The sequence below is a fragment of the Limnohabitans sp. 15K genome, from assembly GCF_002778285.1.
In the GTDB taxonomy this organism is placed as follows: Bacteria; Pseudomonadota; Gammaproteobacteria; order Burkholderiales; family Burkholderiaceae_C; genus Limnohabitans_A.
This window is the reverse complement of the sequence record NZ_NESM01000001.1, coordinates 283,067-340,182: the sequence shown is the minus strand read 5'-3', so window position 1 is coordinate 340,182 and position 57,116 is coordinate 283,067. Positions and strand designations below refer to the sequence as shown.

General features: G+C 59.1%; 48 protein-coding genes and 1 riboswitch (2 of these 49 running past the window's edge). Of the genes, 19 read left to right on the top strand and 29 right to left on the bottom strand.

Going from position 1 to position 57,116, the window contains the following annotated elements; genetic code table 11:
• Positions 1-9,721: the 3' portion of a YDG domain-containing protein gene (locus B9Z40_RS01560; RefSeq protein ID WP_100171569.1), read on the top strand. The gene continues 224 nt to the left of window position 1, outside the view; only the last 9,721 of its 9,945 coding nucleotides appear in the window; its start codon lies beyond the left edge, outside the window; it ends in the stop codon at positions 9,719-9,721.
• A 21-nt stretch (positions 9,722-9,742) separates the two neighbouring features.
• Positions 9,743-9,985: a hypothetical protein gene (locus tag B9Z40_RS01555; protein ID WP_100171568.1), complete on the top strand. Its 243-nt coding sequence runs from the start codon at positions 9,743-9,745 to the stop codon at positions 9,983-9,985.
• Here B9Z40_RS01555 and dut read toward each other — a convergent pair.
• Together dut and B9Z40_RS01545 are read right to left on the bottom strand one after the other, a co-directional pair.
• A complete protein-coding gene (gene dut, locus B9Z40_RS01550) occupies positions 9,971-10,441 on the bottom strand; it encodes a dUTP diphosphatase (RefSeq protein ID WP_100171567.1) in 471 nt (156 codons plus the stop codon). The two genes, B9Z40_RS01555 and dut, sit on opposite strands and share 15 nt — an antisense overlap.
• Before the next feature lie 48 nt (positions 10,442-10,489).
• Positions 10,490-11,023 carry a peptidylprolyl isomerase gene (locus tag B9Z40_RS01545; protein WP_100171566.1) on the bottom strand — a complete coding sequence of 178 codons (534 nt, stop codon included), beginning with the start codon at positions 11,021-11,023 and terminating at the stop codon, positions 10,490-10,492.
• Between the two features lie 66 nt (positions 11,024-11,089).
• Between B9Z40_RS01545 and B9Z40_RS01540 the strand changes: the two genes are divergently transcribed.
• Positions 11,090-12,217, top strand: coding sequence for a cupin domain-containing protein (locus B9Z40_RS01540; protein ID WP_100171565.1), 1,128 nt, complete (start codon positions 11,090-11,092; stop codon positions 12,215-12,217).
• A gap of 193 nt (positions 12,218-12,410) precedes the next feature.
• Complete coding sequence (locus tag B9Z40_RS01535; protein WP_100171564.1) at positions 12,411-12,599, top strand: hypothetical protein; 189 nt, start codon at positions 12,411-12,413, stop codon at positions 12,597-12,599.
• 90 nt (positions 12,600-12,689) lie between these two features.
• On the opposite strand, the gene bamC is transcribed toward B9Z40_RS01535, so the two are convergent.
• From bamC to B9Z40_RS01510, 5 genes are all read right to left on the bottom strand, one after another.
• Positions 12,690-13,805 carry an outer membrane protein assembly factor BamC gene (gene bamC, locus B9Z40_RS01530; protein ID WP_369823381.1) on the bottom strand — a complete coding sequence of 372 codons (1,116 nt, stop codon included), beginning with the start codon at positions 13,803-13,805 and terminating at the stop codon, positions 12,690-12,692.
• Between the two features lie 20 nt (positions 13,806-13,825).
• The gene (gene dapA / locus B9Z40_RS01525; RefSeq protein ID WP_100172853.1) at positions 13,826-14,722 is read right to left on the bottom strand and encodes a 4-hydroxy-tetrahydrodipicolinate synthase; all 897 of its coding nucleotides are present in this window, start codon (positions 14,720-14,722) and stop codon (positions 13,826-13,828) included.
• 86 nt (positions 14,723-14,808) lie between these two features.
• Positions 14,809-15,378: a bifunctional 2-polyprenyl-6-hydroxyphenol methylase/3-demethylubiquinol 3-O-methyltransferase UbiG gene (locus B9Z40_RS01520; protein WP_100171563.1), complete on the bottom strand. Its 570-nt coding sequence runs from the start codon at positions 15,376-15,378 to the stop codon at positions 14,809-14,811.
• Positions 15,379-15,395: 17 nt separating this feature from the next.
• Complete coding sequence (locus tag B9Z40_RS01515) at positions 15,396-15,632, bottom strand: hypothetical protein (RefSeq protein WP_100171562.1); 237 nt, start codon at positions 15,630-15,632, stop codon at positions 15,396-15,398.
• Complete coding sequence (locus tag B9Z40_RS01510; RefSeq protein ID WP_100171561.1) at positions 15,629-16,840, bottom strand: MFS transporter; 1,212 nt, start codon at positions 16,838-16,840, stop codon at positions 15,629-15,631. Before B9Z40_RS01510 ends, B9Z40_RS01515 begins: the two co-directional genes overlap by 4 nt.
• A gap of 122 nt (positions 16,841-16,962) precedes the next feature.
• Here B9Z40_RS01510 and B9Z40_RS01505 point away from each other — a divergent pair, with 122 nt between their 5' ends.
• Positions 16,963-18,954 carry a DNA topoisomerase IV subunit B gene (locus B9Z40_RS01505; protein WP_100171560.1) on the top strand — a complete coding sequence of 664 codons (1,992 nt, stop codon included), beginning with the start codon at positions 16,963-16,965 and terminating at the stop codon, positions 18,952-18,954.
• 88 nt (positions 18,955-19,042) lie between these two features.
• Positions 19,043-21,406, top strand: coding sequence for a DNA topoisomerase IV subunit A (gene parC / locus B9Z40_RS01500; protein WP_100171559.1), 2,364 nt, complete (start codon positions 19,043-19,045; stop codon positions 21,404-21,406).
• A 161-nt stretch (positions 21,407-21,567) separates the two neighbouring features.
• Here the strand turns inward: parC and B9Z40_RS01495 are convergent, their stop codons facing one another.
• Together B9Z40_RS01495 and B9Z40_RS01490 are read right to left on the bottom strand one after the other, a co-directional pair.
• Positions 21,568-22,083, bottom strand: a complete 516-nt coding sequence (locus B9Z40_RS01495; RefSeq protein WP_100171558.1) for a DUF1993 family protein — start codon at positions 22,081-22,083, stop codon at positions 21,568-21,570.
• Between the two features lie 27 nt (positions 22,084-22,110).
• The gene (locus tag B9Z40_RS01490; protein ID WP_100171557.1) at positions 22,111-22,569 is read right to left on the bottom strand and encodes a RidA family protein; all 459 of its coding nucleotides are present in this window, start codon (positions 22,567-22,569) and stop codon (positions 22,111-22,113) included.
• Between the two features lie 247 nt (positions 22,570-22,816).
• On the opposite strand from B9Z40_RS01490, the gene B9Z40_RS01485 reads away from it, so the two are divergent.
• Entirely contained in the window at positions 22,817-25,372 is a 2,556-nt protein-coding gene (locus B9Z40_RS01485; protein ID WP_100171556.1) for a DNA internalization-related competence protein ComEC/Rec2, read from the top strand.
• An 84-nt stretch (positions 25,373-25,456) separates the two neighbouring features.
• Here B9Z40_RS01485 and xth read toward each other — a convergent pair whose 3' ends face one another.
• From xth to B9Z40_RS01465, 4 genes are read right to left on the bottom strand one after another with little or no spacing between them, the layout of a single operon-like run.
• Entirely contained in the window at positions 25,457-26,239 is a 783-nt protein-coding gene (xth, locus tag B9Z40_RS01480; protein ID WP_100171555.1) for an exodeoxyribonuclease III, read from the bottom strand.
• Between the two features lie 19 nt (positions 26,240-26,258).
• Positions 26,259-26,837: a DUF4337 domain-containing protein gene (locus B9Z40_RS01475; RefSeq protein ID WP_100171554.1), complete on the bottom strand. Its 579-nt coding sequence runs from the start codon at positions 26,835-26,837 to the stop codon at positions 26,259-26,261.
• Positions 26,838-26,847: 10 nt separating this feature from the next.
• A complete protein-coding gene (locus B9Z40_RS01470; protein WP_100171553.1) occupies positions 26,848-27,336 on the bottom strand; it encodes a dihydrofolate reductase in 489 nt (162 codons plus the stop codon).
• Between the two features lie 11 nt (positions 27,337-27,347).
• Positions 27,348-28,199 (bottom strand): thymidylate synthase, encoded by an 852-nt coding sequence (locus tag B9Z40_RS01465; protein ID WP_100171552.1) that lies wholly within the window; start codon positions 28,197-28,199, stop codon positions 27,348-27,350.
• Positions 28,200-28,288: 89 nt separating this feature from the next.
• Between B9Z40_RS01465 and B9Z40_RS01460 the strand changes: the two genes are divergently transcribed.
• Entirely contained in the window at positions 28,289-29,071 is a 783-nt protein-coding gene (locus B9Z40_RS01460; protein WP_158238046.1) for a peptidylprolyl isomerase, read from the top strand.
• Between the two features lie 19 nt (positions 29,072-29,090).
• On the opposite strand, the gene B9Z40_RS01455 is transcribed toward B9Z40_RS01460, so the two are convergent.
• Together B9Z40_RS01455 and B9Z40_RS01450 are read right to left on the bottom strand one after the other, a co-directional pair.
• On the bottom strand, positions 29,091-30,515 hold the full coding sequence (locus B9Z40_RS01455) for an FAD-binding oxidoreductase (RefSeq protein ID WP_100171550.1): 1,425 nt from the start codon (positions 30,513-30,515) through the stop codon (positions 29,091-29,093).
• A gap of 5 nt (positions 30,516-30,520) precedes the next feature.
• A complete protein-coding gene (locus tag B9Z40_RS01450; protein WP_100171549.1) occupies positions 30,521-30,928 on the bottom strand; it encodes a DUF2069 domain-containing protein in 408 nt (135 codons plus the stop codon).
• Between the two features lie 21 nt (positions 30,929-30,949).
• On the opposite strand from B9Z40_RS01450, the gene B9Z40_RS01445 reads away from it, so the two are divergent.
• A complete protein-coding gene (locus B9Z40_RS01445; RefSeq protein ID WP_100171548.1) occupies positions 30,950-32,191 on the top strand; it encodes a YihY family inner membrane protein in 1,242 nt (413 codons plus the stop codon).
• A 4-nt stretch (positions 32,192-32,195) separates the two neighbouring features.
• Here B9Z40_RS01445 and B9Z40_RS01440 read toward each other — a convergent pair whose 3' ends face one another.
• Genes B9Z40_RS01440 through B9Z40_RS01425 form a run of 4 tightly spaced genes read right to left on the bottom strand, consistent with a single transcriptional unit; the run spans position 32,196 to position 36,040 of the window.
• Positions 32,196-32,519, bottom strand: a complete 324-nt coding sequence (locus B9Z40_RS01440) for a DUF962 domain-containing protein (protein WP_100171547.1) — start codon at positions 32,517-32,519, stop codon at positions 32,196-32,198.
• A 17-nt stretch (positions 32,520-32,536) separates the two neighbouring features.
• Positions 32,537-33,877, bottom strand: a complete 1,341-nt coding sequence (locus tag B9Z40_RS01435) for a cytochrome P450 (RefSeq protein ID WP_100171546.1) — start codon at positions 33,875-33,877, stop codon at positions 32,537-32,539.
• Between the two features lie 34 nt (positions 33,878-33,911).
• On the bottom strand, positions 33,912-34,736 hold the full coding sequence (locus B9Z40_RS01430) for an alpha/beta fold hydrolase (RefSeq protein WP_100171545.1): 825 nt from the start codon (positions 34,734-34,736) through the stop codon (positions 33,912-33,914).
• Positions 34,737-34,738: 2 nt separating this feature from the next.
• A complete protein-coding gene (locus B9Z40_RS01425) occupies positions 34,739-36,040 on the bottom strand; it encodes an O-acetylhomoserine aminocarboxypropyltransferase (protein WP_100172852.1) in 1,302 nt (433 codons plus the stop codon).
• A 111-nt stretch (positions 36,041-36,151) separates the two neighbouring features.
• Here B9Z40_RS01425 and B9Z40_RS01420 point away from each other — a divergent pair, with 111 nt between their 5' ends.
• The 4 genes from B9Z40_RS01420 to B9Z40_RS01405 are packed head-to-tail and all read left to right on the top strand — an operon-like array spanning position 36,152 to position 39,818.
• Positions 36,152-36,619 carry a CBS domain-containing protein gene (locus B9Z40_RS01420; RefSeq protein WP_100171544.1) on the top strand — a complete coding sequence of 156 codons (468 nt, stop codon included), beginning with the start codon at positions 36,152-36,154 and terminating at the stop codon, positions 36,617-36,619.
• A gap of 35 nt (positions 36,620-36,654) precedes the next feature.
• The gene (gene aroC / locus B9Z40_RS01415) at positions 36,655-37,752 is read left to right on the top strand and encodes a chorismate synthase (RefSeq protein ID WP_100171543.1); all 1,098 of its coding nucleotides are present in this window, start codon (positions 36,655-36,657) and stop codon (positions 37,750-37,752) included.
• A 3-nt stretch (positions 37,753-37,755) separates the two neighbouring features.
• Positions 37,756-38,934 (top strand): MFS transporter, encoded by a 1,179-nt coding sequence (locus B9Z40_RS01410; protein WP_100171542.1) that lies wholly within the window; start codon positions 37,756-37,758, stop codon positions 38,932-38,934.
• Complete coding sequence (locus tag B9Z40_RS01405) at positions 38,931-39,818, top strand: alpha/beta fold hydrolase (protein ID WP_100171541.1); 888 nt, start codon at positions 38,931-38,933, stop codon at positions 39,816-39,818. The genes B9Z40_RS01410 and B9Z40_RS01405 overlap by 4 nt, the downstream gene beginning before the upstream one ends.
• Positions 39,819-39,853: 35 nt before the next feature.
• Here the strand turns inward: B9Z40_RS01405 and B9Z40_RS01400 are convergent, their stop codons facing one another.
• Positions 39,854-41,797 (bottom strand): YhgE/Pip domain-containing protein, encoded by a 1,944-nt coding sequence (locus B9Z40_RS01400; RefSeq protein ID WP_100171540.1) that lies wholly within the window; start codon positions 41,795-41,797, stop codon positions 39,854-39,856.
• Positions 41,798-41,929: 132 nt separating this feature from the next.
• Positions 41,930-43,636, bottom strand: a complete 1,707-nt coding sequence (locus tag B9Z40_RS01395) for an alkaline phosphatase (protein ID WP_100171539.1) — start codon at positions 43,634-43,636, stop codon at positions 41,930-41,932.
• Between the two features lie 148 nt (positions 43,637-43,784).
• Between B9Z40_RS01395 and B9Z40_RS01390 the strand changes: the two genes are divergently transcribed.
• The 5 genes from B9Z40_RS01390 to B9Z40_RS01370 are packed head-to-tail and all read left to right on the top strand — an operon-like array spanning position 43,785 to position 46,913.
• Complete coding sequence (locus tag B9Z40_RS01390; RefSeq protein WP_100171538.1) at positions 43,785-44,444, top strand: DsbA family oxidoreductase; 660 nt, start codon at positions 43,785-43,787, stop codon at positions 44,442-44,444.
• A 54-nt stretch (positions 44,445-44,498) separates the two neighbouring features.
• Positions 44,499-45,068: a histidine phosphatase family protein gene (locus B9Z40_RS01385; protein ID WP_199172465.1), complete on the top strand. Its 570-nt coding sequence runs from the start codon at positions 44,499-44,501 to the stop codon at positions 45,066-45,068.
• On the top strand, positions 45,065-45,442 hold the full coding sequence (locus tag B9Z40_RS01380) for a thiol-disulfide oxidoreductase DCC family protein (protein ID WP_100171537.1): 378 nt from the start codon (positions 45,065-45,067) through the stop codon (positions 45,440-45,442). The genes B9Z40_RS01385 and B9Z40_RS01380 overlap by 4 nt, the downstream gene beginning before the upstream one ends.
• Before the next feature lie 11 nt (positions 45,443-45,453).
• The gene (locus B9Z40_RS01375; protein ID WP_233204841.1) at positions 45,454-46,218 is read left to right on the top strand and encodes a formylglycine-generating enzyme family protein; all 765 of its coding nucleotides are present in this window, start codon (positions 45,454-45,456) and stop codon (positions 46,216-46,218) included.
• Positions 46,215-46,913, top strand: coding sequence for an SDR family NAD(P)-dependent oxidoreductase (locus B9Z40_RS01370; protein ID WP_369823379.1), 699 nt, complete (start codon positions 46,215-46,217; stop codon positions 46,911-46,913). The genes B9Z40_RS01375 and B9Z40_RS01370 overlap by 4 nt, the downstream gene beginning before the upstream one ends.
• Before the next feature lie 16 nt (positions 46,914-46,929).
• Here B9Z40_RS01370 and B9Z40_RS01365 read toward each other — a convergent pair whose 3' ends face one another.
• Positions 46,930-48,855, bottom strand: a complete 1,926-nt coding sequence (locus B9Z40_RS01365) for a radical SAM protein (protein ID WP_100171536.1) — start codon at positions 48,853-48,855, stop codon at positions 46,930-46,932.
• Positions 48,856-49,000: 145 nt separating this feature from the next.
• On the opposite strand from B9Z40_RS01365, the gene B9Z40_RS01360 reads away from it, so the two are divergent.
• Positions 49,001-50,170 carry a hypothetical protein gene (locus B9Z40_RS01360; RefSeq protein ID WP_100171535.1) on the top strand — a complete coding sequence of 390 codons (1,170 nt, stop codon included), beginning with the start codon at positions 49,001-49,003 and terminating at the stop codon, positions 50,168-50,170.
• On the opposite strand, the gene B9Z40_RS01355 is transcribed toward B9Z40_RS01360, so the two are convergent.
• The 7 genes from B9Z40_RS01355 to B9Z40_RS01325 all read right to left on the bottom strand — a co-directional run.
• The gene (locus B9Z40_RS01355; protein ID WP_100171534.1) at positions 50,151-50,633 is read right to left on the bottom strand and encodes a GNAT family N-acetyltransferase; all 483 of its coding nucleotides are present in this window, start codon (positions 50,631-50,633) and stop codon (positions 50,151-50,153) included. The two genes, B9Z40_RS01360 and B9Z40_RS01355, sit on opposite strands and share 20 nt — an antisense overlap.
• 2 nt (positions 50,634-50,635) lie before the next feature.
• Entirely contained in the window at positions 50,636-51,895 is a 1,260-nt protein-coding gene (locus B9Z40_RS01350) for a D-amino acid dehydrogenase (protein WP_100171533.1), read from the bottom strand.
• Positions 51,896-52,066: 171 nt separating this feature from the next.
• Positions 52,067-52,161: riboswitch (glycine riboswitch) on the bottom strand.
• Positions 52,162-52,263: 102 nt separating this feature from the next.
• Positions 52,264-52,629, bottom strand: coding sequence for a glycine cleavage system protein GcvH (gene gcvH, locus B9Z40_RS01345; RefSeq protein WP_100171532.1), 366 nt, complete (start codon positions 52,627-52,629; stop codon positions 52,264-52,266).
• An 82-nt stretch (positions 52,630-52,711) separates the two neighbouring features.
• The gene (locus B9Z40_RS01340; protein WP_100171531.1) at positions 52,712-54,004 is read right to left on the bottom strand and encodes a TRAP transporter large permease; all 1,293 of its coding nucleotides are present in this window, start codon (positions 54,002-54,004) and stop codon (positions 52,712-52,714) included.
• The gene (locus tag B9Z40_RS01335) at positions 54,001-54,513 is read right to left on the bottom strand and encodes a TRAP transporter small permease (protein WP_100171530.1); all 513 of its coding nucleotides are present in this window, start codon (positions 54,511-54,513) and stop codon (positions 54,001-54,003) included. The genes B9Z40_RS01340 and B9Z40_RS01335 overlap by 4 nt, the downstream gene beginning before the upstream one ends.
• Before the next feature lie 88 nt (positions 54,514-54,601).
• On the bottom strand, positions 54,602-55,573 hold the full coding sequence (locus B9Z40_RS01330; RefSeq protein WP_100171529.1) for a TRAP transporter substrate-binding protein: 972 nt from the start codon (positions 55,571-55,573) through the stop codon (positions 54,602-54,604).
• 185 nt (positions 55,574-55,758) lie between these two features.
• Positions 55,759-57,116 carry the 3' portion of an electron transfer flavoprotein-ubiquinone oxidoreductase gene (locus B9Z40_RS01325; protein ID WP_100171528.1) on the bottom strand. The gene runs 334 nt beyond the window's last position, so the window shows 1,358 of its 1,692 coding nt (coding positions 335-1,692); its start codon lies beyond the right edge, outside the window — the gene reads right to left on this strand; it ends in the stop codon at positions 55,759-55,761.

Below are 57,116 nucleotides of genomic sequence, written 5' to 3'. Positions count from 1 at the left end.
GGGCCAGGCGGGCACAGCGGCTGCCCCGGTGCTCAACATCAACCAGAGCAGTCAGCGAGCCGCCATCAACTGGGGCAGCTTCAACATCGGGCAAGCGGCCACGGTCAACTTCAACCAACCCAATGCCCAGTCGGTCACGCTCAACCGCGTGCTGGATTCCACCCCCAGCCAGGTCTTTGGCAAGATCAATGCGCCCGGACAGGTGTATCTGGTCAACCCCAGCGGCGTGTACTTTGGCCCCAGCGCCAGTGTGGACGTGGGCGGCCTGGTGGCCACCACGCACAGCATGAGCGACGACGAGTTCATGGCGGGCAGCAACACCTTCAAGCGCAACGGCGCCACAGGCCGGGTAGAGAACGAAGGCGAACTCAAAGCCAAACTGGACGGCTACATTGCCCTGCTGGCCCCCGAGGTGGTCAACAAAGGTGTGATCGTGGCCGAGCGCGGCACGGCGGTGCTGGCCAATGGCGAGTCGATCACACTCGATTTCAATGCCGACCACAAACTGAGCGGCATCGTGGTCACGGCCAGCGACATCGCGTCGTTGATCGAGAACAAGCACGCCATCGAGACGCCAGACGGGCAGATCATCATGAGCGCCCAATCGGTCAGCGCCCTGCGCGGCAGCCTGATCAAGAACAGCGGCAGCCTGATCGCCAACACAGGCGCCAACAGCATCACCCACAAGGGTGGGCGCATCTTGCTGGAGGGCGATGACATCACGCTGAGCGGCACATCCAAGATCGAAGCCAAAGGCGAGCAGGGCGGCGGCACGGTGCTGGTGGGCGGCGACTGGCAGGGCAGCAATGGCGTGTACCAGGCCACCAAGACCACCATGGAGGCGGGCGCGACCATTGATGCCAGCGCCACCCAGAACGGAGATGGGGGCAGGGTGGTGTTGTGGAGTGATATATACAACACGAGCAGTTTGACGACGGTTGATGGGTCTATTCTTGCCAAGGGAGGGCAGTCAAGTGGTGTCGGTGGGCAAATCGAAACCTCTGGCTATGTGTTGAACGTCAATGGCGCTGTCAATGCCGGTGCGCGTGGCTTGTGGTTATTGGATCCGGCGGATGTGAACATTTCAAGTGGCAGTCCGGGCGCAGCTGCAATTCAATCGGGCATCAATGCAGGCAGCAACGTGATTGTCACATCGACGGGTGCGATTACCCTGCCTACCCTCACATTTTCTGCGCCACCCAATGACGCGACTTTGACTGTTGACAACACAGCTGCCAGTGTGACTACAACAAACAAAATAACCATTGGCACCATTTCCAGCACGGCAGGCACATATGGCGTCAGTTTGGTTGCCAAGAGTTCTGGCAACAGTATCAAAGTCAATGGTGTTATCAATTTAACAGGGTCAATAACGCTGGATAACAGCTACGGCTTGGTTAATTCAGCCTATGTGTCTGGAACGATAAATACGACCAACATTGGGACTCTCGCATCTTCGGGTGGTACTTATGGTGGTATTGAATTTGCCAGCTCTGGTTTTCATTTGACTGCTGGTAAAAATATCTCGATATTTGGTGTTGCGAGTGATAAATCTGGATTTTCAACGCAAAGTGGTGGAACAAGTAATACCCCAAATATGACAGCTGGTTTGGATGTCAGTATAAAAGGCTTGTCAGCTTCAACTTCTGCGGCTGTGAATATGCCTGACTATACAGCGGCAAGAACATTGACCTCAACTGCTGGAAATATAGCGATTACAGGTACCAACACGTCCAGTGGCAATGGTGTTGAAATGAGGTATTTCAGTGTTATCGCCAATGCAGCCACTGCTGCACTGTCTTCCAAAGGCATCATTGATATATCAGGCACTTCCAATACCGGTAATGGTGTAATTTTTACTATAGGTATGGGAAGTACGGATAGCGGTGCATTGGCAAGAGTAAGTGGCAATAAAATAAATATCACGGGTGTGACAAAAAGCACCACGACCGATGTCACGTCAAGCAGCAGTCGCGCTGCAGTGGATCTTGAACGCTATACTTTTGTTGTCAACAGCAATGACGCAACCACGGCAGCATATGCATCAGGGGGGGATGCAATCACCATCAGTGGTACGGTTGATAGCCCAACAAATATTGGCGTGCGTGCATTTAATAGTCCCAACAATTATTATGCCTATATTGGACAATTGGCTAACGGCGGAGATGTCAAAATATCCAGCAATGGATCCATAACTTTGGGTAATACCAATAACAGAGTGGCTTTAGACGCTGGTCGGGCATCCAATACAAACCCAGTCTCTGTATATTTGGATACCACAGCAGGCAATCAGAGCAGCACCATAACTGCTTTTAACGCTATCCAAACGCCTGTTGGTATTCCTTTTAATCTGTCTGTCTTAACGAATGGTGCCGCCATCAAAGTACCGGCATTGCCTTTTAGCGGCACTGTGTTGTATATCGGTGGCAATCTCCTTCTGGACAATACTTGCATAACTTGCGCCATCAAATTGGGCCCATCATCATCAGCGGCTTCGGTGAGCAATGGTGTCAGCTTTGATTTTAATGTGTCTGGCGTTCGTGGTGTAACGGTTGGAAAATCTTTTGATGTCAATATTCTTACATCTTCTTTGTCAGATAAAGTCAATAATTTTCCCATCGGTACTGAATACACCATCACGGCTGGCTCTTTGAATTGGAAATCGGCTGTCACGACTGCGTCTGGGTCCACCACATCGGGTGGCGGTAACTTCAATTTAACCGATGTCAGATTAAATATCACCGGTTCAACGGATGGGATCAATGCTGGTGCTGCTAATTCATTTATCTCAGCTGGCTATAACAGAATCGCTGGGGATATTTATGGCGGTGCTCTTATCAAGCCATTTTCTTACAGCAATACGGGTACAGGCCAATTCAGTGTATTCACGGGTGCACCCACGTTGGTGCCAACCACTGATTATCAAGAGAACTCGCAAGCATTTAGCGTATTGAATTCTTCAGCAACAACGTCTGTATTGACCAATATGGTTTATGCAGCGGACTACAGTGCTTTGGGCACCAGGCCGGCGGGGCATACAGGTAATTTGCCTGTGATCTATAACCGTTATGCACCACCTTCTTCACTCACGATCAACTCTTCGGCGGTCGTTTCCAGGCCTTACGGCACCAGTGAGACAGATGCGCTGACCGCTGTGCGAAGCTTGCTGTATGCCAATTCAACAGTCACGGTGGGTGCAAGATACCTTGGCTTGGTTAACACAACCGCCTCGAACAGGGATGCATATCTGCAGTCTCTGATCAACTTGGTGGGCTTGCCGAGTACAACAATGTCTGGCGCCAATTTCAGACCCGTCGGTACATACGCTGAAATACTGAATACCGTTGGCTCTATCACTGGTGTGACTTTGTCAGGTTCTGGTGTGAATGATGGTACGGGCGGTACGGTGGCGGGTACATTCAAAAGCACATTGGATATTACAAAAATAGATTTGACGGTTGGTGGACTGTCTGCTGCTGAGAGAAATTACGATGGAACGGTGACCGCCACAATTACCGGTACAACCACATACAGTGGAAAACTAACGGGCGATGCTGTTTCATTTACCTACACAGGTGGCAATTTTGATTCCGCCAATGCTGGACTTCGATCAGTCGCTTTGTCCGGATCTGCGAGCGGTTTGGATGCTGGTAACTACAACATCGTGACGCCATCCAGCCTGCAAGGGACGATTAATCAGAAGGCTTTGACTGTCACAGGCCAAACAGCCGCCAACAAGACTTATGACAGCACCAACACGGCTACGCTCAGCGGCGGCACGTTGGTGGGTGTAGTGGGCAGCGAAAACGTGACCTTGACCCAGGCAGGCACCTTTGCCCAGGTCAACGTGGGCACTGGCATCAGTGTCACGGCGGGTAACTCGTTGGGCGGCACGGCTATGGGCAACTACACGCTGACGCAACCCACGGGCTTGGCTGCTGACATCACGGCCAAGGCTTTGACCGTCACAGGCCAAGCAGCCGCCAACAAGACTTATGACAGCACCAACACGGCTACGCTCAGCGGCGGCACGTTGGTGGGTGTAGTGGGCAGCGAAAACGTGACTTTGACCCAGGCCGGCACCTTTGCCCAGGTCAACGTGGGCACAGGCATAAGTATCAATGCGTCCAACACATTGGGCGGTACGGCCATGGGCAACTACACGCTGACGCAACCCACGGGCTTGGCAGCAGACATCACGGCCAAGGCCTTGACCGTTACGGGCCAAACAGCTGGCAACAAGACCTATGACAGCACCAATACCGCCACGCTCAGTGGTGGCACGTTGGTGGGTGTGGTTGGCAGCGAAAACGTGACCTTGACCCAGGCCGGCACCTTTGCCCAGGTCAACGTGGGCACTGGCATCAGTGTCACGGCGGGTAACTCGTTGGGCGGCACGGCTATGGGCAACTACACGCTGACGCAACCCACGGGCTTGGCTGCTGACATCACGGCCAAGGCTTTGACCGTCACAGGCCAAGCAGCCGCCAACAAGACTTATGACAGCACCAACACGGCTACGCTCAGTGGCGGCACGTTGGTGGGTGTAGTGGGCAGCGAAAACGTGACTTTGACCCAGTCAGGCAACTTTGCCACGGTCAACGTGGGCACAGGCATAAGTATCAATGCGTCCAACACATTGGGCGGTACGGCCATGGGCAACTACACGCTGACGCAACCTACGCTGACGGCTGACATCACGGCCAAGGCTTTGACCGTCACAGGCCAAGCAGCCGCCAACAAGACTTATGACAGCACCAATACCGCCACGCTCAGTGGTGGCACGTTGGTGGGTGTACTTGGCAGCGAAAACGTGACCTTGACCCAGGCAGGCACCTTTGCCCAGGTCAACGTGGGCACGGGCATTAGCGTTACCGCGGTCAACTCGCTGGGCGGCACGGCTATGGGCAACTACACGCTGACGCAACCCACGGGCTTGGCAGCAGACATCACTGCCAAGGCCTTGACTGTTACCGGCCAAACAGCTGGCAACAAGACCTATGACAGCACCAATACCGCCACGCTCAGTGGTGGCACGTTGGTGGGTGTGGTTGGCAGCGAAAACGTGACCTTGACCCAGGCAGGCACCTTTGCCCAGGTCAACGTGGGCACGGGCATTAGCGTTACCGCGGTCAACTCGCTGGGCGGCACGGCCATGGGCAACTACACGCTGACGCAACCCACGGGCTTGGCAGCAGACATCACGGCCAAGGCATTGACCATCAGTGGTTTGACTGCCAACAACAAACCTTATGACGGCACCACGGCAGCAACTGTTAGCAGTTGGGGCAGTGTGAGCACTGGGGTTGGCAGCGAAACGCTGACGCTCAACAGCGGGACAGCCACTTTTTCCGACGCCAATGCGGGGTTGGGCAAGACAGTCACGGCCACGGGTTACACCCTGGCAGACGGCAGCAACGGTGGGTTGGCCAGCAACTATGTGCTCAGCAGCAACAGCAGCACAAGCACCGCCGACATCACCCGCAAGGTGTTGACGGTCTCTGGTTTGACGGCCAGCAGCAAGACCTATGACGGCACCACGGCAGCCTCCGTCAGTGGTGCCACTGTGGTCACAGGTGTCAGTGGCGAAAGCTTGACGCTGAACGGCGGTGCAGCCACCTTTGCCGACGCCAATGCAGGTGTGGGCAAGACGGTGACGACCACGGGCTACACCTTGGCTGACGGCACAGGTAGTCTGGCCAGCAACTACACGCTCAGCAGCACCAGCAGCACGGCGTCGGCCACGATTGACCCGAAGACTTTGACGGTCAGTGGCTTTGCTGTGAGCGGCAAGACCTATGACGGCACCAACGCGGTCTCGGTCAGCAACTGGGGCAGTGTGGCCACAGGCATCAATGGCGAGGCCTTGACGCTGAACCACGGCAGCGCAGGTTTGAGCGATTTCAACGCAGGCACGGGCAAAACCGTGACGGCCACAGGCTATAGCCTGGCCAACGGCACGGGTGGTTTGGCCAGTAACTATGTGCTCAGCAGCACCAGCAGCACCGTCACAATGGACATTGCCCAAAAGCAGGTCACGGTGAGTGGATTGGCCATGAACAACCGCACCTATGACGGCTCGGCGGATGTCTCGGCCAGTGTGAGCAGCTGGGGCAGTGTGGCCACTGGGGTGGCTGGTGAGGCCTTGGTGTTGACGCCTGGCACCGCCAGCATGGCCGACGCCAATGCAGGTACGGGCAAGACAGTCACGGCCAGTGGCTATGCTCTGGCCAACGGCACAGGTGGTTTGGCCAGCAACTATGTGCTGACCAGTACCAGCAGCACCACCACCATGGACATTGCCCGCAAGGCGGTGACGGTGCTGGGGCAGACCGTAGGTAACAAAACCTACACCGGCACCAATGCGGCCCCGGTCAGTGGAGGTACTTTGGACTGGGTCATCAGCGGCGACAACTTGCTGCTCAACCAGTCGGCCACATTTGCTTCTGTCAACGTGGGCACGGGCATAGCTGTGACGGCCACCAACACCTTGGGCGGCACATCGGTGGGCAACTACCTCATTTCCACGCAGCCCACACTGCCCAACGCGGACATCACGGCCGCCACTTTGACGGTGACGGCCAGCAGCGCGAGCAAGGTTTACGGTTCTTCGCAAATATTTGCGGGCACCGAGTTCACCAGTGTTGGCCTGCAAAACGGCGAGTCGATTGGTTCGGTCAGCTTGAGCAGCACAGGCGCTGCGTCGACCGTGGGTGTTGGCAGCTACCCGATTGTGGCCAGCGCTGCTACGGGTGGCACTTTCTTGGCCAGCAACTACACCATTGGCTACACCAACGGCGCTCTGACCGTGACGCCCAAGGCCTTGACGGTGAACGGCCTGACCGTGAGTGGTAAGACCTATGACGGCACGACCACGGCTGCAATCAATACGTCTGCTGTGTCGCTGGCGGGTTTGGTGGGAAGTGACGATGTCACCGTTACAGTGACAGGGGCCAACTTTGTGTCGGCCAATGCAGGCACGCACACGGTGTCGTTGACCTCCACCAACGGTGGTGCCCATGTGGGCAACTACACCATCACCGCACCCAACAGCTTGACGGGCACCATCAGCCAAGCTCCTTTGACGGTCACAGCCGACGCCAAGAGCATGACTTATGGCGGCAATGCTTTGCCCAGTTTGACTTACACGTCATCGGGGTTCGTCAACAACGAAACAGCCTTGTTGTTCAGCGGCGCGTTGGCCACCACGGCCACGGCCTACAACGGCACAGCGGGCAGTGGCTCCAACGCAGGCACTTACCCCATCAACGTGGGCACGCTCAGTGCGGGGGGCAACTACGCCATTGCCTACACAGGCGCCAATCTGACAGTGAACAAGGCGCAGCTGACGGTCACGGGCAACAGCCCGAACATGACGTATGGCGCCAACAGCCTGCCCACGCTGAGTGCGGCTTACACGGGCTATGCGAACGGTGACACCAGTGCCGCAGGCTTGGTGGGGGCGCCCACAGTCAGCACTGCAGCCACGGCCTACAACGGTACGGCGCGCAGTGCGTCGGACGTGGGCACCTATGCCGTCACCACCAGCGTGACAGGCATGAGCTCGACCAACTACACGTTTGCGCCAGCCAATGGCACGCTGACGGTGAACCAGGCACCCATCACGGTGGGTGGTTTGGCAGTCAGTGGCAAGACCTATGACGGCACGACCACAGCCGCCATCGATGTGTCTGGTGCGACTTATTCGGGCCTGCTGGCGGGTGACACCGTCAGCGTGAGCGTGACAGGGGCCAGCTTTGCATCGGCCAATGCGGGCACGCATGCGGTGAACCTGACTTCGACAGCGACCGGTGCGCAGGCTGGTAATTATTCTGTGACGGCGCCTGGGGGGCTGACGGGCATCATCAGCCCTGCAGTTTTGACCGCAACAGGCGCTAAGGTTTACGACGGCGCAGCTGCTTTCACTTCAGGTCAATTGAGTTTGATCGGCGCTGTCCCCGGTGAAACGGTGGCTGCTACAGCCGGAACCGCCACAGCCAGTTCGCCCAATGTTGGGGCCTACAACGGCACCGCTTTGACTGGCTTGGCGATTGGTGTCACAGGTGGCGGTGCGCTGGCCAGCAACTACTCCTTGCCGGCCACAGTCGACCTCAACATCACTGCAGCGCCTATCGTCGTTGAACCTGTGATTCAAGATTTGTCCGTGGCTTTGACTGGAACGGTCGCTAAGGTCTATGACGGCTCGACAACCGCCAGACTGACTGCAGGCAATTACGCCATCAGTGGTTTTGTCAACAATGAAGGCGCGAGCATCACCCAAACCACCGGTTCTTACGACACCGCCAATGCAGGCACGGGCAAGATGGTTACGGTGAACCTGGCAACGGGTGATTACGCTCCAAAAAGCGGGACCAGCCTGAGCAATTACGTGCTGCAAACGGGTGTGGTGACTGGTCGGGTGGGCACCATCACCCCTGCGCCTTTGACGATTCAGGCCAATGACCAAAGCAAGACCTATGACGGCACGGGCCACACGGCAGGCGTGACGTACTCGGGTTTCGTGGCAGGGCAAAATGCCAGCGCGCTCACAGGCACGCTGACCTCTGCGGGTGTGAGTAACTACGACGGCGTCTCTGTGTACGGCGGTGATGTCAGCCCAGGCAGTTACGACGTCACGCCTGCGGGCCTGACGTCTTCCAACTATGAGATCAGTTACTCGACGGGCTTGTTGACCATTGATCCGGCGCCTTTGATGGTCACTGCCAAGAGTTTCACCAAGGTACAGAACAACGTACCTTATCGCGGTGGCAATGGTGTGACCTATGCGGGCTTTGTGAACGGTGAGGGTGTCTCGGTACTTTCTGGCACCTTGGCGTATTCGGGCTCCAGCCAGAACGCAACGCGTCCTGGAGCTTTCAACATCATTCCTGGTGGTTTGTCGTCGATCAACTATGTTTTGAGTTATGTGAACGGAACCTTGACGATCACGCCCAAGCCAGTTTTGGACAACGTGGCTTCGACAGTGAGCACATCGACGGCGACATCTTTGCAGCAAAAAACCGCCACAACTGCGGTTGCGACCACTGCGGCTGCAAGCCCGCCAGTGATTGAGCCAACTGCAAACACCAAGTCTGCTTTGGATTTGGGTGCATTCAAGGTGGTTGGCACTACGCAGGCTGGGCAGGTTGATGTGGTGTTTGTTCCGAATCCGGCGCAGCCACAACTTGTTGTGCCAGTGGTTCAACTCCCATTGGCTACAGGGCTGGGCACAGTGCCTGACACTGTGGTGGGGCAGCTTTATTTGACAGTTGGCCTTGTGGCGCCCGCATCGACAAGCACTGCATCTGCGGCAGGTTCGACAACGGCAGCAGGCACTGCAGGCACCACAGGCACCACAGGCACCACAGGCACCACAGGCACCACAGGCACCACAGGCACCACAGGCACCACAGGCACCACAGGCACTACCGCGGCCGCAGGGGCGGGATCAACGACGGCAGCGGCAGATGGCTCTTCAGCTTCCACAACCAGCGCTGAGGATGATAAGAAGAACAACGTGCGGGTGGAGCAGACTCAGATCACGACGGTGCTGGCCAACGATGCACCGCTGCCCACGCAGTTGACTTTCAATCCAGAAAACAAGACATTCGCGTTGGCCAAGGGGGCAGATCTCAAATTGCCCTTGCAGGTGAAGATACAGCTGCGTCAAGGCGGCAGCGTGGTGTCTGAAAAACTCGTGATGCTGACGAATGAGTTTTGATGGGTTGAATGGAATGCATCCATGACCCACGAACACTGGTCGATTGCGGATGGTCTCCAACTGCAAGCGCTGATGACGAGCTTGCAGTTGGATGATTGGCAAATTGCACAAGCGAATGCACTCAGCGTTCACCAGGTTCGTGAGTTACTTTCGGGGGTGCAGGTCGGCAAGGCGAGCAATTTTTATTCAGAGCGAATCAAGCGCCATGCGGGTCAGCAGTTGTTGGAGCGGCTAGGTAATGGAGGGGGCTCAAACGCCGGTTGAGCCAAACCCGCCACCACCGCGTTGGCTGGTGGTGCTGAATTCGTCCACCACTTTGAATTCGGGGCGCACCACGGGCAAGAACATCATTTGGGCAATGCGCTCACCGGGCTGGATGGTGATGACGGCATTGCTGTTGGCGGGGTTGCGGTTCCAGACGCTGATGTAGCATTGGGCGGTGTAGTCGGCGTCGATCAGGCCCACGCTGTTGCCCAGCACCAAGCCTTTTTTGTGGCCCAAGCCAGAGCGGGGCAGGATGACAGCGCAAAAGTCCAGCGAGTCCATGTGCAGCGCGATGCCAGAAGGGATCAGCACGGCGGCTTCTTGGGGCTGGAGTTGAAGCGGCTGGTCAATGCAGGCAAACAGGTCAATGGCCGCAGCCAGTTGGGTTTGGTATTTGGGCAGACCCCACTCGTGCAAACGGGCGTCCAGGACTTTTATTTCGATGGCGGTTTTCATGTTCGGGCTGTGCGTGAGGTTGTGCCGGGCTCCGTGCGCTCAGTGCGCTCAGTGCAGGGTAGGGCCGTTGGCTAGGCCTTCATCGCCGACTTCAATTTTGAAGAAGCCGGTGCCGCAGCTGCCGCTGCCCACTTCGGCTTCTGTCGGCTCGCGCACCGAGTCGACTTTCAGGTGCAAACGCAGTGCAATGCCCGACAGCGGGTGGTTGGCGTCTAGAACAACGTGCTCGGGGTAGATTTCGGTCACGGTGTAGAGGGCGTTGCGCGGCGCATCCGGGTTGCAACCCGCTGGCAAAGCAGTGCCTTCGATCGTGAGGCCGGGCTCGAGCCCTTCTGGGAACAGGGCCAGTGGCTCCAGAAACAGCAGGTTTTCATCGAAGTCGCCAAAGGCGTCTTCGGGCTCCAAGTGCAGGTCGACCTTGGCGCCACGTTCGTGGCCTTGAAGAGCTTCTTCGATCTTGGGCAGCAGGTCTTGGCCGCCAATGAAAAATTCAACGGGCTCGTCCAGGGTGTCCAGAACTTCGCCCAGCGTGTCTTTGAGTGTCCAGGTCAGTGCGACCACAGAAGGTGTCTTGATTTCCATACGACAATTGTCGCAGTTTGGCGGCCACTTTTTGGCCGCTTTGGTTTCGAGACTTGAGAACCCGAGATGAACACAGAACAACCCTTGGCTCTGCTGGGTGGCTTGACGCCCAGCCAATTCATGAAGCGCCATTGGCAGAAAAAGCCTTTGCTGGTGCGCAACGCCATCCCCAATTTTGTACCGTGTGTCGGGCGCACTGAATTGGTGGCGTTGGCGGGGCAAGAGGGTGTGGAGTCGCGCTTGATCGTGGATTCTCCCAGGGGCTGGAAGATGAAGCATGGCCCGTTTCCTAAGCGGAGCTTGCCACCCTTCAGCCAAAAAAAGTGGACTTTTCTAGTGCAAGGCGTCGATTTGCACCACGACGGCGTGCACGCACTGATGCAGCAGTTTCGTTTTGTGCCCGATGCGCGCTTGGACGATGTGATGATCAGCTACGCCAGCGATGGCGGCGGTGTGGGGCCGCACTTTGACAGCTATGACGTGTTTTTGCTGCAGGCCCATGGCCAACGCCGTTGGCGCATTGGTCGCAACAAGGATTTGACGCTGCAGTCGGGCGTGCCGCTCAAAATTTTGCAAAACTTTGAAGCCGAAGAGGAGTTCGTGCTGAACCCTGGCGACATGTTGTATTTGCCCCCCAAATACGCACACGACGGCGTGGCCGAGGGGGAGTGCATGACCTGGTCCATTGGTTTCAGGGCACCACAAGAAGGTGAGTTGGCGCGAGAACTTTTGTTGGGTTTGGCCGATGAGGCTTTTGAGGGTGTGGGCGATGCCCTCTACCGTGACCCCAAGCAAGCGGCGGTGTCGTCTTCGGCGGCCATTCCGCCGGCTTTGGGTGACTTTGCGCGTCAAGTGCTTGATAAAGCGCTTAAAAATCCGCATTTACTGGACAGTTTGCTGGGTGAATACCTGACCGAGCCCAAGGCCAATGTTTGGTTTGACATAGCCGACAAAGAACCGGATTTGTCTGAAGGCGTTCAATTGGACCGACGCACCAAAATGATGTACGACGATCGGCATGTTTTTATCAACGGCGAAAGTTTCCGGGTCGGGGGCGGCGATGCCCGGTTGTTGCGTCAATTGGCAGACAACCGATCGCTTTCGGCGTCTTCTTGCGCTAAATTGAGCGAATCTGCGTCTGAGGCTTTGCTGGATTGGATGGCGTCCACTTGGTTGAAACCCTTAGAAAAATGACCCTTTTGATCCGGGGTCTCGAAGGTTTCGTGTCAGCTTTGTCGTGTTCGTTACCGCAAGCACTAGGGAAAACGCTATAATGCCCAACTGAGTGCAGAAGAGCTCGAGTGCTTTTGTCTCGGTTCAAGTTTTCTTGAATCAGTCTTCGACAATTTCCGGAAATTGTTTCTTAACCCCTACAAGGAAAATCATCATGAACAAGTCCCTCGTTTTGGCCGCCATCATCGCTGCTGCTGCTCTGTCCGCTTGCGGCAAAAAAGAAGAAGCCGCTGCTCCTGCCGCTCCAGCTCCTGTGGCTGCTCCAGCTCCAGCTGCTGACGCATCTGCTGCTCCTGCTGCTCCAGCTTCCGCACCTGCTGCTGACGCATCTGCCGCCAAGTAATTGGTCGCCGCTCTCCCGGTTTGTGCCGGGACTGCAACAAAAAACCCCGCATTGCGGGGTTTTTTTATGGGGTCAGTGGCCTTGAAGCATTCAGCGCAGTTCGTTGGCCAGCAGTTTCAAAATGCGGTCTGCATTGCCCGAATTTTCGGGTTGACCGTTGGCATCCAGCACTCGAACCACGCTGACGTTGCCCTTTTCGGTCAAGGCGATCCTGTAGCGTGACAAAGACGCTTCTTCTTTTTTGCTGCTGAACAGGCGACTCAAAAAGCCCGGCTCTTTGGCCGTGGTGGTTCCTGGTGCCACGTAGCGAACAAAATAAACCCCTTTGCTGCGGTCACGGTCTTCCACCGTGAAGCCGGTGCGGTCAAGCGCCACACCTGTACGCCGCCAAGCGCGGTCCAAGTTGTCGTTGATCTGTATCGTGGGTTGACCATCGACGTTGGTCACGATGGCCCCTTGAACAGGTGCGGCAAGCACTGTGGCCGTTTTAGCAGCTTCTGGAGTTACACCCAGTTTCACCATCAAGCGGCGCAAAAATTCGATCTCGAGTTCTGCGTCACTGGCACGGGGTTGCCACATGGTTTGGTCTTTTTGTGCGTTGGCGTAGTTTTCGACCATGCCGCGGTGCGTGATGTAAATTTCAACGCCGCCTTGCGCATTGCGCTCGACGCGTGTTCTGAACTTGTCTCGCTCACCAGAGGAATACAAGGAATCCAGCACTTTGCCCAGGGTTTTGCGAATGATGTCTTGTGGAATTTTGGCCCGGTTCTCTGCCCAATCGGTTTCCATGATGCCGACATCGGGTGCGTCCGTGATCAAGACGAAACCATTGTTGGTCCAAAATTCACGCAGGGGTTCCCACACTTTGTCAGCGGGGCGTGCCACCACCAACCAGCGTTGGTTGCCTTGGCGTTCCATGCGCACGTCACCCAAGCTGTTGGCAGCTGTCCCCGCGTCGGTCACGCGAGCGCTGGCACTTTGAAAACCGGATGCTGTGGCCGAATTGCTTTCGATGGCGTATCGCGAGTCTTTGCGCAGTTGGCTCAGGTCGGGCGGAACCTCCAGTGTGGTGGCCTTGGATGCGCTTTTGTAGTCAATTTTGCTTTCTTCAAGCACAGAGCAACCGCTGACCAAAATGGCCAAAGTGGCAATGAAAGCCGTGCGTTGCGCCGCAGAGCGAGACAAAGTGCGATGGGACAATTTCACAAGCAATCCTTAAATGGAAATCAAATCAGACCGCTGGCCTTGAGGGCTGCCTCAACCACGGGCCGCTGAGACTCAGACAGCTCGGTCATGGGCAGGCGCAAAGTGGGGCCGCTGAGACCCATGCGGTTCATGGCCCATTTCACGGGAATTGGGTTGGCCTCGACAAACAGGTTTTTGTGCACGGGCAACAGCAAAAACTGGATGCGCATGGCTTCTTTCACGTCGCCACGAATGGCGGCCATGCACAGCTCGTGCATCAAGCGCGGGGCCACGTTGGCGGTCACGCTGATGTTGCCCGCACCACCGCAAAGCATCAGGGCCACTGCAGTGGCGTCATCGCCCGAGAAAACGGCGAACGCTTTGGGCACATCGCGGATGAGCCACTGGGCGCGCTCGATGTTGCTGGTGGCTTCCTTGATGCCGATGATCCCTGGCACTTGGGCCAAGCGCAGCACGGTGTCGTGCTGAAGATCGGCCACGGTGCGGCCAGGCACGTTGTACAAAATCACGGGCAGCTTGGGCGTGGCCTCGGCGATGGCCTTGAAGTGCTGGAACAGGCCTTCTTGAGTGGGCTTGTTGTAGTAGGGCACCACTTGCAATTGGGCGTCAGCACCGATGGATTCGGCATATTTGGCCAGCGAAATGGCTTCTGCGGTGGAGTTGGCACCGCACCCGGCAATGATGGGGATGCGCTTGGCCGCTTGTTCAACCGACACACGCAGGATTTCGCGGTGTTCGTCCACGTTGACGGTGGGCGATTCGCCCGAGGTGCCGACGATCACCAGCCCATCGGTGCCTTCGGCCACATGCCAATCGATCAGTTTTCGCAAGGTGGGGTAGTCCACTTTGCCGTCTTCGAGCATGGGGGTGATCAGGGCAGGGATACTACCTTGGATAGGGCGAGATTCGGTGGTCATGTCAGGTGTTTCTGAACTGAAAGAGGTCATTCTAACGATTGCAAACGCTTTTCAGGTGTTGCTGCGGGTGGGAATGTGTCCCGATGTCACGGGGTCTGTTGTGCGGGGTCAGCGTTGGCTTTCAAGGGCCAGCGTGTCACTTCGCCCGCAGTCTTGGCCCGAATGGCCACAATGCGCTGCACAAACCGGTCTGGCGATGACTCGAAGCCCTCTTCGTAAGCCACGGTGTGCAGGCCTTCGGTGGCCCGCAGCAGTTCGCCCGGTTGCAGCAAAAAGTCGGGGCGAGACGGTTTGCCGACGGTTTCGTTGCCTGCAGCAAAGGTTTCGTAAATCAGCACGCCACCGGGTGCCACGCTTTGCACGATGTCGGGCATCAGTGCGCGCCAAAGGTAATTCGTCACCACCACGCAGCCAAAGGTTTTGCCCGTGAACGGCCAAGGGCCGTTTTCAATGTCGGCGCAGCTCACTTGTCCATAAGCTTGGGCCAGTGAAACCGCATCGGGGTTGCGGTCAACGCCTATTGCGGTGTGCCCCAGTGATCCCAAAAACCGCATGTGTCGGCCTGCGCCACAAGCCACATCCAGCACGCGGCTGTGGGGTGCTATCAAATGCGCCCAGCGTTGGACCCACAAGGAAGGGTTTTCGGTGCCGTGCATGGTTTTTCCTTGTGATGCTAAAAACAGGCCCAAAGCCGATCGGACAACATGATCACCAGATCGGGCTTGGCATAGAGCCAGAACGTCAGGCCCAGCGCCGCAACCAGCAAAACAAAAATCCAGGTCACGCCTGCATTCGCGAGCTGGGGCTCGCTCCCACCAACTTGCGCACCGTCAGATTCGATGGGTGTTGTGTGGGAGGCCCCCCCCGCGGCCGAAGGTTTGCTCTGGTTATCCGACATGCTGGTGTTCATGCGGCTTGGGGTGCTTGGCGCTGAATGGGGCTCTCGCGCACTGGCAAATTCACCAGCGCGGCAAAGACGCCCAGGGCAATGGCCAAGTACCAGACGATGTCGTAGCTGCCAGTCTTGTCATACAGATAGCCGCCGAGCCACACGCCCATGAACGAGCCGATCTGGTGGCTGAAAAAGATGAAGCCGCTGAGCATGGACAGGTGTGAAATGCCAAAAATCTGGGCGACCGCCGCGTTGGTGGGCGGCACGGTGGACAGCCACAGCAAGCCCATCACGCCCGAGAAGATGTACACACTGGTGGGCGTGAGCGGGGCCAGCAAAAACAGCGTGATGGCCACCGAGCGGGCGATGTAAATGAAGGCCAGGATGTTTTTCTTGGCCATTTTCTGGCCCAAGGTGCCCGCGATGTAAGTGCCAAACACGTTGAATAAACCGATCAAGGCCAGTGCATAACTGGCCACCTGGGGGGCCAAACCATGGTCTTTCAGGTAGCTGGGCATGTGCACGCCGATGAACACGACTTGGAAGCCGCACACAAAATAACCCGCCATCAGCAACTGGAAACTGGGGTATTTGAAAGCTTCCTTCAAAGCTTGGCCGATCGTTTGGTCTCGCTTGACTTGGCCCGGCGCATTCAAGGCGGGTTCACGCAAACCCCAAGCCAGCGGGATGATCAGCATCGCTGCCGCCGCCAAAATGACCAAAGCGGTTTGCCAACCCATCTGGCTGATCAGCAAGCCCTCAACGGGCACCATCAAAAACTGACCGAAACTGCCCGCTGCCGCCGCCACGCCCATGGCCCAAGAACGGCGTTCGATGGGCACGTTGCGACCAATCACACCGTAAATGACCGCGTAGGTTGTGCCCGCTTGGGCCGTGCCGATGATCACCCCGGTGAACAGGGCAAACATCCAAGGGTCGGTGGCCCAAGCCATGCCCAAGAGACCCACGCCGTAGACCACGGCGCCCAAGGCAATCACGCGGAACGCACCGAACTTGTCGGCCACCATGCCCGCAAAAATGCCCATGAAGCCCCAGGAGAGGTTTTGGATGGCCATGGCAAAGCCGAATTCCTGGCGGCCCCAGCCTTGGGCTTGGGTGATGGGCTGAAGCCACAGGCCAAAGCCATGGCGGATGCCCATGGACAGGGTGACGATGGCTGCGCCGCAAATCAGCACCTGGGTCAGAGAAAGGGGTTTGTGTTGCATCCCCTGACTTTAACCAATGTGATGCGGCCTCGAGGTCGCTCAGATGCCTACATGCCATTCAGGGCTTGAGTACTGTTTTTGCATCCAGTGCCTCGACTGAAATCCCACTACAATCCGCCACCATGGCAACCCAATCTACCGTCAAAACCTCCAACGCCTCGAGTGAATATTCCGAAGGCTCGATCCGCGTCTTGAAGGGCCTGGAGCCCGTCAAGCAACGCCCGGGCATGTACACCCGCACCGACAACCCCCTGCACATCATCCAAGAGGTGCTGGACAACGCCGCCGACGAGGCTTTGGCCGGCTACGGCAAAAAGATCAAAGTCATCTTGCACGCCGATGGCTCGGTCAGCATCGAAGACGATGGCCGTGGCATCCCCTTTGGCTTGCACCCTGAAGAAAACGCCCCAGTGATCGAGTTGGTGTTCACCCGCCTGCACGCGGGCGGCAAGTTTGACAAGGGCAAGGGCGGCGCGTACAGCTTCTCGGGCGGCCTGCACGGCGTGGGCGTTTCGGTGACCAACGCGCTGTCCAAGCGCCTGGAAGCCACCAGCTACCGCGAAGGCCAAGTGGCCACCTTGGTGTTCTCGGGTGGCGACGTGACCGAGCCGCTGGTCAAACGCGCCACAGGCGAGGGTGACCGCAAACAAGGCACCACCGTGCGCGCGTGGCCCGACGCCAAATACTTCGAATCCAGCGCGCTGCCCATGAACGAGCTGACGCACCTGCTGCGCAGCAAAGCCGTGCTCATGCCGGGCGTGACTGTGACTTTGGTGAATGAGAAAACCAAAGAAACCCAGCAGTGGCAATACAAAGCCGGTTTGCGTGACTACCTGACGCAAACCCTGAACGGCGACCCGGTGATCCCCTTGTTTGAAGGTGAAGGCTTTGCCGACGGCAACAATGAGAGCTTTGCTGAAGGCGAGGGCGCATCGTGGGCAGTGGCCTTCACCGAAGACGGCGCGCCGGTGCGGGAGAGCTATGTCAACCTGATCCCCACCAGCGCTGGCGGCACGCACGACAGCGGCTTGCGCGATGGCTTGTTTACTGCCGTCAAAAGCTTCATCGAGCTGCATGGGTTATTGCCCAAAGGCGTCAAGCTCATGCCCGAAGACGTGTTTGCTCGGGCCAGCTATGTGCTGAGCGCCAAAGTGCTGGACCCGCAGTTCCAGGGCCAGATCAAAGAACGCCTGAACTCGCGCGATGCCGTGCGTTTGGTGTCCAGCTTTGTGCGCCCGGCGCTCGAACTCTGGCTGAACGAGCATGTGGATTACGGCAAGAAGCTGGCTGAGCTGGCCATCAAGGCCGCGCAAACCCGCCAAAAAGCGGGCCAAAAGGTGGAAAAGCGGAAGAGCTCTGGCGTGGCCGTGTTGCCCGGCAAGCTCACCGATTGCGAGAGCAAAGACATCCTGCACAACGAGGTGTTTTTGGTCGAGGGCGATTCGGCCGGTGGCAGCGCCAAAATGGGCCGCAACAAAGAAAGCCAGGCCATCTTGCCCCTGCGCGGCAAGGTGCTCAACACCTGGGAAGTAGACCGCGATCGCTTGTTCGCCAACAACGAAATCCACGACATTTCGGTGGCCATTGGCGTGGACCCGCATGGGCCCAACGACAACCCCGACATGAGCAACCTGCGCTACGGCAAGGTCTGCATCTTGTCGGACGCGGACGTGGACGGCTCGCACATCCAGGTGCTTTTGCTCACCTTGTTTTTCCGCCACTTTCCCAAGCTGATCGAAGCCGGGCATTTGTATGTCGCACGGCCGCCGCTGTTCCGAGTTGATGCGCCTGCACGCGGCAAAAAGCCCGCGTCCAAAGCCTATGCATTGGACGACGGCGAGCTCACCGCCATCATCGACAAGCTGCGCAAAGACGGTGTGAAAGAAGGCGGCTGGAGCATCAGCCGCTTTAAGGGCTTGGGTGAGATGAGCGCCGAGCAGTTGTGGGACACCACACTCAACCCCGACACGCGCCGCCTGCTGCCCATTGAGCTGGGCCCTTTGGACAACGCCGGCACCGAAAACCTCATGACCCAGCTCATGGGCAAAGGCGAAGCCGCCGCCCGCCGCGAGCTGATGGAACTGCACGGCGACAGCATCGAAATCGACGTTTGACGAATCCCCTGTGGGAGCCCGCCCCTGCGGGCGAATGCCTTGACCCGGCACCTCGCCTGTTGGAACGCTCCCGCAAAGAAAGACCCTGATGACCACTGACCTGTTGACCCCCGAAACCGCAGCCGCGCCCGAAGGCGACCACCTGGGCGCTTACGCCCAGCGGGCCTATCTGGAATACGCGCTGTCCGTTGTCAAAGGCCGCGCTTTGCCCGACGTGTGCGATGGCCAGAAACCCGTGCAGCGGCGCATTTTGTATTCGATGGACCGCATGGGTTTGTCGTACAGCGGCCCGAACAACAACACCGCCGCCAAGCCCGTCAAAAGCGCCCGCGTGGTCGGTGATGTGCTCGGCCGTTACCACCCGCACGGCGATACGGCGGCGTATGACGCCCTGGTGCGCATGGCGCAGGACTTTTCGCAGCGCTACCCGTTGATCGACGGTCAAGGCAACTTTGGCAGCCGTGACGGCGATGGCGCAGCCGCCATGCGTTACACCGAAGCGCGCCTGTCGCGCATCACCAGCTTGCTGCTGGATGAGATCGACATGGGCACGGTGGACTTCATCCCCAACTACGACGGCTCGACCGAAGAGCCGCGCCAGCTGCCTGCCCGCTTGCCCTTCAGCTTGCTCAACGGCGCCAGCGGCATTGCTGTGGGCCTGGCCACCGAGATCCCCAGCCACAACCTGCGCGAAGTGGCCGACGCTTGTGTCGCTTTGATCCGCAACGACAAGCTGAGCGACAGCGAGCTGATGGCCATCATTCCCGGCCCCGACTACCCCGGTGGTGGCCAGATCATCAGCCCGGCCAGCGACATTGCCGACGCCTACCGCACCGGGCGCGGCAGCCTCAAAGTGCGCGCCCGTTGGAAGATCGAAGAACTCGCCCGGGGCCAATGGCAACTGGTGGTGACCGAGTTGCCGCAAGGCGTCAGCTCCCAGCGCGTTCTCGAAGAGATCGAAGAACTCACCAACCCCAAGGTCAAAGCGGGTAAAAAAGCGCTCAGCGCCGATCAGGTCCAGCTCAAAGCCAGCATCCTGAATGTGCTGGACGTGGTGCGTGACGAGTCCAGCAAAGACGCCGCCGTGCGTCTGGTGTTCGAGCCCAAAACCAGCCGCATCGAACAGAGCGAACTCATCACCGCCTTGCTGGCCCACACCAGCCTGGAAACGTCTGCGCCGATCAACATGACCTCGGTCGGCATCGACGGCAAACCGATTCAAAAATCGCTGCGCCAGATGTTGGTGGAGTGGATCAGCTTCCGCCAGACCACCATCACCCGCCGCAGCCAGCACCGTTTGAACAAGGTGCTGGACCGCATCCATATTCTGGAAGGCCGTCAGCTGGTCTTGCTGAACATCGACGAGGTGATCCGCATCATCCGCCAGAGCGACGAGCCCAAGCCTGCGCTGATCGAGTTTTTTAAACTGAGCGACCGCCAAGCCGAAGACATCCTGGAGATTCGCCTGCGCCAACTGGCCCGTCTTGAAGCCATCAAGATCGAGCAAGAGCTGAGTGAACTGCGCGAAGAGCAGGGCAAGCTCGAAGAGATTTTGGGCAGCCCCGCCGCGCTTCGTCGCTTGATGATCAAAGAGATCGAAGCCGACGCCAAAACCTTTGCCGACCCACGCCGCACGCTGATCCAGGAAGAGAAAAAAGCCGTGGCCGAAGTCAAGGTGGTGGACGAACCCGTGACGGTGGTCGTCTCGGAAAAAGGCTGGGTGCGCGCTCGGACTGGCCACGGCCACGACGCCACGAGCTTTGCCTTCAAGGCGGGCGACGGCCTGTATGGCACTTTTGAATGCCGCACAGTCGACACCCTGCTGATTTTTGGCAGCAATGGCCGCATCTACAGCGTGCCCGTGGCCACCTTGCCCGGTGCCCGTGGAGACGGCCAGCCGGTGACCACACTCATTGAGCTGGAAGCCACCACACAAATTGCGCACTACTTTGCAGGCCCCGCCAACGCCACGCTGCTGCTGAGCGGCTCGGGCGGCTACGGTTTCATGGCCTCGGTCGAGAATATGATTTCGCGCAACAAAGCGGGCAAAGCCTTCATCAGCTTGGGCGAGGGCGAAACCGTCTGCGCCCCCAGCCATGTGAGTGGCAGCAGTGCCACTGTGCCCGCTGACAAGCAGCCTATGCTCGCAGCCAACAGTGTTTGCTGCGCCAGCACAGGCGGCCGCGTTTTGACGTTTGAGATCAGCGAACTCAAGACCATGGAAAAAGGCGGCCGGGGCCTGATGCTCATCGACCTGGAAGCTAAAGACACCTTGGCGGGTGCTGCTGCTTACACGCGCAGCGTCAAGATCGAAGGCATTGGCCGAGGCGGCAAAGAGCGCGAAGAAACACTGGAAATCCGCAGCCTGAACAACGCCAAAGTCGCTCGCGCCAAAAAGGGCAAAGTCGCCGATTTGGGCTTCAAGCCGAACCGCGTCACGCGTGTGGAGTGATCAGGGCGCAGCCACTAGTGCGAAGTGATGCTATTTAAGCACACCCCGCTAGCCCTTGTGGGGCGGGGCTTTGGCGGCTTGTCCCTGCACTTGTCCACAGCTTTGGGCACGGGGTTTGGGGACAGCTTGAATCAGCGCATGCTGAGCCGCTTATCAGGGTTTTAGCCCTGCGCACCCAGCAGGTAATCGATCTTGCCCACCTCCACACCGTTGTGGCGCAGGATGGTGTAAGCGGTGGTGATGTGGAAATACATATTGGGCAGCATCCAGCCGGTCAGGTAATCCTGGCCTTTGAGGGTGCGGGTTTTGCCAGGACCTGCGGGGAAGGTGATTTCTTTGTCCTCGGTGCCGTCGATGGCTGTAGCGGGGACAGTGGCGATGTAGGCCAGCGTTTTCTGGATGCGCTCTTGCAACTGGGCCAAGGTGGTTTCGGTGTCGTCGAACTTGGGCGCTTCCACACCGGACAGCCGGGCCACACCGTTCTTCACGGCGTCGCAAGAAATCAGCACTTGGCGTGTGAACGGAAACATATCAGGGGCCAAACGGTAGGTGGTCAGGGCCGTAGGGTCGATCTTTTTGGTTTCAACGAACTGCTCGGCCTTGGCCAGGATGTGGCTCAGGTTGGTGAGCATGCGGGTGCACACGGGCAAACTGGCGCTGGACATGGAAATGGTCATGGGTGTCTCCGGTGGATAAAGTGAAATTCAGCCGATTTCGGCGATGAGTTCGATTTCGACGCAAGCACCCATCGGGATTTGCGCGACACCAAAAGCGCTGCGGGCGTGGGCGCCGGCTTGGGGGCCAAACACCTGGCTCAGCAATTCGCTGCAGCCGTTGGTGACCAAGTGTTGTTCAGTGAAGTCGCCTGTGGAGTTGACCAAGCTCATGACTTTGACGATGCGCTTGACCTTGTTGAGATCGCCCACGGCAGCGTGCAGGGTGCCCATGAGGTCAATCGCCACGGCACGCGCGGCTTGTTGGCCTTCGGCCGTGTCGATGTTTTTACCCAACTGACCGGCCCAAACCTTGCCGTCTTTTTTGGCGATGTGGCCCGACAGAAAAATCAATTTGCCCGTTTGCACAAAAGGCACATAAGCGGCGGCTGGGACAGCCACGGGGGGCAGTTCGATGTTCAAGGACTTCAGGGTGTCGTAGACATTCATGGCGTGGGCTCGTGTTGAGTGTGGAACGGAAGGCGTCGGCGATCATCATTCGCCGTCGAGCGATTGTCGCTGAAACGGATTTCCATTCACACCCTGACCAAGACCGAAAGATATGTCTAAACTGAGGTAAAAAGTACGCTCAAAAGAAATGGCGAGCATTCCACAAACTCAGCCCATTCGGGGAGGCTGTTATGCACCTCAACTCAAGCCGTCACTCCAGCCCAATTTTCAGGCTGTGGGCTTGTCCATGAGCGCGCGCTCAGGGCGAGGTTGGTTGTTGGGTCTCGTCGCTTGGTGCGCTGGGATCGCTTTGCAGCTGCAGCAAGAGACGCTTTGGGCCTTGTCTGCTTATGCCGCCCTGGCGTTTTTGGCGTGTGGTGCGGGCTGGTGGATCCACCGCCAAAAACCGACCTTTGCGCTCAGAACTCTCGCTGTATGGGGCGTGTTGGTCAGTCTCTCGTTTGCTGTGACGGGTCTGCACGCACTGTCACGGTCGCTGGCCATCGCCCCCGCATTGGAGGGCCACGACTTGGATGTGGTGGGCGTGGTGCAAGCCATGCCCCAGCGGCAAGACGTGGGATGGCGTTTTCGTTTTCGCATCGAGCAAGCCTGGCAGGTTGACAAATCAGGTCAAAGCCGAGCGGTCGACTTGGACGCCGATCTGCCCTCGCAGGTGTATTTGGGATGGTACGGGCAAGACGGCACAAACGACAGTGGGTGGAACACCTCGGCCTTGCCCGAACCCGTGAAGGCGGGCGAGCGTTGGCGTTTGCGTGTACGCCTGAAAGCGCCGCATGGTCATTTGAATCCACGGGGTTTTGATTACGAATTGTGGCTCTGGGAACAAGGCATCCGCGCGACAGGCTATGTACGAACCAGCGCCAAAGACCCACCGCCTCTGAGGTTGGCCAGCACTTGGGCGCACCCCATCGAGGCTTGGCGGCAGTTGGTGCGCGACCGTTTGCTCGCGCATCTGTCCCCAGCGGGCAGCGATGCCGATGCCGCCAAGCGGGCGGGCGTTTTGGCGGCGCTCGTTACGGGCGATCAAGCAGCGATTGACCGCAGTGATTGGGACGTCTTCAGGGCAACGGGGGTGTCGCATTTGATGAGCATTTCGGGTTTGCATGTGACCTTGTTCGCCTGGTTGGCGTCGGGCTGTGTGGCTTGGGCCTGGCGGCGCTCGGCCTTAATGGGGTTTCAAGGGGCATTGCGTTGGCCTGCGCCCCATGTGGGCGCTTTGTCAGGTTTGGTTTTGGCGAGCTTTTATGCCTTGTTCAGTGGCTGGGGCGTGCCCGCGCAGCGCACCTTGCTCATGCTGTGCGTGGTGGTTTTGCTGCGCTTGTCGGCCCGCCAGTGGCACGGCTCGCTGGTCTGGCTGACGGCTTGCGCGGTGGTGCTCACTTGGGACCCTTGGGCCTTGTTGCAACCGGGTTTTTGGTTGAGTTTTGTGGCCGTGGGGGTGTTGATGGCTTCTTCCTTTGTGGAGCCGGTGCAACGGTCCGATGCCTTGCCTTCGGGGCTCTGGCAACGTTGGCTTGCCTCCAAACTGCCTGATTGGGGTGTTTTTGCCTTGGGGCGAGCTGCTGCTTTGGTGCGTGAGCAGGCGGTTGTCACTTTGGCCTTGGCCCCACTCACGCTCTTGTTTTTCGGTCAGGTGTCGGTGGTGGGTTTGTTGGCCAATCTGTTGGCCATTCCCTTGGTGACCTTGCTCGTGACCCCTTTGGCGTTGCTGGGTGTCTTGTGGTCTGATGCATGGCAACTGGCTTCGTGGGCGCTGCAGCCCATGACAGCGGTGTTGGGTTGGATGTCGACTTGGCCTTTGGCCAGCGTGTCCACGGCCATGCCGCCTTGGGGGGGGGCTGTGTTGGCGCTGGCAGGTGCCTTGGTTTGTGTGATGCGCTGGCCGAGTTCTTGGAAATGGATGGCCTTGCCGCTGCTGTGGCCCGTGTTGTTTTGGACCCACCCACGCCCTGCACCGGGCACGTTTGAGCTGTTGGCGGCTGACGTGGGGCAAGGCAACGCGGTGCTTGTGCGCACCGCGACGCACAGCCTGCTTTATGACGCGGGGCCGCGCCATTCCGCCGAGAGCGATGCGGGGCACCGTGTGCTGGTGCCCCTGCTGGCGCAAATGGGCGAACGCATCGACACCTTGATGCTCAGCCACCGGGACAGCGACCACACCGGTGGCGCAGCGGCTGTTTTGGCCATGCAGCCGCAGGCGGCGCTGTGGTCATCGATGGAAGATGCGCACCCCTTGCACGCCTTGCGCCCGGCTTGGACGCGCTGTGAAGCAGGGCAGGCTTGGGTGTGGGATGGTGTGCGCTTTGAGGTGCTGCACCCGCCTGCGCCCAATGTGTTGCTCAAAACGCCCAAGCCCAACGAAGTCAGTTGCGTGCTGCGCATCGAGGCTGCAGAACCCAGCGTGCAAGGCACCCCACAAAGCACCTCAAAGGGCACCGCCTTGCTGACAGGCGACATCGAGGCTCCACAAGAGCTGGCGCTGGTCCAGGCAGGGCTTCGCCCAGTCGATGTTCTGCTGGTGCCGCACCACGGCAGCAAAACATCCTCATCACTGGTGTTTTTGGAAACGCTCAGGCCCCGCTTGGCGCTGTTGCAGGCCGGTTACCGCAACCGATACGGGCACCCAGCCCCTTCAGTGAAGGCACGTTACCAAGCAATTGGCATTGACGTGGTGGAGAGCACCCGTTGCGGCGCCGTCACCTGGCGCAGCGACGCGCCAGATCAGGTCAAGTGTGAGCGGAAAGTGCGTCAACGTTACTGGCACCACCTCGTACCACCTTGAAACCCAATCAGGGCCTGGGGTGGGTTTGCATCAGGGCTAACAGACTCAATGTCGCCGGGGCTTCGGGGTAAAGCCACTGGTCATTCAAGCACCCAGCGTCAGCACCACAGGCGTGTGGTCGCTGGGCCGTTCGTTTTTGCGGGGGGCTCGGTCGATCACGCAGGCGCTGGCGCGGGCTTTGAGCGCTGGCGAAATCAAAATGTGGTCAATGCGCAGGCCCCGGTTGCGGCGGAAGGCGAACTCGCGGTAATCCCACCAGCTGTAGCTTTTCTCGGGCTGCTCAAACAAACGGAAGCTGTCGGCCAACCCCAGATCGGTCAGGGCTTGCAATTTTTCACGCTCGGCCACGGTGCAGTGGATGGTGTCTTTCAGGCCCACTGGGTCCCACATGTCGAGCTCGTCAAAGGTGATGTTGAAGTCTCCTGTCAGCACCAGGTTGGGGTGCTTTTGCATCTCGCTTTGCACCCAATCACGCAAGGCGTCCAGCCAGCGCATTTTGTAGACAAACTTGTCGCTGTCGGGCGCTTGGCCGTTCGGGAAATACGCGCCGATCACGCGAATCGTGCCACCCGCGCCATCGGGGTAGGTGGCGGCGATCACGCGCGACATGTCGTCTTCAAAACCGGGAATGTTTTTCACCACATCCGCGCCTTCGGCTTTGGAGATCAGCGCCACGCCGTTGTAGGTTTTTTGGCCAAACCACTGGGCTTGGAAACCCGAATCCGTGAAAGCCGCCGCAGGAAATTTGTCGTCGGTCATCTTGAGCTCTTGCAGGGCCAACACCTCGGTCGGGTTGGCGGCCAGCCAGTCGAGCACCTGGGGCAGGCGCACGGACAAAGAGTTCACATTCCAGGTGGCGATTTTCATCAGGCGTCCATCGAAAAAATCAAATGTGGAAAGCGGCCAAGCCACCCACCACGACACCAATGGCGCCTGCACCGTACATGACGTATTCCAGCCATTTTTTCCGGGTCAGCAAAGCAATGGCGGCCATGGCAATCGACACTTGCAGCACCGTGGTGGCCTGCGCCCAGCGGTGGTGTTGGTGCATTTGCTCGTCGGATTGCTCGTCCCAGCGTTTGGACTCGGCTTCCAACTTTTCAGCGGCCGCTTTGATCTCTGATTTTTCACCCTTGTAGCGTTTGATTTCTTCTTGATAAAACTCTTTTTTACCCGGTGCCAACTCGAGAGCCAGCTCGCTCAGGTTTTGCTTGCTGCTTTTGGCCTGGTAGTAATTCCATTGGTTGGAGGCTTCGGTTTTTTTGATGGCCGCGTTGTTTTTGTACAGACCCGCATTGGCCTGTGTGGCACCGCCCATGTAGCCGAACAGTGCGCCCACCGTGGCAATGATGGCGGTGAACATCGCGATCGAGCTGGTGTGGCTGTCGCTGCCATGGCCGCCATGCGCAGCGTGCTCTAACTCGTGATCGTGTGGGCCGTGAACGTGAAAACCTTGTCCTGACATGGCTGTCTCCTTAAATGGTGTGTTGGTAAGTGACGAAACTGAAGGGCAGGCCGCTGGCTGCTAAGTGCGATTCGCGCTGAATTTCTTGCCAGCGTTCACCCAGCTCGGGTGCAAAAGCGTCGCCGTCAAAGTCGGCGTCGATCTCGGTGACGACCGCCGTGCTGGCCATCGGCTCGGCTTGGCGGTAAATCTCCGCGCCACCGATGATCCAAGCATCGGGCACATCACCGCACAGCTGCATGGCCTCTTCGATGGAGGCCGCACGCAATGCGCCATCTGCGTTCCAGTCGGCCTGACGGGTGATGACGATGTTGGTGCGACCGGGCAGGGGCCTGAAGCGGGCTGGGAGCGAATCCCAAGTTTTGCGGCCCATGATGACCGGCTGGCCCAGCGTGACACGCTTGAAGTGCGCCAAGTCTTCGGGCAGGTGCCAAGGCATCTGCATGTCTTTGCCAATCGTGCCGTTGCGGGCGCGGGCATAAATCAGGTGCAACTTCATGCGAGCGAACCTCAGACAGCGACAGGCGCTTTGATGGCCGGGTGGCATTCGTAGCCCACGACCTCGAAGTCTTCAAATTCGTAATCGAAGATCGACGCGGGCTTGCGTTTGATGTTGAGCGTGGGGTAGGCCATGGGCGCGCGGCTCAGTTGCAGTTCCACTTGTTCGTGGTGGTTGCTGTAAATGTGGCAGTCACCACCCGTCCAGATGAAGTCACCCACGTCCATGTCGCACTGCTGCGCCACCATGTGGGTGAGCAAGGCATAGCTGGCAATATTGAAGGGAACGCCCAAAAAGATGTCGGCGCTGCGCTGGTACAGCTGGCAGCTGAGTTTGGCTTTCTCGCCGGGGTTTTGCGGTGGGGCCACATAGAACTGAAAGAAAGCATGGCAAGGCATCAGCGCCATCTGGTCCAGTTCGGCCACGTTCCAGGCGCTCACAATGATGCGGCGCGAGTCGGGGTTGTTTTTGAGGGTGTCCATGACCTGCTGGATCTGGTCAATGTTGCCGCCACCAGGTGTTGGCCAGCTGCGCCATTGCACACCATAAACGGGGCCGAGCGAGCCGTCTTCGCGTGCCCATTCGTCCCAAATCGTGCAACCGCGTTCTTGCAGCCATTTCACATTGCTGTCGCCTCGCAAAAACCACAGCAGCTCCACAATGATGGCCCGCAAAAACACCTTTTTGGTGGTCACCAGCGGGAAGCCCTCGTGCAGGTCAAACCGCATCTGGTGGCCAAACACGCTGCGCGTGCCGGTGCCGGTGCGGTCCCCCTTTTGCACACCCGTTGTGTAAACGTGGCGCATGAAGTCTTCGTACTGGCTGCGTACAGGGCGGAGAAGGGGCTGGGCAGGGGAGTTCATAACGTTGAGTTTAAGTCAATAGGACGTTGTATCCTTGGGGCCGAATTTCTTGTTTGGCTGAAAGGTGAAAGATGTTTCGAAAGCACTGGATGAGACGTTGGGGGCTGACAGCCACTTGCTTGTTTGCATTTGCTTCTCAGGCCGCTGATGCACCCGTGGCCGTGGTCAATGGCGTGTCGATCTCGTCCCGCTTGATGGACCGCAATGTCCAGGCCAACGTCGCCCAGGGCCAAAAAGACACGCACGAGTTGCGTGCCGCGCTCAAGCAAGAGCTGGTGGCGCGTGAGCTGATGGCGCAAGAGGCGCAAAAACGTGGCCTCGACAAAATACCTGCCACGCAAGATGCGTTGGCGGTGATGCGCCAAAACCTGCTGATCGAGTTGGTGCTGAACGACGAGTTCACCAAAAACCCGATTGCCGAAGCCGAGCTCAAAGCCGAGTACGAGCGCCAGGTCAAAGCTTTGAAGTCCGCTGGCGATTTGCAGCAGTTCCAGATTTCGACCATTGTGCTGGCCAGCGAAGCCGATGCCCGATCGGTGATGACGGCAGTTCGATCAGGTCAGGCCTTTGATGACTTGGCCAAGTCCCGTTCGATGGACCCGAGCAAAGACAAGGGCGGCGAGTTGGGTTGGTTCTTGCCCGATCAGATTGCCCCGGCCATCTCCAACGTGGTGGTCAACTTGGCGCCAGGCGCGGTGTCGGCCGCCCCGATTCAGGTCGGCCCTTACTGGCATGTGGTCAAGCTGGCGGGCAAGCGCCCTTACCAGGTGCCCGGTTTTGACGAGAGCAAAAACCTGCTGCAAGCCGCCGTGGTCCAGAACCGCCGTGCGGCCTTGCTCAAGAAGTTGAGCGATGCGGCTGTGGTGAAGTGAGTAAGGCGTGCTGGGTGTCTCAGCCCAGCACGCGCCCCGGGTTCATGATGTTCTGCGGGTCAAGGGCTTTTTTCACTGCCCGCATCATGGCCAAGGCCGTGGGGTCTTTGTAAATCGGCAGCTTGTTCACCTTTTGCTCGCCCACGCCGTGTTCGGCGCTGATGGAGCCGCCAAAGCGTTTGACTTGGTCAAACACCCAAGTGTTCACCTTGTCTTCGAACTCGCGCAAGAAGGCTGGGCCATCGGCCCCTGCAGGCGCTTGCACGTTGTAGTGCAGGTTGCCATCGCCCAAGTGGCCAAAGTCGACCATGCGCACGCCGGGCACGTTTTGGGCCAACAGGGCGTCTGTCTCGGCCACAAAGGCCGGGATGCGCGAGACCGGGATGCTGATGTCGTGTTTGATGTTCAGGCCTTCTTGGGCCTGCGCCATCGTGATGCTCTCCCGGATGTGCCACAGGCCTTTGGCCTGCGTGAGGTTCTCGGCGACCACGGCATCGGTTACGCAGCCCAGTTCCAGCGCGGCTTCGAGCAGGGCTTCAAACTGTCCCCGGGCGTGGCTTTCGCTTTCGCTGTCGGAGTTCTCTAACAGGACACACCATGGCGTTTCTTGCCAGAGCGGCACGCGCAGCTGCGGGTAATGTTTGTCCACCAAGCTCAGGGCGAACTGGCCCATGACTTCAAAACCTGTGAGGCCTGGCCCCAGACGCTGGTGTGCCAGCCCCAACAGTTGCACGGCCGCTTCCATGCTTGGCACGGCGGCCCAGGCGGTCAGCTGCGCAGCGGGCTGGGGGTAAAGCTTCATGGTCGCAGCGGTGATGATGCCCAGCGTGCCTTCGCTGCCGATCATCAAATTTCGCAGGTCATAACCCGTGTTGTCTTTGCGCAGGCCGCTCAAGCCGTGCCAGATGTCGCCTTGCGCGGTGACGACTTCCAGGCCTAGGCACAGCTCTCGGGTGTTGCCATAGCGCACCACCTGCGTGCCACCCGCGTTGGTGCCCAGGTTGCCGCCGATGGTGCAGCTGCCTTCGGCGCCCAGGCTCAGGGGGAACAGAAAACCTGCGGCTTCGGCGGCAGCTTGGAGGTTTTGCAGCACGCAACCGGCTTCCACGGTGATGGTGAGGTTGGCCGGGTCGATGGCGCGCACGGTGTTCATTCGGGTCATGCTCAACACAATTTGTGTGCCCGAGCCGTTGGGCACGCCGCCCACCACCAGCCCAGTGTTGCCGCCCTGCGGCACGATGGGAGTATGGTGTGCAGCGCAGGCTTTGACCACGGCAGCCACTTGCGCTGTGTCACCCGGACGCACCACGGCCAAGGCCCGGCCAGTGACCCGTTTGCGCCAGTCTTGCTCCCAGGGGCTGAGGTCGGTGGCCGGGTCTTCGTGGGTGAGCACGTTGGCAGGGCCACAAATTTGGCGCAATTGTTCTAACATGATCTGGGTCATGGTGTTCAGTCCCGGGGAACGGGCACAAAGTTGCCGGTGGCTTTGGCGGCTTTGAAGCGGATGCGCACATGCAGGGCGCAGGCCACAAACAAGGTGATGCACAAGAGGGTCTGAATGCCAGCCAGCGCGTTGGAAGGCCAAGCATCGCCCCAAGCCCGAACCACACCTTCAATGAAGTAAAGCCAAACCAGCATGCTGACCCAGCGGTAGGTGTACATGCGGTTTTTCAGCAAGCCCGCCAAAGGAATGCACAAAGGCAAGACCTTGATGGCCCACCAAGAGCCTCCTGGTCGCAAGGGGGCCAGCCAAAGCTCCCATGCCAAGCCTAAAAGTATCAAGCCCAGCAGGCTGACGACAGCCATCCAGCGGGTGAAATCGACGCCTGCGGGGGCGTTTTCTGTGAGAGTGTTCATTGCGGTGGCATCATACCGGGCATGCCATCTTCCTTCTCCCAGTCCTCATTGAAAGCCCATGCCACCCTTTGGTGGCAAGAGTTGTTGGTTTTTCCTTGGCGTCAAATGGCCGGGGTGTTGGCCAATCGCTTTCGCGATGCCCGTTTGGGTGTCAGCGCCAGCTCGCTGACCTTCACCACGGTGCTGGCCTTGGTGCCCCTGTTTGCGGTGGGTTTGGCTGTGTTTGCGGCATTTCCCTTGTTTGGCCAGTTTCAGGACAACATTCAGCGCTGGCTGATTGAAAGCTTGGTGCCTGAGAGCATTTCCCGCCAAGTGCTCAGCTACCTGACACAGTTTTCGCGCAAGGCCAGCCGTTTGGGTTCGGTGGGTTTGGTGGCCTTGTTGATGTCGGCCGTGTTTTTGATGGTCACGATCGAGCGCACTTTGGGGCAAATTTGGGGCCTCCAACGCGAGCGGCCTTTGGCCCAAAGGGTCTTGTTGTATTGGTGTGCCATCACGCTGGGGCCTTTGTTTTTGGGCGCCAGCCTGGCCATCACGTCTTATGTGGTCACCGCGTCGCGTGATGTGGTGGATGTTTTGCCCGGCTCGGTCCGATGGTTGCTCGACAGTTTTGAGTTTGTGCTGCTCACAGCCTGTGTCAGTGGTTTGTATTTCTACGTGCCTTACACCCGCGTGCGCTGGCGGCATGCCATCACCGCAGGTTTTTTGGTGGCGGGCTCGCTGGAGTTGGCTAAAAAAGGCATGGCGGTTTACTTGCTCCAAGTGCCGACCTATTCCTTGATTTACGGCGCATTCGCGGCGCTGCCCATTTTGTTGGTCTGGATTTACGTGACCTGGCTTTTGGTGCTGCTGGGCGCCGTGGTGGCGGCCAGTTTGCCTGAATTGGGGCGATCAACTTGGCGCAAGCCGGACGGTGCGGGCTGGTCTTTCAGGCTCGCGTTGGAGGTGCTGGCCGAGTTGAACACGGCCAAGGCATCAGAGCGTCGGGGATTGAGCACCGACGATTTGGCCATGCGTTTGCGGGTGGAGTTGAGCGAGCTGCGTCAGGTGCTGGAGGTTTTGCGAAGCCTCGATTGGGTGGGTCGGCTGACTGAGCAAAACGATCAGGGTCAAGCCCGTCAGGTCTTGCTGGTGGACCCCGCACTGGCCACGGTGGCCCCGTTGGCCGAACGCTTGCTGGTGTTGCGGGGGGCTGAGGCCGACCCGATTTGGCAGCAAACGGGTCTGGATAAGATCCGATTGGAGCAGCTGCTGCCGAAGTGAGCGCTTAAAAGCTCACCCGACCGCGCCACATGTCGCGGTACATCACCCAGTCGCCCATGAAACTGTAGAGCGGGCGTTTGAAGCTGGCGGGCTTGTTCTTCTCGAACACAAAATGCCCGACCCAGGCGCAGCCATAGCCGCACAACAAACCATACAAAAAGTATTGGGGTTTGCCGGTGATGGCGAGCATGGTCAGGCACACCAGGCTCAATGTGCTGCCCAAAAAGTGCAGGCGGCGGCAGGTCTTGTTGTTGTGTTCGCTCAGGTAGAAGGGGTAGAACTCGGCAAAGCTGGTGTGCTGAGGCGCTTGTGTTTCGGTGGTGTCCATGGCTTGTCTCCTGGTGCTTATTGGATTGAAAACGGCGCGTGCAAAAAGCCGCGAAACCGCGCTCGGCCCCCGCGCACTGGCGTTTGGGTGAGTTGGTAATTTGGAAAGCGCTGCAAAAACCGCCCGATGGCGATGCGGCCCTCCAAACGCGCCAAACTCAAACCCGCACACTGGTGCACGCCAAAGCCAAAAGCCAGGTGCTTGTTGCCGGTGCGGCGCAGGTTCAGTTGCTCGGGCTTGTCATACACGGCAGGGTCGCGGTTGGCTGCACCAATACACAGTGTGACCAAGGCGCCTGCGGGTAAGTCCATGCCGTTGACTTGGGTGGCTTGCAGGGCGCGGCGGTTGCTCAGCTGGTTGGACGATTCGAATCGCAAGAACTCGTCGACGGCCAAACCCAGAATCTGTTCACGCTCTTCTTCAGTGCCCGCCTGCGTCAAGTCGGCCTGGAGCTGTTTGCGCTGCTCGGGCCATTCTTGCAGGCTGATCAGCGCGTTGCCGATCAGGTTGGTGGTGGTTTCGTGTCCGGCGTTGAGCAGGAATACGCAGTTTTGCAGCAGCTCGACTTCGCTCAGGGTGTCGACGCCATCTTTGTCGTCTTTTTCACCCTGAATCAGCCGGGTCAGCACGTCGTGCTCTGGGTCACCAGGGTGCTGGCGGCGCTTCGCCACCAACTCGCGCAGATAGGCCAAAAACTCACTCACGCTGCGGTGGCCCAGTGCTTCTTGCTCTGGGGTGAGGGATGGTTCCAGCGCCCCCAAAATGGCCAGCGACCAGCCGCGCAAGGGCTCGCGCTCGGCGTGCGGCACGCCCAGCAGGTTGCCGATGATTTCGACCGGAATGGCCGAGGCGAAATCTTCGATCAGGTCGCCGCCGCCTTGGGCCTCGATCTTGTCGAGCAGGCTGTCGACCAACTGCACCAGGCCAGGCTCCATGGCCTCGATGGCCCGTCGTGTGAGGGCCCCCATGATCAGGCGGCGCACCCGGGTGTGCAGCGGCGGGTCGTTGAAAACCAGGCTGCTGGTGTGGTGCTCAAACAGCGGGGAGACACCGCTCTGAGTGGCGTAGGGCGGTTGGTTGAAAGGCGCGTGGTTGTATTTGGGGCCGAACTCGACGTGTTTGTCAGAGCTGAAGACCTTGGCGTCGCGGTAAACGGCCACCAAATCGGCGTGACGCGTGAAGAAATACGAGCCATCGGGCATGCGCTTGAAGGGCTCGGCTGCACGCAGTGCGGCATAGACCGGGTAAGGGTTGTCCAGAAAGTCGCGCGGCAAGGCCCGCAGGTCGAGTGTCCGAGCGATCTCTTGCGCCCTGTCGACCGACAGGGGTGGGGTGATGTGGTCAGTCAATGCATTCATGTTGTAGGAGCGAGCCCCTGCTCGCGAATGTTCGTCACGCTAATGGTTTCAAAAAATCCTTGAGCGCCTGCAACACGCCCTCGGGCGCTTCGGTCATGAGCGAATGACCTGCGGGCAGCTTCACCACCTTGGACTTTTGGCACAGGTCAATCAGGCTTTGTGCCGCTTTAGGCGGCGTCATCTGGTCGGCATTGCCAAGAACAAACAGGGTGGGGCAGGTGACCTTGGGCATCGCAGCCTCGGCACCGCTGTAGCTGTCGCAGGCCTTGAAGCCGGTGTGGAACACATTGACTTGTGTGTTGCTGGCCAGCACCCGGCGCATCAGCGCCTTGCTGCCGCCATACAGCCAAGTGCCGGGTCCCAGGGCAGAAGGGGGTGGGGCGAGTGTGGAATGCGAAAAGCTGTTGACCATGTCGATGGCCTTGAACGGGGCGCTGACCGACAAATCGAGCAAAGCGGGCGACACAGCCATGGGGTAGGCGGTGCCCACCATCACCAGTTGGCTCACGCGCCCCGGGTGAGCGGCGGCTTCACGGGCGGTGGCTTCAAGGGCGATGAGCGAGCCAAAGCTGTGGCCGATCAGTGCGGCTTTTTCGATCTTCAGCGCATTGAGCAAGGCGATGACGGTGTCAGCGGCCTGCTCGACGCTTTGCGGCGGTGTGCCCTCGCTTTTGCAGTGCCCCGGCAGGTCAATGGCCAGCACGTTCCAGCCGTGGTGCGCCATGTAGCGGGTTTGCAAAATCCAGACGCTGTGGTCGTTGAGCACACCGTGGATGAACACGGCGGTGGGCTGCGCGGGGTTGAACTCTTTACCCCCGGTGTAGGCGTAGAGCTCGTGGCCTTGAACAGAAATTTTCATGGTCAAGCCCCTGCTTTCTCGGCGGCTTTGAGCGCCTTTTTCAGGTCGTCGATCAAATCGGCTGGGTCTTCCAAGCCAATTGACAAACGGATGGTGCCGGGGCCGATGCCGCCTGCAGCCAGCGCTTCGTCCGTCATGCGGAAATGCGTGGTGCTGGCCGGGTGGATCACCAGGCTGCGGCAGTCGCCCACATTGGCCAGGTGGCTGAAGACCTTGAGGGTTTCGATGAACTTTTGACCTTGGGCGCGAGTGCCCTTGATGTCGAAGCTGAACACCGAGCCTGCGCCGCGGGGCAAAAGCTTTTGCGCCAAGGCGTGGGAAGGGTGGCTTTCGAGCATGGGGTGGCCTACGCGGCTGACCAGCGGGTGTGCGGCCAGAAACTCGACCACTTTGGCAGTGTTTTCCATATGGCGCGCCATGCGCAGCGGCAGGGTTTCGATGCCTTGCAAAATCAGCCAAGCGGTGTGCGGGCTCATGCATGCGCCAAAGTCGCGCAGCCCCTCGCGCCGGGCCCGAAGCAAGAAGGCCCCCACGGTGCTTTCTTCGCTGAACACCATGTTGTGAAAGCCTTCGTAGGCCTGGGTCAGCTCGGCAAATTTGCCCGATTTGTCCCAGTCAAAACTGCCGCCATCGACCACCACACCGCCCACCACTGTGCCGTGGCCCGACAAAAACTTGGTGGCCGAGTGGTAGACCAGATCGGCCCCGTGGTCAAAAGTCTTGATGAGCCAGGGTGAGGTGAGGGTGGAGTCCACCAGCAGCGGCACACCCGCTTCGTGCGCGATGGCGCTCACGGCCTCGATGTCCAGCACGTCCATGCCGGGGTTGCCCACCGTTTCGCCAAAAAAGAGCTTGGTGTCGGGCTGCACGGCGGCGCGCCATGCGTCGAGGTCGCCGGGTTTGACGAAGGTGGTGCGGATGCCAAAGCGGCTCAGGGTGTAGTGCAGCAGGTTGTGTGAGCCGCCGTACAAAGCCGACGAGGCCACGATGTGCGAGCCCGCGCCCATGAGGGTGGCGATGGCCAGGTGCAAGGCAGCCTGTCCGCTGGATGTGGTGATGGCGCCAATGCCGCCCTCCAAAGCCGAAATGCGCTGCTCGAGCACCGCGTTGGTCGGGTTGCTGATGCGGCTGTAGACATGGCCTGGGCGCTCTAAATTGAAGAGGGCGGCGGCTTGGTCCGATGACTCGAAAACAAAGGAGGTGGTCAGGTGAATGGGCGTGGCCCGTGCGCCCGTGCTGGGGTCGGGGGCGGCCCCCGCGTGCAGGGCCAAAGTGTCAAAACCGGGATCGCTATATCCAGCCATGGGGGTCTCCGAAAAAGAAAGCTTGGGTGTTGCCTGAGCGCTGTTTTGAGCGTTCATTGTGGGCTATATTGGCAGTCAACCTAATCGAGATCGACCCTCAGGAGACACACCATGAAAGTCAGCGACATCCTCCGCGTCAAAGGCGGTACTTTGTTCACGGTCCAGACTGACGAACCCTTGGCGCTTGCCATGACCGACATGGCCGAAAAAGACCTGGGGTCTTTGGTCGTCATGGCCAAAGGCACCCTGGCGGGCATGCTGACGTTTCGAGAGGTGATTCTTCAAATTGTCAAAAACGGCGGTCAGGCCGGGGCCTCTTTGGTGAGCGATGCCATGGATGCCCAACCCTTGACTTGCACAGGCGAGACCGACATCGATGACGTGCGCCGCATGATGCTGGAGCACCATGCCCGCTACATGCCGGTCATGGAGGGCAACATGCTGATGGGCGTGATCAGCTTTTACGACGTGGCCAAAGCCGTGGTGGATGGCCAGAACTTCGAAAACAAGCTGCTCAAGGCCTACATCCGCGATTGGCCCGATGGCTCAGCGCCAGTGTCGGAAGATGTCAAGCTCTGACAGATCGCCCCGCCGCTCTGGGATAATCCACCCCCATGAGCGGCAATACCTTTGGAAATCTCTTTTCGGTCACCAATTTTGGTGAATCCCACGGCCCGGCCATTGGCTGCGTGATCGACGGCTGCCCCCCGGGCATGCCCCTGAGTGAGGCCGACATCCAGCCCGATCTGGACCGTCGCCGCCCCGGCACCAGCAAATTCGTCACCCAGCGCAACGAGCCCGATGCGGTGCAAATCCTCTCCGGCGTGTACCAAGGCCTGACGACCGGCACCCCGATTTGCCTGCTGATCAACAACACCGACCAGCGCAGCAAGGACTACGGCGACATCCTGCAGACCTTCCGCCCCGGTCATGCCGACTACACCTATTGGCGCAAATACGGCCTGCGCGACCCGCGCGGCGGTGGCCGTTCGTCGGCTCGCCTGACAGCCCCCATGGTGGCGGCCGGTGCGGTGGCCAAGAAGTGGCTCAAAGAGCAATTTGGCACCACCTTTGTCGGCTGCATGATCCAGATCGGCGATGTGCCGATTGGCTTTGAGAGCTGGGACCATGTGCCGAACAACCCGTTTTTTGCCCCAGTCGCCGATGTGTCGGCGCTCGAGGACTACATGAACGCACTGCGCAAGTCGGGCGATTCGTGCGGTGCCCGCCTTCGGGTGGTGGCGCGTGGCGTGCCTGTGGGCTTGGGTCAACCGCTGTTTGACAAGATCGATGCCGACATCGCGTACGCCATGATGGGCATCAATGCCGTCAAGGGCGTGGAGATCGGCGCGGGTTTTGGCTGCGTCACGCAAAAGGGCAGCACAGCGGGCGATACCCTCACAGTCGAGGGCTTTGTGGGCAACAACGCGGGTGGCGTGCTGGGCGGCATCAGCACCGGGCAAGACATCGAGGTGTCGATTGCCGTCAAACCCACCAGCTCGATCTTGATTGCCCGTGAATCGATTGACTCTGAGGGCAAGCCCACCGAAGTCATCACCAAAGGCCGCCACGATCCGTGTGTGGGCATCCGTGCCACGCCCATTGCCGAGGCCATGCTGGCCTTGGTGGTCATGGAGCACGCCTTGCAGCACCGCGCCCAATGCGGCGACGTCGAGCACGACCTGGCCCCGATTCCAGCGGCCAAGCCTTAAGGCATGGCGGATCGCCGGCAGCTCTTGCCGTTTGCCGCGTTGTCGGCCAGTTACTTCGCACACATCGGGTTTTTTAACCCCTATTTGCCGCTGTGGTTGCAAGACATGGGCCTGAGCTTGCTCACCATTAGCGTGCTGACGGCCGTTCAGGCGACCACCCGCCTGTTTGCCCCTTACGCTTGGGGCGCCCTCAGCGACCGAACGGGCGAGCGGGTCAAATTGCTTCGCATCGGTGCTGGCGTCGCATTTGCTTCGGCGTGTTTGTTGTTTTGGGGCTGGGGCCCTCTGGGCCTGGGCTTGGTCTTGTTGCTCATGTTCACCCACACCAGCGCGATGATGCCCATGAGCGAAGCGGCCATGGCGCACTTGGTGAGTCAGGGCGGGGCTTTTGACACCAAACGTTACGGCCGTGTTCGTCTGTGGGGTTCTTTGGGTTTTTTGATCACGGTGTTCGCGGCAGGCGCTTGGTTCGAGGCCTTTGGCATGCGGCATTTTCCAGGCTGGACGGTGCTGACTTTGGGGGCGGTGTTCCTGAGCGTTTGTTGGATGCCCGACGTCAAAGAGGCCAGTCACCAGTCCCAAACCCATGCGCCCGTCGGTCCGGTGCTGCGGCAAAAACCGGTGCAATGGTTTTTTGCCTCGACTTTCTTCCATGTGTTGTCGCACATCGGCATTTACGTGTTTTTCTCGCTGTATCTGGATTCTTTGGGTTACAGCAAAACCATGATTGGCCTGCTGTGGGCGGTGTCGGTGGCGGTTGAAATTATTTGGTTTTTCAGCCAATCGCGCTGGTTGCCCCGCATGCCCCTGACCGCTTGGTTGGTGCTGTGTTCCTTGGTCATGTTGCTGCGCATGGGACTGACGGCCGCTTGGGCCGATGTGCTGTGGGTTTTGCTCTTGGCGCAAACCCTGCACGCGATCACCTTCGCCACGCACCACACGGTGTGCATTGCCTTGATCTCGCACCATTTTCCGGGCCGTTTGCGAGGGCGGGGCCAGGCGCTTTACACCGTCATTGCCTACGGTTTTCCGGGTGTCATTGGCGCCTTGCTGGGCGGATTGATCAGCGAGCATTGGGGTTTGCAAAGCGTGTTTGTGGCCAGTGTTTTGACCAGCGGGGTGGCCACGGTCACGGCCTACAGGGTTTGGCGTTTGCAGCACCCACGGCAGGTGTTACCATGAAACACCCCTTGCGAACGACGGCCGTGTTGCCCCACTTCTTACCGGCCGATTTGGCTGCTGAACTGTCAGGGGCTGAGCGCTGTGTCACGCATTTTGAAGGTGCCAACACGGTTTGGCACACCTGGGGCGATGCGCAAAGGCCCTGTGTGGTCTTGTTGCACGGTGGCAGCGGCAGCTGGACGCATTGGGTGCGCAACATTGCCACTTTGCGCCATGCCGGCTGGCGCGTGCTGGTGCCCGATTTGCCAGGCTTTGGCGACTCGGATTTGCCAGCGGGCTGCATGGACACCGACGACATGCCGCCGCATTTACAAGCTGGCTTGGTACAACTGCAGCCCGTGGGCCCCGTGAGCATGGTGGGTTTTTCTTTCGGTGGGATGACGGCTGCGCTCTGGCTGGCCGCCCACCCGCAGGCAGCACAGCACTTGGTGCTGGTGGGCGCACCGGGCATGGGCTTGGCGGTGAAAGACCGCATTCCGCTCAAGGGCTGGCGGCATTTGCCCAGCCCACAGGCCCAAGAACAAGTGCACCGCCACAACCTGATGGCCTTGATGCTGGAGCGGCCAGAGCGCTTGGACGGTTTGGCGCTGGCGCTGCACACCGCCAATGTGACGCGTGACCGGGTGACCCGCAGGCGCTTGTCATCGACCGACATCGTGGCCCGCACCTTGCCCCATTTGCAAGCCCGTGTCAGCGCCATTTATGGTGAGCATGACGCCTTGTACCGTGGCCGACTGCCCGAGTTGCAAGCGGCCATGCAGAGCTTGCCTGCGCATGCAGGAACATGGCACACCGTGCCGGGCGCGGGTCATTGGGTGCCGTACGAAGCGGCAGAAAACTTCAATGCGGCGTTGTCAGCCCTGTTGAAAAGCTCCGCAACTTGAAGGCTTGCCCAATGGCCGCAGTGGCCAGCGGTGGTTTACAAATCCAGTCGGGGTCGCAACTGGCGTAAAGAGACAAAACGCCAACGCCCTAGCACCATGGTGAGAACTGCAGCGAAAAGACCGATGCCTGTCACTTGCAACCAAGGGACCAACCAAGTGCTTTCAAATGCGCCAAACAAGCTGGCTTTGAGGCCATGGGCCAACCAAGTGATGGGCAGCCACGGGCTCAGGGTGGCAAAGAAGCTGCCACTCAACTCGACGGGCATCACGCCGCCTGAAGACGTCATTTGCAGTGCCAGCAACACCATGGCCAAGGCTTTTCCTGCATCACCCATGAAGCAGGTCATGGCGCTGATCAAACACAAAAAAGCCAAGCCAGCGCTCACGATGGTGAGCGCCAACGCCCAGGGATGGACCACCTGCACCCTCAGCACCACCATGACGGTGAACAACAGCGCGAGACTTTGAACCAACACCAAGGTGCCGGGCATCAGCAATTTGCCCAGCCACTGCGCTGCCGGGTGAAATGGTTGGGCATGTCGCGGCAGAACCCGAAGATTGACAAAGAACACCGCAATACCCGCGCCCAACCAGAGGGCTGCAGGGATCACGTTGGCGATGAAACCGATGCCATTGTTTTGAACGGCCGCTTCCATTTCAAGCCGAGGGCGCACCGAGTCGGCCAAGCCCTCTGGACTGCCATCAGGGGCACCCTTCATGTCTGGAATGGCTTTTTCCACCAGCGCCAAGCCCATTTCCAGATGTTGGCTGGCTGCGCTGATCTTGTCGTTGCCTTTGGCCAGGGCGTCGGTGCCTTTGGCCAAGTCGGAGGCCCCAGTGTCCAGCGCTTCAAGCTGAACATCTTCGGGTAATTGCGTGGTGGCCGATCTCAGCGCCGAATTCATGCTGCGAACGCCTGCGGTCAGGGCATGGACCCCTGTGCGCAGGCTGTGGGCACCTTCGTCGAGTTTTTGGCTGCTGTTTGCAGCGGTTTGCAAGCCTTGGTCGAGTTGCTGCACGCCCTGAGACAGTTCCAAGACGTTTTCTCGAACCGTGCTGCTCACCAACAGGCTGTTGTCCGCCTCTGTTTTGAAGGATGAGACTTGGGTGTTCAGATCGCGACTTCCGCTTTGGAGTCGCTGCAGTCCTTGGCCCAGTTCTGAGACCCCGTTGACCAGTGTGTCAGCGCCGGAATCGAGCCGCCGCAAGTCTGAGTGACGAGGGCGGTTGGTTTCCAACTGGCGCAAACCTGCGCCCAGCTTCTTGGCGTTTTGACCCCATTGCGAGACGTTTTCGCTCAGCTGTTGTGCGCTTGCGTGGATCGTTTTCGCGCCTTGGGCCGCTTTGATCGCTCCTTCACTCAGATCGGAAGCGCCTTGGTGAAGCTCTCTCAAACCTTGATTCAGCCGCGTCACACTTTCTTTGGAGCCCGCAGCATTCAAGAGCACCAATGACCAACGCTGTGCATTGAGGGCTTCATTGATTTTGTGCCCCAGCTCTGACGCAAACTGCTGAGCAATCCGGGCGGTCTCGATGTTGTTGCCTTGCGAAGCAAAAACCACCAATTGACCTGCCCCAGCTTGTTCACCGGGCACAGCATTGGCGCTGAAGTTTTCCGGGATGATCAAGGCAAACGCCAACTTCCCTTGGCGAACATGCTGCCTGGCTTCGTCGGCTGTGGCCAAAACTTGGTAATTGAACTTGCCCGCGGTTTGCAATGTTTGAATGAGGTCTTGCCCCACATTGACAGCGCTTTCACGGTAAACCAGCCCTTGGTCACTGTTGACAATGCCCACATTCAGAGCTTGGCTGTGCGATGCGGGATCCCACAAGCTCGACAAATAAATCACCGAATACAAAGCGGGGATGAGGGCGACAGCCAGCACTGACCATGCAATTTTGGCTTGACCCATCACATAGCCCGCCTCTAAGCGCGCGATGGCGTGAATTTGTAGAAAGAAATGAGGCAGTGCGGGCATTTATGACGATTCGGATCCAAATGGGATGGTCAATCGTTCAAATATACCTGTACGTGCTTCCTCAGATTCTTAAAAGAGACAAAGCTTGCCATGCACTGGGGCCAAAGCCACTGTTGGCCCAGTGCAGGTCAATCAAGCAGCCATGGTGGCCGTTTTGCCCAAGGCGCTGGTGTAAGTGCGGTTGGTGATGGTGTTCACGAAGAACCATTCGCCCTTGGCTTCGGTGGCCGTGAAAGTCATTTTCAGGTAACCGCGCTGTGAGGCATCTGCCCATTTCAAGTCGTCGACCACACCTTCAAAAATGGCTTTGATTTCAGCCGGCTTGAGCGTGACTAAGTACTCCTCCAGGCCTGGCGAGCTGACGGAGCTGGTGCCAAACTCTTCACCCACTTTGGTGCCCGCCAAGGCGGGATTGGTCAGCCCCATCAGGGTCAGGTGGTTGTGCCAAGCGTTGTGCGTGTCACCCGCCAAAACCACCAGGCGCTTTTTCAGCTGCAAAGCGGTCAGCAGCAAGGTTTCGCGTGCCACGGGGTAGCCGTCCCAGGCGTCCAGGTTGTAACCCAGTTTGGGGTTGAGTGTGGTGTTCATGAGTCCCGTTTGAGCAGCCGTGCGGTAAGCCGCAGGGGTGTTTTTGGCCACAATGTAGTCGGTCACCGCTTTGTTGCCTGCGGCTTGTGCGGCGGCGGAGGTGTCGGTGCTGTTCAAAGCGGCCAGCACCGAGACGGGGAACTCCATGCGGGCCATCAGCACCTGTTGGCCCAGCACTTGCCAGGTGGCTGTGCTGCTGGCCATTTGGGTGGTGAGCCAATCCATTTGCTCTTTGCCCATCATTTGGCGCGTGGGCGAAGTGAAGGTGCTGTAAGCCTTGCCTTGGGCTGCGGCGCCCTTGAGTCCGGCTAGGTCCGCAATGTCGATCTGCTCATCGCGGCCAACCAGGCGGGTGTCCAACATGTGCAGGCTGACCAGTTTGCCAAAGTCGAAGCTGCGGTAAATCTTGGCTTTGTCTGCACCTGTACGGATGGGCATCCATTCGTGGTAAGCCTGCAAGGCGGCTGCGCGACGGGCCACCCATGAACCTTCGGTGGCGGGCGTGTGGTTTTCAGCGCCATTTTTGAAGGCGTCGTTGGCGACTTCATGGTCGTCCCAGATTGCGATCATGGGCTTGAGGGCGTGCAGATTTTTGCTGTCCGGGTCGCTCTTGTACTGGGCGTGGCGGGTGCGGTAATCGGCCAGGCTCAACAGTTCATTGACGGGCGCAGAGACACGGCCCAAGGTGGCCGCTGTGGAAGAGGCGTAACCCGTGGAGGCGTATTCGTAGATGTAGTCGCCCAGGTGCAAAGCAAATTCGGCGTCGCTGTTGGCCACTTCCGAGTACACGTTGAAAAAGCCGGCAGGGTAATTGGTGCAGCTCATCACGGCCAATTTCAGGCTGCTGGCGGTGGTGGGCAGGGTGCGGGTGCGGCCCACCGGAGACGTGGCCGTACCGCAGACAAAGCGGTAGAAATAGCTGGTGCCCGCCACCAGGCCAGTGGCATCGGCTTTGGCTGTGAAGCTTGTTTCGGCCTTGGCTTCCACATCGCCTTGCGACACGATTTGTGTGAAGGCGGCATCGCTGGCCACTTGGTAACGCAAAGCCACTGCGCTGTCCGAACCCGGAAACTTGGCGTGGGTCCAAAGGATCACTTGGGTTGCCAAGGGATCTCCGCTGGCCACACCGTAAAGAAATTCAGGTTGAGCGGACGATCCGCCGCAAGCGGAAAGGCTGGCGCCTGCGGTCATGGCTGCAGAGACGCTGGCCACTTTGATCATGAATTCACGGCGGGAAGGGGTGTGCGACATGCGCGGCTCCGGTGGCGTTGAAGAAAAGATTCACTGCGCACTGTGAGGGTGGTCAATGAACCTTTGATGACAGGGCGCAATGTCCGCCAGGCGCTGAACACCTTTGGCAAATGCGGCAAGATACTGACATTGACTTTGTGAGGCTCCCATGACCACCCTTTTGAAAATCGACTTCGTTTCTGACATCGCCTGCCCTTGGTGTGCCGTGGGCTTGGGCGCACTGGAAACCGCTTTGGCCAATTTGGACGGCGAGGTGCAGGCCGATCTGCACTTTCAGCCCTTTGAGCTGAACCCCCACATGGGCCCAGGAGGGCAGGACTTGGGCGAGCATTTGACGCAGAAGTACGGATCGACGCCCGAGCAGCAAGCGCAAATTCGCCAAACCATTTCGGCGCGTGGTGCTGAAGTGGGCTTTGAATTTCACCCTGGTGGTCGCGGCCGGGTCTACAACACCTTCAATGCGCACCGACTTTTGCATTGGGCTGGTGAGCAAGGCGCAGGTGCGCAGCACGCCTTGAAGAAGTCTTTTCTGCAGTCTTACCAAGGTCGCGCCGAATGCATTGACGACGCCCAGGTGCTGCTGGCGGCGGTGACTGACGCTGGGCTGGACGCAGCAGCGGCTGGCGAAGTGCTGGCCAGCGATGCCTTTGCCGCCGAGGTGCGCGAGCGCCAGCAGTTTTATGCACAAGCGGGCATCCGCTCGGTGCCCGCCATCATCATCAATGACAAGCATTTGATTTCGGGCGGTCAACCGGTCGAGGTGTTTGAGCAAGCCCTGCGCCGCATCGCATCCGGTGAAGTGGGTTGAGCCATGAAGCTGCATGATTTGGCCGGGAAAGCGCTGCTGAGCAGGCGAAACGCTATGGCTGGTTTGACAGCGGTCGTGGCCGTGCCAGTGCTGTCGGTTTTGCCTGGCCATGTGCTTGCGCAAATGGCCGGAACTTTGACCGAATTGGCCACGGCTTGGCGTCGTGAGGGCGGTGTGCTGTTGGTGCGCCATGCCTTGACCGAAGCAGGTTTGGGTGATCCACCGGAGTTTGCTTTGGGCCAGTGCCGCACGCAGCGCAACTTGAGCCCAGAGGGGCAACGCGCCTCGCGGGCCATGGGCGAGTGGGCTCGCACCAACGGCTTCAAGCCCGATGCGGTGCGCACAAGCCAATGGTGCCGTTGCCAAGACACGGCGCGTTTGGCGTTTGGGCAATACGAAGACTGGCCACCGCTCAACAGCACCTTTGCAGGGCAAGGCAACCCGTCAGCGCAAATCCAGGCCTTGCGCGAGCGCTTGCTGGCCATGCCCGCCGGACGCACCGAGGTGTGGGTGACCCACCAGGTGATCATGACCGCGTTGACTGGCGCCTATCCCGAGATGGGCGAAGGCTTTTTGGTGGATGCCCAAGGGCGCTTGCGGGCGCGTGGGCGAGTGGCTGCATGAACGCCGCAACCTCCCCGCTCTTGACGGTGTATTTCGATGGCTCGTGCCCCTTGTGCCGCGCCGAGATCGCCATTTACCGCCGTTTGCCGGAGTCGCAGGCCATGGCGTGGGTCGATGTGAGTGCAGGACAAGACTTGGGCGGTCTGACGTGCCAAGCGGCCATGGCCCGCTTCCATGTGCGCGACAGCCAGGGCCGCATGTTCAGTGGTGCTGCGGCGTTTTCGCAGATGTGGCGTTTGTTTGCGGGATGGCGCTGGCTGGGTTGGTTGTCGGCTTGGCCGCCCCTGTCTTGGTGTTTTGAACTTGGTTACCGCTTGTTTTTGAAGGTTCGCCCCCAAATGCAAAAGTGGGTGCGGCGCTGGTCTGAAGGCTAAAGGGTTTGAACATGTTCAATCGCGTGATTTCCAGTGTTTGTCGTTGGGGCTCGCTGTGGGGTGCTGCCGCTCTGATCGCTGGTTTCTCTGGCTTGGCGTTCGCGCAAGTGGGTGAGAAGGTGGCTTTGGGCGATTGGGCCATTGACCGCACCGAAGTCACCATCGGCCAGTTTGAGCGCTATGTGCGCGCCACTGGCACCGTGACCCGCGCTGAAAAAGAGGGCGGTGGTTTTGAATATGTGGGCGGGTGGGTTCGCCGTCCCGGCTGGTCTTGGCGTCAGCCAGATGGCGTTCCGGCCAGTGCTGACTTGCCTGCGGTACACCTGGACTTTGCCGAGGCGCAGTCTTACTGCCGCTGGGCAGGGGGGCGTTTGCCCACAGGCGCTGAATGGCAAAAGGCGGGTTTCACCGAGTTGCGTGACAACCCCCCAGCGCCTTGGGTCAAAGGCAAAACCTATGCCTGGAGCACGGGTGACAGCCCGCAAGGCGCCAACACCAGCGACCCAGACCCATGGGCCCGCGCCGCACCCGCCGGGGCCACGCGCCAGGGCGTGAACGGCTTGTACGACATGGGCGCCAATGTGTGGGAGTGGACCACCGATGAGCAGGGCGGTCAGCGGCGCACCGTGGGTGGGTCGTGGTGGTACGGCGCTTACAACATGAAGGCCGATGTGCAGGCCTTCAAAGCCGCTGACGTTTATGTGGTCTACCTCGGCTTTCGCTGTGCCTATGACCTTCCGTCAAAAGCCAATAACCCGAGCAAGACGCCCTCATGATGCTCTCCCTGCCTGAGGGCTACCGCGCCTTGGTGATCGGTGCGGGCGGTGCCATCGGCAACGCCTTGTTGCAGCAACTGCAAAGCGACCCGCGCTGTGCTGCTGTGAGTGGCGTGTCGCGCCAAAGCACACCGGGGCTGGACCTTCTGGACGAGCCAAGCATCGCCGTCTGTGCACAGGCGCTGGCAGGGCAAGGGCCTTTTCATTTGGTGGTGGATGCCACGGGGGCGCTCACGGTCAACGGCCGTGGCCCCGAAAAACGGCTGGACGAACTGGATGCCAAGCATCTGTTGGCATCCCTGCAGCTCAATGCCGTGGGGCCTGGCCTTTTGCTAAAACACTTTTCACCCTTGTTGGCGTCGGGTGAACGGGTCATCTGGGGCAAGTTGTCGGCGCGTGTGGGGAGCATCGAAGACAACCGCAAAGGCGGTTGGTACGGTTACCGAGCAGCCAAGGCTGCGCTCAACATGTTGTTGCAAACCGCCGCCATCGAAATCGCCCGCCGCAGGCCTTTGTCGGTGGTGGCCGCTTTGCAGCCGGGTACGGTGCAGTCGGCCTTGAGCCAACCCTTTGTGGGCGATGACGCCATGCACCCAGAAGAGGCGGCGCAGCGGTTGCTGGCTGCGCTCGACGCCTTACAACCCACAGGGCGTGCCCAGTTTGTGGACCATCAGGGGCAGCACATCCCTTGGTGACGTGGGCAGTCTGCTATCAGCCCAGCGCTTTGACGATCTTGTGGCGCGGCACGGTGGTTTTGGGGCACTGCCCCTTGGGCAGCTCAAACCACTGGCGCACATCGTTTTCTACACCCACGCCGTGCATGAAGTTGTAAATGGCTTTTTTGAGGCCTTGGCCCAGCAGGTCGTGGTCCACGCCCGGCGGCATGGGGGTGGGGTCCACAAAGCCCACATCGTTTTTGGCAAACGTGCCTTCGGGCAGCGGCAAAAGGGTCACGCCATAGGCCTCGGGGTTTTGGCCCACGGGTGAATGCACGGTGCAGACAAAACGGTGGAAAAAGCCGCTGTGGATGCAGCCGTTTTCAAACAGCTGACGCACGTATTCGAGCGCGTCCACGGTGTCTTGCACGGTCTGCGTCGGAAAGCCGTACATCAAATAGGCGTGCACCAGTACGCCCGCATCGGCAAAGCCTTTGGTGACTTGCGCCACTTGCTCGACCGAGACGCCTTTTTTCATGAGCTGAAGCAAGCGGTCAGACGCGACTTCAAGACCCCCCGACATGGCAATGCAGCCGCTTTGGGCCAGCAAGTCGCACAACTCGGGGGTGAAGGTTTTTTCAAACCGGATGTTGCCCCACCACGAGATTTGTACGCCCCTGCGCAGCAGCTCTTCGGCCAGGGCCTTGAGCGCTTTGGGCGGCGCGGCTTCGTCCACAAAGTGGAAACCCGTCTGGCCAGTTTCGGCCACGATTTGCTCGATGCGGTCCACCAGCGTGCTGGCCTGCGCGGTTTCGTAGCGGCTGATGTAGTCCAAGCTCACGTCGCAAAAGCTGCATTTTTTCCAGTAGCAGCCGTGCGCCACGGTGAGCTTGTTCCATCGCCCGTCGCTCCATAGCCGGTTCATCGGGTTGAGCATGTCCAGCAGCGACAAATACTTGTGCAGCGGCAAACCGTCCCAAGTGGCCGTGCCCACCTCTTCAAACGGGATGTCGGGCTCAGCCAAGTTGATGTACTGCACTTGGCCAGCATCGTTGCGGATGAAAGTGCGCTGCAGGCGCTGCGCGATGCGCTGGCCTTGCAGGTGTTCGATTAGGCTCAGCAGCGGGCGCTCGCCGCCGTCGAGTGTGACGAAATCCACATGGTCGAACACGCGGGCGTCTTTCAGCTCGCGCAGCTCGGTGTTCACAAAACCGCCGCCCAGGCCGATGCGGATGCTGGGGTGCGCCCGTTTGATGCACTGGGCGATGCGAAACGCTGCATAGACCGAACCGGGGAAGGGCACCGAGAGCAAAACCAAGGTTGGTTGGTGCTGTTCGATGGCTTGCAAGGCCAAGCGCTCCAACGTGGTGTCGATCAGGTTTGGGGGCTGGGCCAAAGCTTCGGCCAGTGCGTCAAAGCTGGGCTGGCTGGCGGCCAAGCGCTCGGCGTAGCGCACGAACTCAAAGCCTTCATCCACCGCGTCGCGCAGCACATCGGCCAAATCGTTGAGGTACAGCGTGGCCAGGTGCCGGGCTCGGTCTGTCTGGCCCAGTGCGCCAAAGGCCCAGCCGATCGGGTCGCCTGTGCCGTCGTCCTCATAGGCGTCAAGTGCCGCAAAGCGCGGGCCTTCGGGCAAAAAGCCACGGCCTGCGATGCGGTGGCTGAGCGTGCTGTCGCGGCCCTGCAAAAAGGCGATGACCGGGTCGATGCTAACGGCGTAATCGTGGAAGTGGTCCAGAAAGAAGTTCACTGGGCCTGAGCGCTCTTCGACCGGTAAAGCCAGCCCCACATCGCGCAAATCGGTCAGCCCCTTTTTATTCAGCAAGGCCAGCACCGTGGCGAGCGCCAGGTCTTCTTGCACCGCATCGAAACCCCGCGAACGCAAAAAACCCGTCAGGTAGGCCGTGGACGGGTAGGGCGTGTTGAGCTGCGTCATCGGTGGGATGAGGCTCAGGACTTTGAGTGGCTGGGGACTGGGCATGCTGGGTTGTTTTCGAATCACTGTGGGCGATTATCAACGGGCGCTGCACCTCAGGGCTTTCGGCCGCAGGGGCAGCCTCCCACAAGATACCGTGGTTGTTGGGGGTTAACATCCAGCAGCTCAAAAGTTTCAGCTCTTTTTTCAAATGATCCCATCGCCCGAAGCGCCGTCAAACGCTGCACCTTCCTTGTCTGCCTTGATGGTGCAGGCCGCTGCACAAGCCAAGCTCACCCCGGCCCAGCTACGTTTTAATGAACTCTTGGCCCGCATTGACCGACTGTCGGGCCAGATCCAGCGTCTGGAAAATTGGTCGGATCGGCACCGATACACGCACATTCAGGCGCTGCGCGAATCGGTGCAACAAGCACAGGTGCACCGCAAGAGTCTCTTGCTTTTTGTGCACGAGCGCTTGCAAACAGCCGATTTCACAGACCGTCAGCAACGCATGGCCCGTGGGCTGGTGCGTGGCTTGATCGATCAATTGTCGGCCACCGCCGACCCGCAGGTGCAGGTATTGGTTGACGAGTATGTGAGCGAAGAAGACACGCAGGAAGCCGCTGAGGAGCAGGCCGAAGTCGCCCGGCAGCTGCGCGAGCGCATCGAAGAAGCGCTGGGCCAGCCGCTCAACAAGCCCAGCCAATACCAAACGCCTGAAGAGATGATGCAGGCGGGCATGCGCCAGTGGCAACAACAGCAAGAGGCCAACGAGGCCAAAAAGAACGCCAAGCGCACGGCCCGAAAAGCCCAAAAACAAGCGCAAAAGAAAAACGCTGCGGCTGAAAAAGGCGAAGTGCCCGTTGCCCTGATGCGCGAGCTGGACGCCAAGAGCGCCATCCGCACGATCTTTCGGCAACTGGCCAGCGCACTGCACCCGGACCGCGAGCCGGATGAACAAGAGCGTCTGCGCAAAACCTGCTTGATGAGCGAGGTCAACGCCGCTTATGAAAAAAACGACCTGACCACTTTGTTGCGTTTGCAAATGCAGGTGTCGCAGGTCAGCCCCAAAAACACCGCTGGCACGGCACTCATGACCGACGACAAGCTGATCGCCATGTCCTTGCTGCTCAAGGAGCAGGTGGCTGCTTTGGAAGAAGACCTGGACCAGTTGGAAAGCCGCTTGAGCCGTGAGTTGTGTGTGCCAGTTCGTGCAGAAGCCGACGAAGCGGTGATGGCCAAGTCACTGCAGCGCCTTCAGGCCGACCAACGCTACATCACCGACACTTTGGAGGCCGACTTGCGTCGCATTCAGAACGACGCTGAACTCAAGCGCTGGCTGAAAGAGCAGTGGCAGCTGGCTAAAGCCACTTCTGCATGAAGCTGGCTTGGCCCGCAGCTGGGTCCAGGGCATAAGGCTCAAAGCCAAACCCGAGGTAACTCTTCAAGGCCCGTGTGTTGCCCGTCAGCACCTCCAGCGTGAGCTTGCAGCAGCCACGCGCTTGGGCGTGTTGCTCGGCCGCCGCCAGCAAGGCCTGACCGACGCCCGCGCCCCGGTGACCCGGCAGCACAGCGATGTCGTGGATGTTCATCAGTGGCTGCGCTTTGAAGGTGGAATACCCCTCGATGCAGTTGACCAAGCCCACAGGCGCATCGTCCAGCCAAGCGATGAAGCTGGCCGCATCGCTGCGCGCTGCCAAGTCATCACAAAGCCGCGCTTTCACATCCTGCGCCAGCGCTTCGCCCCCGCCCATCGGGTCTTGGGCGTAGGCGTCCAGCAACATCACCAGCGCCGTGCGGTGGATCGGGTTCTGGTAATCAACGGGCAGGATGTGAAGCGACATGATTAGGCGTGGGCAGGGGTCATGAAGGAGCGCACATTGTCCTGCATGCTGTTCATTACATGGCCCGCCAGTTGGTGCGCCGTGATGGCGCTCAGCGTCCAGCCCAAGTGGCCATGGCCTGTGTTGTAGAACACATTGGCTTTCTTGCCTGCCCCCACACGCGGCAGCATGTTGGGCATCATGGGACGCAGGCCCGCCCAAGGCTCCACGCGGCGGGTGTCCACGCCTGGAAAGCATTGGTTGACCCAGTTGACCAAGGGTTTTATGCGGTCGGCGCGGATGTCCAGGTCAATGCCATTGAACTCGGCGGTGCCCGCCACGCGGAAACGGTCAGTCCCCAAACGGCTGGTGACCAGCTTGGTCTCGTCGTCCAGCAGGCTCACCTGCGGGGCGGCGGCTTGGCTGGCGGCGTCGTTCAAGCCCACGGTGATCGAATAGCCCTTGACGGGGTAGATGTTCAAGCGGTCGCCCAGTTGCTCGGCCAGTTTGCGCCCGTGCACGCCAGCGCAAATCACGATGCTGTCAAAGCTGAGGGTCTCGGTCTGGCCTTGGTGCTGCACCTGCACGGTGGCGGTTTGGCCGTTGGATGCGACATTCAACACTTGGTGCTCGGTCAGGATCTTCACGCCCAGGCGTTCGCAAGCCTTGGCCAAGCCGAAGGTGAATTTGTGGATGTCGCCTGTCGAGTCACTTTCGGTGAAATAGCCGCCGTAGTACTGGCCTTGCAGCGTGGGCTCAATGGCCTTCATTTCGTCGGGGGTCACAGCGCGGCGCGGCAGGCCGCCTTGGGCCAACAGTTTGGAGACTTCGCCTGCATGGTCAAACCCTTTTTTGTCGCGGTAGATGTGCAGGATGCCTTCGCGCTTGTGGTCAAAGTCAATGCCTTCTGCTTTGGCCCAGGCAAAGTGGTGCTCGCGTGATTGAATGGCCAACTGCGTGGTGGCAATGGTGTTGTCTTTGTACTTGGGAATGGCGGCGACGAACTCGGCCATCCAGCTGAGTTTGTGCCATGTGGGCGCAGGGTTCATGAGCAAAGGCGCATCGCTCTTGAGCATCCATTTCAGACCCTTGACGATGGTGGAGGGATGGGTCCAGACCTCGGCATTGGAGGCCGACAACTGGCCGCCGTTGGCGTAGGACGTTTCCATGCCGGGGTAGCGGTTTTTCTCGATCAGGGTGACTTGAAGGCCTTGTTGGGCCAGGGCGTAGGCGGATGTGATGCCGGTGATGCCGCCGCCAATGATGACTATGTTTTTTTTCATCGAATTTTCTCTCAGTGAAACGTCTCAAACGGATGGACGAACTGCACACCGGATGTGTGCAGAACGACCCCCTCTGTTTGAAACCTGAGAGATTCACCCTGCAGCCAGAAAGGCTGGGGCTTGCTCCTGCGGTGTGCCGGGGGACGAATCCCGGCAACTCTTCAGAGTGCTTTGTTCACCACGGTCCTTTTGCCTGAGAGTTTCCGGGGTGGTTGCTCCTTCGGCGTTGAGGGCCTTTGGCCCCCAAGCTCTCCCACAGTGAACGTCGGACTGGATCCGACTCGGGGCGACGGTTGCAAAACCGGCGTCACCCTTGTGTTTTAGATTCTACGGCCTGAATTCAAGTCTGGCAGGCCCATGACAAAAAATCAGTCGGTGAGTTTTTTGTAATTGGCCTCGTCGTGCAAGGCGTCCAGGTCAGATAACTTTGTCAATTTGACCTTGAAGAACCAACCGGCCCCCAAAGGGTCCGAGTTGGCCAAAGAGGGATCGGCACGCAAGGCTTCATTGACTTCGAGGATCTCTCCCCCGGCAGGCATGTGCACATCGGCCGCGGCTTTCACCGACTCGACCACGCCAGCCACTTCTTTGGCGGCAAAGCTTTTGCCAATCTCGGGCAGGTCGACAAACACGATGTCGCCCAAGGTGTCTTGGGCATGCACGGTGATGCCCATCACGGCTGTATCGCCATCGCGTTGCAACCAGGTGTGCTCGTCAGAAAAAAGGAAGGACATGGGTGGATTCCGGAAAAACAGGGCTTCAATAAGAGCAAACGCCCCGAAGGGCGTTTGATATTTTCAAATTATAGGCAGAGGCTTATTTGAAGCCCATCACATGCGGCAGCCAGTTGGACAGGGCCGGCACAAAGGTCAGCAGCACCAGCACCACGCCGTGTGCCCACAGGAAGGGTTTGAGCTCTCGGGTGAGGTCGCTCAGCGGCACCTTGGACACGTTGGAGGTGACGAACAGCAAACCGCCAACGGGTGGCGTGATCATGCCCAGCGTGAGGTTGTAGATCACCACCATCGCAAAGTGAATGGGGTCGATGCCCAGCTTGGCGGCCACAGGGGCCAAGATCGGCACCAGCACCATAACGCCAGGCAACGGCTCGATGAAGATGCCAAAAATCAGCAAGAAAACGTTGATCACGATCAGGAAACCCCATGTGCTGAGGTTCATCCCAGAGATCCAATTGGCCACCATTTGCGGCATGCCTTCGATGGTCAGGATCCATGCAAACGAAGCAGAGGTGCCAATGATCAACAGCACCGACGCAGTGAGCAAAGCCGATCGCGAGAGGATGTCGGGCACGGCCTTCCATTCCAGCGTGCGGTAGACATACTTACCGCAGATCAGCGCATAAAACACCGCGACCACCGATGCCTCAGTGGGCGTGAACCAGCCAGCGCGCATGCCGCCCAAAATCAGCACGGGCAGCAAGATGGCGGGTAGTGCCTTCCAGGTGGTCGACAAAATCTCAGGGCCCGAGGGCATTTGCCCATCGCCCTTGTAGTTGCGTTGCTTGGAGACGTAATAGTTCACCACGCACATGGCCCCGGCGATCAACACACCCGGAATCAGCCCAGCAATGAACAGCGCGCCTACCGAGACGTTGTCGTCGGCCAGGGCGTAAATGATCATGATGATCGAGGGCGGGATGATCGGCCCCACGATGGCCGTGGACGCCGTGAGTGCTGCGGCATAAGGTCGGCCGTAGCCCGCCTTGTCCATCATGCGAATCAGCATGGAGCCGGGGCCTGCGGCGTCGGCCAAGGCCGAGCCCGAGATGCCCGAAAAGAAGGTGAGTGACACCACGTTGGTGTAACCGAGGCCGCCACGCTTATGTCCCACAAATTGGCCCGCAAACTTGAGCAGCACTTCGGTGAGCGAGCCGCCACTCATCAACTCGGCGGCCAAAATGAAGAAGGGCACGGCCATGAGCGGGAAGCTGTCTACCCCGGTGAAGGTTTCCTTGAGCAGGGCCAGCATCGGGTAGGCATCCGACAGCACCAAGGCGGTGACTGTTGACAGGCCCAGGGCAAAAGCCACAGGCACACCGATCGCCAAATAAATGCAGGCAGAAATCAAAAGGATCAGGCTGGCGCTCATAGGGATGCACTCGCGGTGGCGTCAAAGTGGGCGTCGCTCGCGAACTCGCGGCGGGCAATGTAGCTGCGCACAATCAGCAGCCAGTGGATCAGGGTCATGCTCATGCCCAGCGGCAAGGCCAGGTAAATCCAGGCGAACGAAATCTGAGTGGCGGGGGTGATTTGGTATTGGGTGCGGTCCATGTACTGCAGGCCAAACCAGATGGCAAAAATACAAAACCCGGTGATCAGCAGTGCAATCAAAAGCCGCAGCAACTGAGCCGCACGGTTGGGCAAAGCATCTTGCAGGTTATCAATGGCGATGTGGCCGCCATAACGCAACACGGGACCGCAGCCGACAAAGGTCAGCCAGATCATCATGTGGCGCGCGACTTCTTCGGCCCATTCGATCGACTGGTCAGTGGTGTAACGCAGCACCACATTGGTGAAGATGATCACCGACATGGCGCCCAAAATCAGAATCAGGGTCCAGCGGTTAAAAGCGAGAAAGTAGTCTTCAAATTTTTTCATGTGCTTCGCTCTGTCAAAAGCCGTGGACCCATCAAAAAGGCCTGTTCAACATGACGTTGAGACAGGCCTGTCCTGCGCAAGTTGAAAATCAGCGGATGTTCTGGATCTTGCGGATGTTATCAGCACCAAACTCTTTGGAGTAGGACGCATACGCTGGTGCCAAAGCATCACGGAAGGCTTGGCCATCCACTTTGCGGACCACCGTCATGCCGTCTTTTTCCAATTGGGCAATGCCAGAGTTCTCGTCGTCGTTGACCTTTTTACGCTGCGCCACTTTGGCTTTTTGCGTGGCTTCGTAAAACACCTTTTTGTCGGCGTCGCTCAGCTTGTTCATCAGGCGAGGCGAGGTGATCAACAGACCCGGCGAGTAAACGTGGCCCGTCAGAGACAGGTGCTTTTGTACTTGAGAGAACTTGGAGGCCAAGATCACAGGGATCGGGTTTTCCTGACCGTCCACAGTGCCTTGTTGCAAAGCGCCAAACACTTCAGGGAAGGCCATGGGCGTGGGCTGGATGCCGAAGGTTTTGTAGCCGTCCATGTGCACCTTGTTTTCCATGGTGCGCATTTTCAGACCCGATGCATCACCGGGCTTGACGATGGCACGTTTGTTGTTGGTCATGTGGCGGAAGCCGTTTTCAGTCCAACCCAAAGCCACCAAGCCTTTGGCTGGGAACTTGGTCAGAATGTCTTGGCCGATTTCGCCGTCCATCACCTTGCGGGCGTGGTCGTAGTCACGGAACAGGAAGGGGATGTCCACGATCTTGACTTCGGGCACAAAGTTGCCCACGGGGCCGGTAGAGGTGTTGACGATGTCGAGCGTGCCCAGTTGCACCGCTTCGATCATTTCGCGCTCACCACCCAAGGCACTGGAGGGGAACTGCTGGCACTTGTAGCGGCCTTGTGTGCCTTTTTCGACTTCGTCACAAAACACCGTGGAGCCGACACCGTAGTGCGAAGAGGCCGCCGTGGCGTAGCCCAGTTTCAGGACTGTTTGCGCAGATGCTGCGCCCACCAAACCCAAAGAAAGGCTCAGGCCCAGGGCCAGTTTGTTCAGTTTCATTGAAAGTCTCCTGTTGAAAATTGTGGGTGCGATGACAAAAAGTAACTTGTCATACAAATTTGATTATGGCGCGTTAGCTGGCGGGTTGGACTACGGGTTTTCGCGGGGGTGTCGAATTTCTGGTGGCGAACTTCGCAGTCTGTTCACGCCAACCAAAAGGCCCCAAGGGCCTCTCGGTTGCCCTGTCACATGCCTGTGTAATTGGGCCCGCCGCCGCCTTCGGGCGTGACCCAGACGATGTTTTGTGTGGGGTCCTTGATGTCACAGGTCTTGCAGTGCACGCAGTTTTGCGCGTTGATCTGCAGACGGTCCGAGTTGTCCGCGTTCTTGACGTACTCGTACACCCCGGCAGGGCAGTAACGCGCCTCGGGGCCTCCGTACTTGGCCAGGTTGATGTTCACCGGCACAGTTGCGTCTTTGAGCGTCAGGTGAGCGGGCTGGTTTTCTTCGTGGTTGGTGTTGCTGATGAAGACGCTGGAGAGGCGGTCAAAGGTCAGCTTGCCATCGGGCTTGGGGTAATCGATCTTGGGGCAATCGGCCGCAGGCTTCAGATACGTGTGGTCGGCTTTGTCGCGGCGCAGCGTCCAGGGCATGTGCCCGCGCAGCACGAACTGCTCGAAACCGTTCATGAGTGTGGCCACCGTCAGGCCCTTCTTGAACCAGGTCTTGAAGTTGCGTGACTTGTTCAGTTCGGTGTAGAGCCAGCTGGCTTCAAAAGCCTCGGGGTAGGCACTCAGCTCGTCATGCTGGCGGCCCGCCACGATGGCGTCGTAAGCCGCTTCGGCAGCCAGCATGCCTGTTTTGATGGCGGCGTGGCTGCCTTTGATGCGGCTCACGTTCAGGTAACCCGCATCGCAGCCGACCAAGGCACCTCCTGGGAAGACGGTTTTGGGCAGGCTCATCAAGCCGCCTGCCGTGATGGCTCGGGCACCGTAGCCGATGCGCTTGGCATTGACCTCGCCCTTGTCGTTGGTGAAATGCCACTTGATGTTGTTGTGGGTTTTCCAGCGCTGGAGCTCTTCAAATGGGCTGAGCCAGGGGTTGGCATAGTCCAGACCGACCACGTAGCCAATGGCGATTTTGTTGTCCTCCATGTGGTACATGAACGCACCGCCGTAGGTGTCGTTGTTCATGGGCCAGCCAGCGGTGTGCATCACAAAACCGGGTGTGTGGCGCGAAGGATCAATCTCCCAGACTTCCTTGATGCCGATGCCGTAGGTCTGCGGGTCGCGGCCTTCATCGAGTTTGTATTTGGCGATCAACTGCTTGCCCAAATGGCCGCGTGCGCCTTCGGCAAACACGGTGTACTTGGCGTGCAGTTCCATGCCCAGCTGGAAGTTTTCGGTGGGTTCGCCGTCTTTGCCCACGCCCAGATTGCCGGTGGCCACACCTTTGACGGAGCCGTCTTCGTTGTAAAGCACTTCGGCGGCGGTGAAACCGGGGAAGATTTCCACGCCCAGGTTTTCGGCCTGTTGGCCCAACCAGCGGGTGAAATTACTCAGGCTGATGATGTAGTTGCCGTGGTTTTGTGCGCACTCGGGCA

Bases quoted from the DNA above. Each gene is read 5' to 3' on its own strand.
- B9Z40_RS01555 (WP_100171568.1), top strand. From the start codon at position 9,743: ATGACCCACGAACACTGGTCGATTGCGGATGGTCTCCAACTGCAAGCG.
- dut (WP_100171567.1), bottom strand. From the start codon at position 10,441: ATGAAAACCGCCATCGAAATAAAAGTCCTGGACGCCCGTTTGCACGAG.
- B9Z40_RS01545 (WP_100171566.1), bottom strand. From the start codon at position 11,023: ATGGAAATCAAGACACCTTCTGTGGTCGCACTGACCTGGACACTCAAA.
- B9Z40_RS01540 (WP_100171565.1), top strand. From the start codon at position 11,090: ATGAACACAGAACAACCCTTGGCTCTGCTGGGTGGCTTGACGCCCAGC.
- B9Z40_RS01535 (WP_100171564.1), top strand. From the start codon at position 12,411: ATGAACAAGTCCCTCGTTTTGGCCGCCATCATCGCTGCTGCTGCTCTG.
- dapA (WP_100172853.1), bottom strand. From the start codon at position 14,722: ATGACCACCGAATCTCGCCCTATCCAAGGTAGTATCCCTGCCCTGATC.
- B9Z40_RS01520 (WP_100171563.1), bottom strand. From the start codon at position 15,378: ATGCACGGCACCGAAAACCCTTCCTTGTGGGTCCAACGCTGGGCGCAT.
- B9Z40_RS01515 (WP_100171562.1), bottom strand. From the start codon at position 15,632: ATGAACACCAGCATGTCGGATAACCAGAGCAAACCTTCGGCCGCGGGG.
- B9Z40_RS01510 (WP_100171561.1), bottom strand. From the start codon at position 16,840: ATGCAACACAAACCCCTTTCTCTGACCCAGGTGCTGATTTGCGGCGCA.
- B9Z40_RS01505 (WP_100171560.1), top strand. From the start codon at position 16,963: ATGGCAACCCAATCTACCGTCAAAACCTCCAACGCCTCGAGTGAATAT.
- parC (WP_100171559.1), top strand. From the start codon at position 19,043: ATGACCACTGACCTGTTGACCCCCGAAACCGCAGCCGCGCCCGAAGGC.
- B9Z40_RS01495 (WP_100171558.1), bottom strand. From the start codon at position 22,083: ATGACCATTTCCATGTCCAGCGCCAGTTTGCCCGTGTGCACCCGCATG.
- B9Z40_RS01490 (WP_100171557.1), bottom strand. From the start codon at position 22,569: ATGAATGTCTACGACACCCTGAAGTCCTTGAACATCGAACTGCCCCCC.
- B9Z40_RS01485 (WP_100171556.1), top strand. From the start codon at position 22,817: ATGAGCGCGCGCTCAGGGCGAGGTTGGTTGTTGGGTCTCGTCGCTTGG.
- xth (WP_100171555.1), bottom strand. From the start codon at position 26,239: ATGAAAATCGCCACCTGGAATGTGAACTCTTTGTCCGTGCGCCTGCCC.
- B9Z40_RS01475 (WP_100171554.1), bottom strand. From the start codon at position 26,837: ATGTCAGGACAAGGTTTTCACGTTCACGGCCCACACGATCACGAGTTA.
- B9Z40_RS01470 (WP_100171553.1), bottom strand. From the start codon at position 27,336: ATGAAGTTGCACCTGATTTATGCCCGCGCCCGCAACGGCACGATTGGC.
- B9Z40_RS01465 (WP_100171552.1), bottom strand. From the start codon at position 28,199: ATGAACTCCCCTGCCCAGCCCCTTCTCCGCCCTGTACGCAGCCAGTAC.
- B9Z40_RS01460 (WP_158238046.1), top strand. From the start codon at position 28,289: ATGAGACGTTGGGGGCTGACAGCCACTTGCTTGTTTGCATTTGCTTCT.
- B9Z40_RS01455 (WP_100171550.1), bottom strand. From the start codon at position 30,515: ATGACCCAGATCATGTTAGAACAATTGCGCCAAATTTGTGGCCCTGCC.
- B9Z40_RS01450 (WP_100171549.1), bottom strand. From the start codon at position 30,928: ATGAACACTCTCACAGAAAACGCCCCCGCAGGCGTCGATTTCACCCGC.
- B9Z40_RS01445 (WP_100171548.1), top strand. From the start codon at position 30,950: ATGCCATCTTCCTTCTCCCAGTCCTCATTGAAAGCCCATGCCACCCTT.
- B9Z40_RS01440 (WP_100171547.1), bottom strand. From the start codon at position 32,519: ATGGACACCACCGAAACACAAGCGCCTCAGCACACCAGCTTTGCCGAG.
- B9Z40_RS01435 (WP_100171546.1), bottom strand. From the start codon at position 33,877: ATGAATGCATTGACTGACCACATCACCCCACCCCTGTCGGTCGACAGG.
- B9Z40_RS01430 (WP_100171545.1), bottom strand. From the start codon at position 34,736: ATGAAAATTTCTGTTCAAGGCCACGAGCTCTACGCCTACACCGGGGGT.
- B9Z40_RS01425 (WP_100172852.1), bottom strand. From the start codon at position 36,040: ATGGCTGGATATAGCGATCCCGGTTTTGACACTTTGGCCCTGCACGCG.
- B9Z40_RS01420 (WP_100171544.1), top strand. From the start codon at position 36,152: ATGAAAGTCAGCGACATCCTCCGCGTCAAAGGCGGTACTTTGTTCACG.
- aroC (WP_100171543.1), top strand. From the start codon at position 36,655: ATGAGCGGCAATACCTTTGGAAATCTCTTTTCGGTCACCAATTTTGGT.
- B9Z40_RS01410 (WP_100171542.1), top strand. From the start codon at position 37,756: ATGGCGGATCGCCGGCAGCTCTTGCCGTTTGCCGCGTTGTCGGCCAGT.
- B9Z40_RS01405 (WP_100171541.1), top strand. From the start codon at position 38,931: ATGAAACACCCCTTGCGAACGACGGCCGTGTTGCCCCACTTCTTACCG.
- B9Z40_RS01400 (WP_100171540.1), bottom strand. From the start codon at position 41,797: ATGCCCGCACTGCCTCATTTCTTTCTACAAATTCACGCCATCGCGCGC.
- B9Z40_RS01395 (WP_100171539.1), bottom strand. From the start codon at position 43,636: ATGTCGCACACCCCTTCCCGCCGTGAATTCATGATCAAAGTGGCCAGC.
- B9Z40_RS01390 (WP_100171538.1), top strand. From the start codon at position 43,785: ATGACCACCCTTTTGAAAATCGACTTCGTTTCTGACATCGCCTGCCCT.
- B9Z40_RS01385 (WP_199172465.1), top strand. From the start codon at position 44,499: ATGGCTGGTTTGACAGCGGTCGTGGCCGTGCCAGTGCTGTCGGTTTTG.
- B9Z40_RS01380 (WP_100171537.1), top strand. From the start codon at position 45,065: ATGAACGCCGCAACCTCCCCGCTCTTGACGGTGTATTTCGATGGCTCG.
- B9Z40_RS01375 (WP_233204841.1), top strand. From the start codon at position 45,454: ATGTTCAATCGCGTGATTTCCAGTGTTTGTCGTTGGGGCTCGCTGTGG.
- B9Z40_RS01370 (WP_369823379.1), top strand. From the start codon at position 46,215: ATGATGCTCTCCCTGCCTGAGGGCTACCGCGCCTTGGTGATCGGTGCG.
- B9Z40_RS01365 (WP_100171536.1), bottom strand. From the start codon at position 48,855: ATGCCCAGTCCCCAGCCACTCAAAGTCCTGAGCCTCATCCCACCGATG.
- B9Z40_RS01360 (WP_100171535.1), top strand. From the start codon at position 49,001: ATGATCCCATCGCCCGAAGCGCCGTCAAACGCTGCACCTTCCTTGTCT.
- B9Z40_RS01355 (WP_100171534.1), bottom strand. From the start codon at position 50,633: ATGTCGCTTCACATCCTGCCCGTTGATTACCAGAACCCGATCCACCGC.
- B9Z40_RS01350 (WP_100171533.1), bottom strand. From the start codon at position 51,895: ATGAAAAAAAACATAGTCATCATTGGCGGCGGCATCACCGGCATCACA.
- gcvH (WP_100171532.1), bottom strand. From the start codon at position 52,629: ATGTCCTTCCTTTTTTCTGACGAGCACACCTGGTTGCAACGCGATGGC.
- B9Z40_RS01340 (WP_100171531.1), bottom strand. From the start codon at position 54,004: ATGAGCGCCAGCCTGATCCTTTTGATTTCTGCCTGCATTTATTTGGCG.
- B9Z40_RS01335 (WP_100171530.1), bottom strand. From the start codon at position 54,513: ATGAAAAAATTTGAAGACTACTTTCTCGCTTTTAACCGCTGGACCCTG.
- B9Z40_RS01330 (WP_100171529.1), bottom strand. From the start codon at position 55,573: ATGAAACTGAACAAACTGGCCCTGGGCCTGAGCCTTTCTTTGGGTTTG.